This window comes from Sphaerisporangium sp. NPDC088356 (assembly GCF_040685555.1).
GTDB lineage: Bacteria > Actinomycetota > Actinomycetes > Streptosporangiales > Streptosporangiaceae > Sphaerisporangium.
Genome location: NZ_JBFBIK010000066.1, coordinates 1 through 41,118 on the forward strand (window position 1 = coordinate 1; position 41,118 = coordinate 41,118).

44 protein-coding genes and 1 rRNA gene are annotated in these 41,118 nt (G+C 69.9%); 25 read left to right on the forward strand and 20 right to left on the reverse strand.

Translation table 11 applies throughout. The features are described 5' to 3' along the window. Window positions 1-84 precede the first annotated feature (84 nt). A complete protein-coding gene (locus AB0O34_RS23050; protein ID WP_363918453.1) occupies window positions 85-1,446 on the reverse strand; it encodes a hypothetical protein in 1,362 nt (453 codons plus the stop codon). 183 nt (window positions 1,447-1,629) lie between these two features. Between AB0O34_RS23050 and AB0O34_RS23055 the strand changes: the two genes are divergently transcribed. Further along, the gene (locus AB0O34_RS23055) at window positions 1,630-1,992 is read left to right on the forward strand and encodes a hypothetical protein (RefSeq protein WP_363918455.1); all 363 of its coding nucleotides are present in this window, start codon (window positions 1,630-1,632) and stop codon (window positions 1,990-1,992) included. A gap of 60 nt (window positions 1,993-2,052) precedes the next feature. On the opposite strand, the gene AB0O34_RS23060 is transcribed toward AB0O34_RS23055, so the two are convergent. Further along, window positions 2,053-3,183, reverse strand: coding sequence for an NADP-dependent malic enzyme (locus tag AB0O34_RS23060; RefSeq protein WP_363918531.1), 1,131 nt, complete (start codon window positions 3,181-3,183; stop codon window positions 2,053-2,055). 550 nt (window positions 3,184-3,733) lie between these two features. Between AB0O34_RS23060 and AB0O34_RS23065 the strand changes: the two genes are divergently transcribed. Next, window positions 3,734-4,276 carry a CGNR zinc finger domain-containing protein gene (locus AB0O34_RS23065; RefSeq protein ID WP_363918457.1) on the forward strand — a complete coding sequence of 181 codons (543 nt, stop codon included), beginning with the start codon at window positions 3,734-3,736 and terminating at the stop codon, window positions 4,274-4,276. A gap of 24 nt (window positions 4,277-4,300) precedes the next feature. Here AB0O34_RS23065 and AB0O34_RS23070 read toward each other — a convergent pair whose 3' ends face one another. Continuing rightward, window positions 4,301-4,618: a S24 family peptidase gene (locus tag AB0O34_RS23070; RefSeq protein ID WP_363918459.1), complete on the reverse strand. Its 318-nt coding sequence runs from the start codon at window positions 4,616-4,618 to the stop codon at window positions 4,301-4,303. 82 nt (window positions 4,619-4,700) lie between these two features. Between AB0O34_RS23070 and sodN the strand changes: the two genes are divergently transcribed. The 3 genes from sodN (at window position 4,701) to AB0O34_RS23085 (ending at window position 6,566) form a co-directional block, all read left to right on the forward strand. Then, the gene (gene sodN / locus AB0O34_RS23075) at window positions 4,701-5,102 is read left to right on the forward strand and encodes a superoxide dismutase, Ni (RefSeq protein ID WP_363918461.1); all 402 of its coding nucleotides are present in this window, start codon (window positions 4,701-4,703) and stop codon (window positions 5,100-5,102) included. A gap of 229 nt (window positions 5,103-5,331) precedes the next feature. Further along, on the forward strand, window positions 5,332-5,769 hold the full coding sequence (locus tag AB0O34_RS23080; RefSeq protein ID WP_363918463.1) for an anti-sigma factor: 438 nt from the start codon (window positions 5,332-5,334) through the stop codon (window positions 5,767-5,769). Continuing rightward, window positions 5,766-6,566 (forward strand): RNA polymerase sigma factor SigF, encoded by an 801-nt coding sequence (locus AB0O34_RS23085; RefSeq protein WP_344952723.1) that lies wholly within the window; start codon window positions 5,766-5,768, stop codon window positions 6,564-6,566. The genes AB0O34_RS23080 and AB0O34_RS23085 overlap by 4 nt, the downstream gene beginning before the upstream one ends. Window positions 6,567-6,606: 40 nt before the next feature. Here AB0O34_RS23085 and AB0O34_RS23090 read toward each other — a convergent pair whose 3' ends face one another. Further along, complete coding sequence (locus AB0O34_RS23090) at window positions 6,607-6,984, reverse strand: hypothetical protein (protein ID WP_363918465.1); 378 nt, start codon at window positions 6,982-6,984, stop codon at window positions 6,607-6,609. Between the two features lie 60 nt (window positions 6,985-7,044). Here AB0O34_RS23090 and AB0O34_RS23095 point away from each other — a divergent pair, with 60 nt between their 5' ends. Continuing rightward, window positions 7,045-8,040: a diacylglycerol kinase family protein gene (locus AB0O34_RS23095; RefSeq protein ID WP_363918467.1), complete on the forward strand. Its 996-nt coding sequence runs from the start codon at window positions 7,045-7,047 to the stop codon at window positions 8,038-8,040. Between the two features lie 286 nt (window positions 8,041-8,326). Further along, the gene (locus AB0O34_RS23100) at window positions 8,327-8,581 is read left to right on the forward strand and encodes a WhiB family transcriptional regulator (RefSeq protein WP_363918469.1); all 255 of its coding nucleotides are present in this window, start codon (window positions 8,327-8,329) and stop codon (window positions 8,579-8,581) included. A gap of 182 nt (window positions 8,582-8,763) precedes the next feature. Here the strand turns inward: AB0O34_RS23100 and AB0O34_RS23105 are convergent, their stop codons facing one another. Continuing rightward, window positions 8,764-10,221, reverse strand: coding sequence for a histidine kinase N-terminal domain-containing protein (locus AB0O34_RS23105; RefSeq protein WP_363918471.1), 1,458 nt, complete (start codon window positions 10,219-10,221; stop codon window positions 8,764-8,766). Window positions 10,222-10,290: 69 nt separating this feature from the next. On the opposite strand from AB0O34_RS23105, the gene AB0O34_RS23110 reads away from it, so the two are divergent. From AB0O34_RS23110 to AB0O34_RS23135, 6 genes are all read left to right on the forward strand, one after another. Continuing rightward, a complete protein-coding gene (locus tag AB0O34_RS23110) occupies window positions 10,291-10,425 on the forward strand; it encodes a hypothetical protein (protein ID WP_363918473.1) in 135 nt (44 codons plus the stop codon). Between the two features lie 23 nt (window positions 10,426-10,448). Beyond that, on the forward strand, window positions 10,449-11,603 hold the full coding sequence (locus tag AB0O34_RS23115) for an 8-amino-7-oxononanoate synthase (protein WP_363918475.1): 1,155 nt from the start codon (window positions 10,449-10,451) through the stop codon (window positions 11,601-11,603). Beyond that, the gene (locus AB0O34_RS23120; protein WP_363918477.1) at window positions 11,600-12,355 is read left to right on the forward strand and encodes a GntR family transcriptional regulator; all 756 of its coding nucleotides are present in this window, start codon (window positions 11,600-11,602) and stop codon (window positions 12,353-12,355) included. The genes AB0O34_RS23115 and AB0O34_RS23120 overlap by 4 nt, the downstream gene beginning before the upstream one ends. Before the next feature lie 24 nt (window positions 12,356-12,379). Further along, window positions 12,380-13,096: a dethiobiotin synthase gene (gene bioD / locus AB0O34_RS23125; protein ID WP_363918479.1), complete on the forward strand. Its 717-nt coding sequence runs from the start codon at window positions 12,380-12,382 to the stop codon at window positions 13,094-13,096. Between the two features lie 28 nt (window positions 13,097-13,124). Then, window positions 13,125-14,123, forward strand: coding sequence for a biotin synthase BioB (gene bioB, locus AB0O34_RS23130; RefSeq protein WP_363918480.1), 999 nt, complete (start codon window positions 13,125-13,127; stop codon window positions 14,121-14,123). A 75-nt stretch (window positions 14,124-14,198) separates the two neighbouring features. Beyond that, the gene (locus AB0O34_RS23135) at window positions 14,199-15,845 is read left to right on the forward strand and encodes an acetolactate synthase (RefSeq protein ID WP_363918482.1); all 1,647 of its coding nucleotides are present in this window, start codon (window positions 14,199-14,201) and stop codon (window positions 15,843-15,845) included. A gap of 52 nt (window positions 15,846-15,897) precedes the next feature. On the opposite strand, the gene AB0O34_RS23140 is transcribed toward AB0O34_RS23135, so the two are convergent. Next, complete coding sequence (locus tag AB0O34_RS23140) at window positions 15,898-17,637, reverse strand: protein kinase (protein WP_363918484.1); 1,740 nt, start codon at window positions 17,635-17,637, stop codon at window positions 15,898-15,900. Window positions 17,638-18,079: 442 nt separating this feature from the next. On the opposite strand from AB0O34_RS23140, the gene AB0O34_RS23145 reads away from it, so the two are divergent. Further along, window positions 18,080-18,460: a hotdog domain-containing protein gene (locus tag AB0O34_RS23145; RefSeq protein ID WP_363918486.1), complete on the forward strand. Its 381-nt coding sequence runs from the start codon at window positions 18,080-18,082 to the stop codon at window positions 18,458-18,460. 31 nt (window positions 18,461-18,491) lie between these two features. On the opposite strand, the gene AB0O34_RS23150 is transcribed toward AB0O34_RS23145, so the two are convergent. From AB0O34_RS23150 to AB0O34_RS23185, 8 genes are all read right to left on the reverse strand, one after another. Continuing rightward, complete coding sequence (locus tag AB0O34_RS23150; RefSeq protein ID WP_358550923.1) at window positions 18,492-18,704, reverse strand: biotin/lipoyl-binding carrier protein; 213 nt, start codon at window positions 18,702-18,704, stop codon at window positions 18,492-18,494. A 105-nt stretch (window positions 18,705-18,809) separates the two neighbouring features. Further along, window positions 18,810-20,177, reverse strand: coding sequence for a biotin carboxylase N-terminal domain-containing protein (locus tag AB0O34_RS23155; RefSeq protein ID WP_363918488.1), 1,368 nt, complete (start codon window positions 20,175-20,177; stop codon window positions 18,810-18,812). Between the two features lie 154 nt (window positions 20,178-20,331). Continuing rightward, window positions 20,332-21,612 carry an HD domain-containing phosphohydrolase gene (locus AB0O34_RS23160; protein ID WP_363918490.1) on the reverse strand — a complete coding sequence of 427 codons (1,281 nt, stop codon included), beginning with the start codon at window positions 21,610-21,612 and terminating at the stop codon, window positions 20,332-20,334. Continuing rightward, complete coding sequence (locus AB0O34_RS23165) at window positions 21,609-22,958, reverse strand: HD-GYP domain-containing protein (RefSeq protein WP_363918492.1); 1,350 nt, start codon at window positions 22,956-22,958, stop codon at window positions 21,609-21,611. Before AB0O34_RS23165 ends, AB0O34_RS23160 begins: the two co-directional genes overlap by 4 nt. 32 nt (window positions 22,959-22,990) lie before the next feature. Next, complete coding sequence (locus AB0O34_RS23170; protein ID WP_363918494.1) at window positions 22,991-23,113, reverse strand: hypothetical protein; 123 nt, start codon at window positions 23,111-23,113, stop codon at window positions 22,991-22,993. 117 nt (window positions 23,114-23,230) lie between these two features. After that, window positions 23,231-24,163 (reverse strand): NAD-dependent epimerase/dehydratase family protein, encoded by a 933-nt coding sequence (locus AB0O34_RS23175; protein WP_363918496.1) that lies wholly within the window; start codon window positions 24,161-24,163, stop codon window positions 23,231-23,233. 29 nt (window positions 24,164-24,192) lie between these two features. Beyond that, on the reverse strand, window positions 24,193-24,462 hold the full coding sequence (gene rsrA / locus AB0O34_RS23180) for a mycothiol system anti-sigma-R factor (RefSeq protein WP_363918498.1): 270 nt from the start codon (window positions 24,460-24,462) through the stop codon (window positions 24,193-24,195). A 76-nt stretch (window positions 24,463-24,538) separates the two neighbouring features. Beyond that, window positions 24,539-25,144: a sigma-70 family RNA polymerase sigma factor gene (locus AB0O34_RS23185; RefSeq protein ID WP_363918533.1), complete on the reverse strand. Its 606-nt coding sequence runs from the start codon at window positions 25,142-25,144 to the stop codon at window positions 24,539-24,541. 236 nt (window positions 25,145-25,380) lie between these two features. Between AB0O34_RS23185 and AB0O34_RS23190 the strand changes: the two genes are divergently transcribed. Beyond that, a complete protein-coding gene (locus AB0O34_RS23190) occupies window positions 25,381-26,127 on the forward strand; it encodes a methyltransferase domain-containing protein (protein ID WP_363918499.1) in 747 nt (248 codons plus the stop codon). 6 nt (window positions 26,128-26,133) lie between these two features. On the opposite strand, the gene AB0O34_RS23195 is transcribed toward AB0O34_RS23190, so the two are convergent. Both AB0O34_RS23195 and AB0O34_RS23200 read right to left on the reverse strand, forming a co-directional pair. Then, window positions 26,134-26,466, reverse strand: a complete 333-nt coding sequence (locus tag AB0O34_RS23195) for a TraR/DksA family transcriptional regulator (RefSeq protein WP_363918501.1) — start codon at window positions 26,464-26,466, stop codon at window positions 26,134-26,136. Between the two features lie 197 nt (window positions 26,467-26,663). Next, a complete protein-coding gene (locus AB0O34_RS23200; protein ID WP_363918503.1) occupies window positions 26,664-27,434 on the reverse strand; it encodes an SOS response-associated peptidase in 771 nt (256 codons plus the stop codon). 125 nt (window positions 27,435-27,559) lie between these two features. Between AB0O34_RS23200 and aroA the strand changes: the two genes are divergently transcribed. The 3 genes from aroA (at window position 27,560) to hisN (ending at window position 30,767) form a co-directional block, all read left to right on the forward strand. After that, window positions 27,560-28,837 carry a 3-phosphoshikimate 1-carboxyvinyltransferase gene (gene aroA / locus AB0O34_RS23205; protein WP_363918505.1) on the forward strand — a complete coding sequence of 426 codons (1,278 nt, stop codon included), beginning with the start codon at window positions 27,560-27,562 and terminating at the stop codon, window positions 28,835-28,837. Between the two features lie 26 nt (window positions 28,838-28,863). Then, complete coding sequence (gene rsgA / locus AB0O34_RS23210) at window positions 28,864-29,880, forward strand: ribosome small subunit-dependent GTPase A (protein ID WP_363918507.1); 1,017 nt, start codon at window positions 28,864-28,866, stop codon at window positions 29,878-29,880. A 101-nt stretch (window positions 29,881-29,981) separates the two neighbouring features. Continuing rightward, on the forward strand, window positions 29,982-30,767 hold the full coding sequence (hisN, locus tag AB0O34_RS23215; RefSeq protein ID WP_363918509.1) for a histidinol-phosphatase: 786 nt from the start codon (window positions 29,982-29,984) through the stop codon (window positions 30,765-30,767). Window positions 30,768-31,101: 334 nt separating this feature from the next. Here the strand turns inward: hisN and AB0O34_RS23220 are convergent, their stop codons facing one another. Beyond that, the gene (locus AB0O34_RS23220; protein ID WP_363918511.1) at window positions 31,102-31,248 is read right to left on the reverse strand and encodes a hypothetical protein; all 147 of its coding nucleotides are present in this window, start codon (window positions 31,246-31,248) and stop codon (window positions 31,102-31,104) included. Between the two features lie 85 nt (window positions 31,249-31,333). On the opposite strand from AB0O34_RS23220, the gene pstS reads away from it, so the two are divergent. From pstS to AB0O34_RS23245, 5 genes are all read left to right on the forward strand, one after another. Beyond that, window positions 31,334-32,437 (forward strand): phosphate ABC transporter substrate-binding protein PstS, encoded by a 1,104-nt coding sequence (gene pstS / locus AB0O34_RS23225; RefSeq protein WP_363918513.1) that lies wholly within the window; start codon window positions 31,334-31,336, stop codon window positions 32,435-32,437. Between the two features lie 4 nt (window positions 32,438-32,441). Continuing rightward, complete coding sequence (gene pstC / locus AB0O34_RS23230) at window positions 32,442-33,422, forward strand: phosphate ABC transporter permease subunit PstC (protein WP_363918515.1); 981 nt, start codon at window positions 32,442-32,444, stop codon at window positions 33,420-33,422. A 2-nt stretch (window positions 33,423-33,424) separates the two neighbouring features. Then, window positions 33,425-34,306, forward strand: a complete 882-nt coding sequence (gene pstA / locus AB0O34_RS23235) for a phosphate ABC transporter permease PstA (protein ID WP_363918517.1) — start codon at window positions 33,425-33,427, stop codon at window positions 34,304-34,306. 13 nt (window positions 34,307-34,319) lie between these two features. After that, window positions 34,320-35,096, forward strand: coding sequence for a phosphate ABC transporter ATP-binding protein PstB (gene pstB, locus AB0O34_RS23240; RefSeq protein WP_363918520.1), 777 nt, complete (start codon window positions 34,320-34,322; stop codon window positions 35,094-35,096). 72 nt (window positions 35,097-35,168) lie between these two features. Then, window positions 35,169-35,885: a response regulator transcription factor gene (locus tag AB0O34_RS23245; RefSeq protein ID WP_363918522.1), complete on the forward strand. Its 717-nt coding sequence runs from the start codon at window positions 35,169-35,171 to the stop codon at window positions 35,883-35,885. A gap of 31 nt (window positions 35,886-35,916) precedes the next feature. Here the strand turns inward: AB0O34_RS23245 and AB0O34_RS23250 are convergent, their stop codons facing one another. Continuing rightward, a complete protein-coding gene (locus AB0O34_RS23250; RefSeq protein ID WP_363918524.1) occupies window positions 35,917-36,822 on the reverse strand; it encodes a phenylalanine 4-monooxygenase in 906 nt (301 codons plus the stop codon). A 235-nt stretch (window positions 36,823-37,057) separates the two neighbouring features. Here AB0O34_RS23250 and AB0O34_RS23255 point away from each other — a divergent pair, with 235 nt between their 5' ends. Then, window positions 37,058-37,552, forward strand: a complete 495-nt coding sequence (locus tag AB0O34_RS23255) for an Lrp/AsnC family transcriptional regulator (RefSeq protein WP_363918525.1) — start codon at window positions 37,058-37,060, stop codon at window positions 37,550-37,552. Here AB0O34_RS23255 and AB0O34_RS23260 read toward each other — a convergent pair. Then, the gene (locus AB0O34_RS23260; protein ID WP_363918527.1) at window positions 37,549-39,123 is read right to left on the reverse strand and encodes a substrate-binding and VWA domain-containing protein; all 1,575 of its coding nucleotides are present in this window, start codon (window positions 39,121-39,123) and stop codon (window positions 37,549-37,551) included. The genes AB0O34_RS23255 and AB0O34_RS23260 overlap by 4 nt on opposite strands. A 291-nt stretch (window positions 39,124-39,414) precedes the next feature. Here AB0O34_RS23260 and AB0O34_RS23265 point away from each other — a divergent pair, with 291 nt between their 5' ends. Further along, on the forward strand, window positions 39,415-39,762 hold the full coding sequence (locus AB0O34_RS23265) for a hypothetical protein (RefSeq protein WP_363918529.1): 348 nt from the start codon (window positions 39,415-39,417) through the stop codon (window positions 39,760-39,762). Between the two features lie 1,109 nt (window positions 39,763-40,871). Here AB0O34_RS23265 and rrf read toward each other — a convergent pair. Next, window positions 40,872-40,988 (reverse strand): 5S ribosomal RNA (gene rrf, locus AB0O34_RS23270). Window positions 40,989-41,118: the final 130 nt, after the last annotated feature.

Below are 41,118 nucleotides of genomic sequence, written 5' to 3' on the forward strand. Positions count from 1 at the left end.
CACCGTTCCAGAAGCGGGGCCCGGCTTCGGCCGGGCCCCGCGCCGCGTTCCACGCCCACCGCCGGCCGGCATGCGCGAGCCCGGCTACGCCGCCGGGGCCAACTCCCTGGTGCGCTGGACCAATGCCGCCACGCTCGGCTCACCGCTGAGCGGCTCCAGCCTCTTGCGCAGGTCGGCGACGTAGGACCGCGTCCGTACGGACTGCAGTCCGGCCGCCAGGTCGAGCGCGGACGCCCCCACCCGGCAGGCCTCCTCGGCGTCCCCCCGCAGGGCGTGGGCCGAGGCGAGCAGGGACAGGTTGAACATCCGCCCTCGGACATAGCGCCCGTCCATGTCGAGCGACCGGCGCGCGTACCGCACGGCCTGCGCCCCGTCTCCCAGGTCCCTGAAGCAGTGGGCGTACTTGGCCGCCAGGTACGCCTCGTCGAAGTAGCGGATCCACTCGGGCTCCTCATCGGGGCGGCGGCGGTCGAAGGCCAGGTCGGCCTCGTGGAGCGCCAGGGCGCAGGCCGCGCCGTCGGAGAGCGCCGCGTGGGCGTGGGCCTCCAGCACGTACGCCTCCGCGAGCAGCGAGGGAACGTCCGCACGGCGGGCGGACAGCTGCGCGGCCCTGGCCAGGTCGAGGGCATGCCTTGGCTGTCCTATATATATGGCTTGGTGCGCCATGCCGGCGAGGATCTCCCCGCCGAAGCCGTGGTCGCCCGCGCCGCGTGCCAGGCTGAGCGCCTGGATGAGATGGCGCTGCGCCAGGCCGTGCTGCTCCAGGTCGTACGCCATCCAGCCGGCCAGGCGGGTCACCTCCGCCGCGGCCGAGGCCAGCGCCCTGCCCGTGGTCTCGCCGTAGAGGCCGTCCTTGAGCAGCGGAGCGACCGCCGAGTCCAGATATTTCACGACGGCGGAGCGCACCCTGCCCCCGCCGAATCGGTTGTCCAGCTCGCCGAACGAGCGGGTGACCTCGCGAATGGCGGCGATGTCGGGCGCGCCGACCTTGCGTACACCGCCGGCCTCTGGCTTTCCCGCTATGGGAAAGGTCAGCCAGCGCAGGGCTCCCGCCGAGCCCGCTCCGACGGCGAAGGCGGAGTCGAGCAGGAACCTGCGCCTCTCCATGTCCGCCCTCCATAGTGCTGTCACGGTCTCGACACCCTCCTGCCACGAGTGAGTGAATTCCTGTCCGAGGTCGAGGGGCGTGGCTCCCCCCGCCATACCGAGATCCTCCGAAGTCACCGGCCGGCCGAGTTTCAGTGCGAAGATCTCCGCGAGGAGCGTCGGCACCGGATCGCGCGGCTGCTGGCCGCCCATCCAGCGCAAGACCGAGCTGTGGTCGTACCTCAGCCCTGTGAGGCCCCGCGCGGCTCCGAGGTCGTTGAGCCTGCGGGCCAGACCCTTGTGGGAGAAGGCCGCCTCGGTGACGAGGTGCCGAAGGAGGAGGTTGGGCTCGCGTCGCATCGCTCTTACCCCCGAGGAGGTTTGCATGGATGGTCATGGCACTCCGGTCGCCGCAAGCCCCCTGCGCGCACATACGCCCTTCGTGCACACCCTTGTCCAGCAGGTAACGGAGGGTTTTTGTTATAGCACGATGCGTGACATGGTGTGGGAATTCCCAAGACTTGACCCCAGGAGCGATACCTCATGACGAAGGCAAGCCTTTTCGACTGGGATGTCTACACAGGCCACGAACCCGCCGGCTGGACGGCCTGCGGGGTCACGGCCACCGAGAAGCTGGCGGTGGAGAGGGTGCGCACGACCTTCGCCGCGATGCCGTACGGCAGGTGCGCGTGGGCGGAGATCACCCGCGTACGGCTGGACCCCGCGCATCTGGCGCCCCGCGAGCGGGTGGAGGGCGCGCGGCACGTGGCGGTACGGCTGTGGGACGGCGGGGTCGTGTGGTCGCTGCCCCGGCGGCGCGTGCAGGCCCTGCGCCACCCGGTCCCGCGCAGGAGGCCGGCCCCGCCGAACTTCCTCGACGACCACGGCGGCTCAGGTAACCCGTGAAAACGGCGCGGGGCCCGCTGGACGCGGGCCCCGGTGGTGTGCCGGCCGATGCCGGAGCGTCTACCTGCGAGCCACCCCGTCGAGGCGGGCCTGGCTGGCGACGGCCTCGACGACCGCGGGGGCGACGCGCTCGTCGAACGGGCTCGGGATCACGTAGTTCTCCGACACGTCGGGCCCCACGACGGCGGCGAGGGCGTGGGCGGCGGCGACCTTCATGTTCTCGGTGATCGTCGAGGCGCGCACGTCGAGGGCTCCGCGGAAGACCCCGGGGAACGCCAGCACGTTGTTGATCTGGTTCGGGAAGTCGGAGCGGCCGGTGGCAACGACGCGGGCGTGCCTGCGCGCGACGTCAGGGAGGATCTCGGGCGTCGGGTTCGACAGGGCGAACACGATCGAGTCGCTCGCCATGGAGGCCACGGCGGCCTCCGACAGCGTCGAGCCGGACAGGCCGATGAACACGTCGGCCCCGGCCAGCGCCTCCTCGGTGGAGCCGGTGAACCCGCCGCGGTTGGTGTCCCTGGCGAGCGCTTCCTTGTGGGGGTTCAGCCCGTCCCTGCCCTGGTAGATGATGCCCTTGGAGTCGGAGACGGCGATGTCGCCGATGCCGGCGTTCAGCAGAATGCGGGTGACCGCCACGCCGGAGGCTCCCGCGCCCGCGACCACGGCCCGCAGGTCGCTGAGGGACCGCCCGGTCAGGCGGGCGGCGTTCTGCAGGGCGGCGAGCACCACGATGGCGGTGCCGTGCTGGTCGTCGTGGAAGACCGGGATGCTGAGGAGCTCGCGCAGGCGGTCCTCGACCTCGAAGCAGCGGGGGGCGCTGATGTCCTCCAGGTTGATGCCGCCGAACGAGGGCGCGAGCCGCACGACGGTCTCGACCAGGGCGTCCACGTCGGTGCAGTCGAGGCAGACGGGCACGGCGTCGACGTTGCCGAACTCCTTGAACAGCAGCGCCTTGCCCTCCATCACGGGCATGGCGGCGGCCGGGCCGATGTCGCCGAGGCCGAGCACGGCCGTGCCGTCGGAGACCACGGCGACGACGTTGGAGACCCAGGTGTACTCGTTGACGAGATCGGGCTGGTCGGCGATCGCGGTGCAGACCCTGGCGACGCCAGGCGTGTAGGCCAGAGAAAGGTCTTCGGCGTTGCGGACCGGGATGGTGGACCGGACCTCGAGCTTGCCGCCGCGGTGCATCGCGAACACGGGATCAAGATCGAGGGATTCGAGAGAAGCGGAGAACGGCGTGACTGCCACAGCGACCCCTGTGTCGTAAGGACGGATTCCTTCGGTAGACGCCGCAGGCGAACGAAGGCCCAGGCTTCTGTAGCCGCCCGGCGGCCGTCGTCGTTGACGGTCGTCTCTTGAGGGGGTACGGGGGTCACCCGTTGCTTGATTGTGCCACATGTCGAGACGCCTGCCGATGTCAGCTCTGCCACAGATCTGGCGGCGAACATCGAGCGCCAGGCGCATCCAACCGGACATATCGTTACTTTCCCCCCTCAACAGGTCATACCCGTAGCGACATGCCTCGATACCCCCATCTCTACCCGAGGCGCTCCGGCGTCCTACCCGTACCGGCGTCCCCGGCCACCCCGTCCAGTGCCACCAACACCGCATCGCCGCTGGTGCCCGCCGCGTACCGCACCGGCACGCCCCCGTGAACACGGCGACCCTCCCGCTCCGCAGGCCGTTCCATGTAATACTCGATATCCCGACTCGTCTCTTACAGCGGTGGAATTCCACAGTGGACCTGACGTCATACGCCGAGCTGGCCGTGCTGCTGGTCAACAGCGAGGACGCGCTGAGCTCGCTGGAGGGCGCCCGGCGGTTCCTCGTCGAGGCGGGCCGCGCGAGACAGGTCGGCCGCCTCACCCGCGCCGACCTCGAAGCGCTGCGCGAGCTGCGCCGCGAGCTGGCCGCCGTCTTCGCCGCGGCCGCGTGTCACGACGAGCAGAACGCCGTCGACCGGCTCAACGCCCTGCTGACGCGGCATCCGGTCTACCCGCAGATCTCCCGGCACGACGGCCAGCGCTGGCACCTGCACCTCACCGAGGGCGGCCGGCTCTCGGACGAGTACGCCGCGGGCGCCATCATGGGGCTGACCGCGCTGGTCACCGAGCTCGGCGTGGACAGGCTCGGGTTCTGCCAGGCGTCCCCGTGCCACCGGGCCTACCTCGACACCTCCTCGAACCGGTCCCGCCGCTACTGCTCCGAGCGCTGCGCCAGCCGGGCCAACGTGGCGGCCTACCGCGCCCGCCGCCGCGACCTCAGCGGCCACCGCGCCTGAGGGCCCACGTCCTGCGCCCGGCACTCACCGGGGTCGCACGCCGTTCCTGACCGGCCAGTAGCGGAACACCACGCGGCCGAGCACCAGCGACGGCGGCACCGCGCCGAAGTCCCAGCTGTCCTTGCGCCCGGGTGCCCGCTGGTTCTCGCTCTCCAGCCACCACCCGTCCCCGTCCCGCCACGCGGCCCGCTTGACGATCATCGTGGCGGGGTCGCCGGGCAGCCGGGCGAGGACGAGATCGCGGGGCCGCACCACGGCGCCGCGGCGCACGACGAGCCAGTCCCCCGGCCGGAGAACGGGCAGCATCGAATCGCCTTCGACGCGCACCCTCATGAACGACATCCCCTGCCATCTCCGTGAATCAAGGCGAGTAGGTTGGGCATTGGATAGTGCTGTCTGTTATCAGCATCAAGGAAGGAAACCGATGCTCGCACGACTGTTGCGGCCTGGCCATGTCGCCTCCGCGCACTGCGATCTCCCTTGTGGGGTGTACGACCCCGCCCAGGCTCGCATCGAGGCCGAGTCCGTGAAGGCGATCATGCAGAAGTACGCCGACAACGACGACCCGGTGTTCCGTGCTCGCGCTCTGACCATCAAGGAGGAGCGGGCCGACCTGGTGAAGCACCACCTGTGGGTGCTGTGGACCGACTACTTCAAGCCTCCGCACCTGGAGCAGTACCCGCAGCTCCACCAGCTCTTCTGGGACGCCACGAAGCTGGCCGGAGCCGCGGGCGCCAAGGGCACCGTAGATGTGAGCAAGGCCGAGGACCTTCTCGGGAAGATCGACGATATCTCGAAGATCTTCTGGGAGACCAAGGCGGCCTGAGCCTCTTCGCCCCGTTCTGGCCTCGTGCGGTCTCCTTTCGCGCGGGGCCAGAGGCGTCCCAGGAGGCCAGGGGCCCGGCAAACGCACCTGGATGTCAACGAAAGGACAGCGGGACGTCAGGGAAACCGGCCGCATTTCTACAAGATCACGACTATCGGCGCGTCCCAGTCCTGCAACAGGGGGCACGGGGCGGTAAGTTGCTAATCAGCAGCTCTGTTCGAGGAGGAACGTGACCGACGAGACAGCGACGCGTGCTGGCGGCATCCCCGGTGGGCTCGCGGGGATCCGTGACGCGGTGAGCGTGCGTCTGCCCGCTGCGAGTGCCTACCTGTCCGTGCTGCGCACGGCCACGGCGGGGCTGGCGGCGCGCCTCGACTTCACCCTGGACGAGATCGAGGATCTTCGTATCGCGGTCGACGAGGCGTGCGCGATGCTGCTGGGCCACGCCGTGCCCGGCACCGATCTGATCGCGGAGTTCGAGCTGACCGGCCAGGAGATGATCGTCCGCGTGGAGGTCAGCACGGTCGGCCGGGCCGAGCCCAAGCGCGACGACTTCGCCTGGATGGTGCTCACCGCGCTGGCCGACGAGGTGGACGCCGAGACCGACACACCCGACCGCATGGCAATCGTGCTGCACAAGCGCCGAGGCGCTGCGAGGCTGTCGTGACGGAGAGGACCCGGGCCGTGGCCGGCAGTGACAGCACCGTCCCCGACAGGGTTCGGGCCCGCGGGCTGTTCGGCGAGCTGGCCGAGTTGCCCGCTGACGACCCACGTCGCCAGCGCATCCGTGACGAGCTGGTCGAGCTCCACCTGCCCCTGGTCGAGTATCTCGCCCGGCGCTTCCGCAACCGCGGCGAGTGGCTCGACGACCTCACCCAGGTCGCCACGATCGGCCTGATCAAGTCGATCGACCGGTTCGACCTGGCGCGGGGAGTCGAGTTCTCCACGTACGCCACCCCGACCATCGTGGGCGAGATCAAGCGTCACTTCCGCGACAAGGGCTGGGCGGTCCGGGTGCCGCGCCGCCTGCAGGAGCTGAAGCTCTCACTGACAAAGGCCATCAGCGAGCTGTCGCAGCGGCAGGGCCGGGCGCCCACCGTGGCCGAGCTGGCCGCGCATCTGCAGATGACCGAGGAAGAGGTGCTCGAGGGCCTCGAGTCGGCCAACGCCTACTCCACGGTGTCCCTCGATGCTCCCGACTCAGGCGACGACGACGCGCCAGCCGTGTCCGACTCACTCGGCATCGTCGACGAGTCCCTGGAAGGCGTCGAGTACCGCGAGTCGCTGAAGCCGCTGCTCGAACGGCTTCCGCCTCGCGAGAAGCGCATCCTGCTGCTGCGGTTCTTCGGCAACATGACCCAGTCGCAGATCGCCACCGAGCTGGGCATATCCCAGATGCACGTCTCGCGGCTGCTGGCCCGCACGCTGGCCCAGCTCCGCGAGGGGCTCACCGCCGAAGACTGACCGCCGAAGATCGACCTGTCCCGGCCGGCCACCGGTCGGGCTAGTCCTTGATCATGGCGCGGGTCGTGGCGGGCGCCAGCAGCGCGACCAGGCCGGCCAGCGCGACCACGATGATGAGCACGCCGGGCACCGACTGTCCCGACTGGACGAGCGAGACGGCGACCGGCAGCGCGAAGATCTGCGTGACCACGCCGGGGGCCCGGCTCCAGCGGGCCGCCCCGAGCACGCCCCAGGCCACCCAGACCAGGGCGGCGCCGATGACGATGCCGAACGCCGAGACGGCGATGGAGCTGCTCACGTCGGCGGGCTTGCCGATGACGGTCTCCACTGCGGCGTAGGCGCCCAGCACCACGGCGGTGACGCCCTCGACCGCGAGGACGACGGCGGCCACGACAAGGGTCACCGGACGGTTCAACATATCGCGTCACCCTACTTGACCCAGGTCTCAGGTGCTCGACCGGTGGATACGCTGGGCGACATGCGTGCACTCCTCCTGATCAACCCCACGGCGACGTCGACCAACCGTCGTAGGAGGGATGTCCTCATACGCGCTCTCGGCGCGGCCGTCGACCTGTCGGTGGAGGAGACCGGGTACCGAGGGCACGCCACGGTGCTCGCGGGCGCCGCACGTGAGAAGGGGTTCGACGTGATCGCCGTCCTCGGCGGCGACGGCACCGTGAACGAGGCCGTCAACGGCATGCTCGAGGGCGACCTGGCACAGCCCGCGCTGATCGTGATCCCGGGCGGGAGCGCCAACGTCTTCGCCCGCTCCCTCGGGCTGCCGAACGATCCGGTGGAGGCGATGGGCGCGGTGCTGGAGGCGATCCGGGAGGGGCGGCGGCGCACCGTCAACCTGGGCCAGGCGATCTGGGAGGACGGCGAGCTCGGTGACGGTTCGCCGGGTGATGCCACCGAGCCGGCCCTCGGCTCCTCAGAACCTGCCAGAAGCCGATATTTCACGTTCTGTGCGGGGCTGGGGTTCGACGCCGAGGTGGTACGAGCCGTGGAGGGCCTGCGCGGGGCCGGGTACAAGGCCTCGCCGCGCCGGTACGTCAACACCGCGCTTCGGCACTACTTCATGACGGACCGCCACCGTCCGGCCCTCCGGCTGGAACGGCCCCACCGCAGGCCCGTCGACGGCATCTTCATGACGATCATCTGCAACACGGCGCCGTGGACCTACATCGGCGACCGGCCGGTCAACCCGACGCCGTGGGCGGGGTTCGACACCGGGCTCGACTTGCTCGGCCTGCGGCGGATGGGCATGGCCGCCATGTCGAGCTTGATCCACCAGATCGTCGGAGAGCGGGTTGGCCTGCCCAGAGGCGGGCATCTTGTCCATGTACACGACGAGGAAGAGTTCACCCTGTCGGCCAAGCGGCCCATGGCCTTCCAGCTTGACGGCGACTATCTCGGCGAGCGTGAGCGCGTGACTTTCCGGTCTGTTCCCGGCGCGTTACAAGTTCTGGTCTAATCCCTCACATGCCGTCATAGTGTGATGCATCCGACATGCATATCCGGCAAAACGTTCTCCCAAACCTCTTGCGTGACCTGGGCATGCCTGAAAAGCTCAACACGACGTCGGAACGTAGGACGTTTGAGGATCCACCCTGTTCCTCGAAGGTCTGCGGCGATCACGCGAGTTTCCTGGACCCCTCAACCCATGGCCCAGGCAAAATTTCGCCCTGGCTAGTGAAATTGTTCACAAACATCCGTCACCGGACGGAGCCGCAGGCTCCACCTACGAAGGAGTGGAACGCATGGACTGGCGCCACCGCGCTGCCTGCCGTGACGTGGACCCCGAGCTGTTCTTCCCGATCGGCAACACCGGGCCGGCACTCATGCAGATCGAAGAGGCCAAGCAGGTATGCCGTGCCTGTCCGGTCAGTGAGCCGTGCCTGAAGTGGGCCATCGAGTCCGGTCAGGACGCCGGCGTGTGGGGCGGTCTGAGCGAGGACGAACGTCGTGCGCTCAAGCGCCGCACGGCCCGCGCTCGAGCTCGCGCGAGTGTCTGAGCCCGCACGCGCGTCACATCAACCGAGAGTCTGGAGACATCTCCGGATCCATCCGCGCCTTCCGCACCGCCCCGGCGTCGCGGCGTGCGGAACCGGCACGCCCGGCATCGCGTCACGCGATGGCCGGGCGTCGCAGTGTCCTGGGCCGATCACCACGCCGGCGTGGTGATCGGCGGTGACCGCTAGACCGGCTGCACCGGGATGGTGATGGAGACCTCAGTCCCCCCGCCCTGACGCGGCTTGACGGCCAGGCGCCCCGACAGCTCCCCCACGACCAGCGTACGGACGATCTGCAGGCCCAGGCTGGTCGACGCCTCCAGGTCGAAACCCTCGGGAAGGCCCTCGCCGTCGTCGGCGACGACCAGGTCGAGCCGCTCCTCGGTCCGCGAGACGATCACCTTGATCGTGCCGCTCCCGTACGCGAAACCGTGCTGGACGGCGTTCTGCAGCAGCTCGGTCAGCACCATGGCCACCGGGGTGGCGATCATCGCGGGGAGCATACCGAAGCTGCCCACCCGGCGCGGCATGACGTTGGCCGCCGAGACCTCGCCGGTCATCGACATCACGCGGTCGGCGATGTCGTCGAAGTCGACGATCTCCTCGGGAGTGTGGGACAACGTCTCATGCACGATCGCGATCGAGCCCACCCGGCGCACCGCCTCCTCCAGCGCCTCACGGCCCTCGGGAACCTGCAGCCGCCGCGCCTGGAGGCGCAGCAGCGCGGCCACCGTCTGGAGGTTGTTCTTCACCCGGTGGTGGATCTCCCGTATGGTCGCGTCCTTGGTCAGCAGCTCGCGCTCACGGCGGCGCAGCTCGGTCACGTCCCTGATGAGCACCAGGGCGCCGATGCGGCCACCGCCCACGATGAGCGGGATCGCGCGGAGCTGCACCACGTTGGCGCCCGCCTCGACCTCGGTCTCCCGCGGCGAGCGGCCGCTCGCCACGAGCATGAGGTCCTCGTTGATGGGCTCGTCGGAGTAGCACAGGGCGGCGGTGGTCTTGCCCAGCTCGGAGCCCACCAGGTCGGCGTTCAGCCCGAGCCGCCGGTAGGCCGACAGCGCGTTGGGCGAGGCGTACGTCACCCGCCCGGCGCGGTCGAGCCTCAGCAGCCCGTCGCCGACCCTCGGGGAACGGACCAGGATCGGCGCCGCCTCGGGAAAGGGGAAACGGCCCTCGGCGACCATCTGCGCCAGGTCGGACGCGCTCTGCAGATAGGTGAGCTCCAGCCGGGACGGCGTGCGCGCCGAGGACAGGTTGGTCGAGCGCTGGATGACCGCCACGAAGTGGTCGTCGCGCCGCACCGGGATGGTCTCCTCGCGCACGGGCACGCCGCTGGACCAGTCGGGGTCGCCCTCGCGGCAGATGCGGTGCTCGTTCCACGCCGTGTCGATCAGCGGACGCTCCCCCGCCGCCACGATCGAGCCGACGACGTCGTCGTGGTAGACCGTGGGACCCGTGGTCGGGCGCATCTGCGCCACGGCCACCCACCCGGACTCGTCGCGCAGGGGGATCCACAGGATCAGGTCGGCGAAGGACAGGTCGGCGAGGAGCTGCCAGTCGGTGACCAGCGAGTGCATCCACTCCAGATCGGCCGGGTCGAGAGTGGTGTGGCGCGCCACCAGGTCGCTGAGAGTCGGCACCTGAGCATCATGCGTGCTAACCCCGGCCCAAAGCGAATCGACAGGGTCGCCCCTGGGAAGATTCCCCTGATGGAGCACACACAAGTGCCCGCTTACCCCGTGGAACGTCCCGCGAGCGTGACCGCCGGCACGACCGACACCGTGGACGGCCCCGGCGCACGCCGGGTCGCGAGCACGGCCGCCGGCACGGGAGAGGCCACGTGAACAGCACCGACCTTAGCGAGACCATGAGCACAGATCCACTGGCGCGGCTGCGCGCCGCCGCCGCCACCCGTGCGGCGGCCGGGCTGAAGCGCGCCCTGCGCCCCCGCACCCCCGACCACGACGGCCTCATCGACCTGGCCTCCAACGACTACCTCGGGCTGTCCCGAGACCAGCGGCTGGTGGCGGCGGCCGTGGCGGCCACCGGAAGGTGGGGCACCGGCTCGACCGGATCACGGCTCGTCACGGGCAGCACCACGCTCCACGCGGAACTGGAGGAGCGGCTGGCGTCCTTCACCCACGCCAGGCGGGCGCTGGTCTTCTCCTCGGGGTACCTGGCGAACCTCGCGGCCGTCGCGACGCTCGGGGCGGGCGGGCTGGTGGTGAGCGACGAGGGCAACCACGCCTCGATCATCGACGCCTGCCGCCTCTCGCGCGCCAGGGTGGCCGTCACCCCCCACAAGGACGTCGAGGCGGTGGAGAAGGCGCTGGCGAACCGCGCGGAGGAGCACGCGCTGGTCGTCACCGACGCGGTCTTCTCCGTCGACGGCGACCTCGCGCCGATCGCCGAGCTGTACGCGGCGGCCGTACGGCACGGGGCCCTGCTCGTCGTGGACGAGGCGCACTCCCTGGGCGTGGTCGGCGAGGGCGGGCGGGGCGCCGTGTACGACGCCGGGCTCGCGGACGCCCCGACCATTGTGAGAACCGTCACACTGTCGAAGTCGCTCGGATCACAGGGCGGAGCTGTGCTAGGCGCGTCCGAGGTGGTAGACGCCCTGATCGACACGGGCAGGCCGTTCATCTTCGACACCGGCCTCGCGCCGTCGGCCGTAGCCGCCGCACTCGCGGCCATTGATATCGTGGGCGACCATCCTGACCTGCCCAGACAGGCTCGGCACAATGCGTCGGCGCTGGCCCGCGCGGCCGGGGAACGTGGCCTTCTCACCACCGACCCGGCGGCGGCCGTCGTGCCGATCGTGCTCGGCCCTCCGCACGTCGCGCTCTCCGCCGCCGCGGTGTTCGCGGAGCACGGAGTGCGCGCCGGGTGCTTCCGCCCGCCGTCGGTGCCGTCGGGCCGGTCTTGTCTGAGATTGACCGCACGGGCCAATCTGAGTTCGGATGATCTCGCGGTGATCGGACGCGCGCTCACCGCCGTGGCCGAGATGAAGGTGAACGTGTGACGGAAGACTCTCCCCGGATTCCCAAGTACTACGACGTCAAACGGAACTTGCTGGAACTCACCAAGTCTCTGCCCGCGGGCGCGGCGCTGCCGCCCGAGCGTGCCCTGGCCGTGCGCTTCGAAACCTCGCGCACGACCGTCAGGCAGGCGCTCACGGAGCTGGTCATCGAGGGGCGGCTCCTGCGCATCCAGGGCAAGGGCACGTTCGTCGCCCAGCCCAAGGTCGCCCAGGTGCTGCAGCTCACGTCGTACACCGGGGATCTGCGCACGGTCGGCCTGGAGCCCGACACCAAGATCCTCGACATCAACTACATCACGGCCGACGAGACCCTGGCGCGCCGCCTGTGCATCAACCCGGGCGGCCGCGTGCTGCGGATCCACCGGCTCCGCCTGGCCAACGGCGAGCCGATGTCGATCGACACCACCCACCTGTCCGCCCGGCGCTTCTCGCGGCTGCGGCGGGAGCTGGAGGTGCACGCCTCCCTGTACGAGACCCTGCACAACGCCTACAACGTCCAGCTGACCGACGCCGAAGAGATCATAGAGACCGTGCTGGCGACCCCGTACGACGCCCAGGTCCTCGGCGTGGACGTCGGCCTGCCGATGCTGCTGCTCACCCGGCACGCCTTCGACGCCGAGGGGAACCCTGTGGAGTGGGCCCAGTCGCTCTACCGCGGCGACCGGTACAAGTTCGTCACCCGCCTGCGCAGGCCACCGGAGTCCGGCGGGCCGCAGGCGCCGGGGCGGCCGTAGGGCCGGGGCTCTAGGGTGGTGCCGGTGAGCGTTCTGGTGGTCACCGGCACCGACACCGGTGTGGGCAAGACCGTGGTCACCGCCGCCGTCGCCGCGCTGGCGCGGCGGCGCGAGGTGCCCGTCGCGGTGGTGAAGCCCGCGCAGACGGGGGTCACGGCGGACGAGCCGGGCGACCTCGACGAGGTCATCCGGCTGTCCGGGGTGACCACCACGTTCGAGTTCGGGCGGTTCCCCGACCCGCTGTCCCCGGCCGCCGCGGCCCGCGCGTCCGGGCTTCCTCCCGTCTCCCTGGCCGGCGTCGCCGAGCGCGTCGTCGAGCTGGCGGAGACCCACCGCCTGGTGGTCGTCGAGGGCGCGGGAGGGCTGCTGGTGCGCTTCGACGAGGAGGGCGCCACCATCGCCGACCTGGCCCGCACGCTGCGCGCCCCCGTCCTCGTGGTGGCGAGGGCCGGGCTCGGCACGCTCAACCACACGGCGCTGACGCTCGAGGCGCTCGCGGGCCGGGGGCTCGACCTGGCGGGGCTGGTGATCGGCTCCTGGCCGCGTGAGCCCGGCGTCGCCGACCGGAGCAACGTCACCGACCTGGAGACGCTCGCCGCCCGGCCGCTGGCGGGGGCGCTCCCCGAGGGCGCCGGGGCGCTCGGCCGTGCCGCCTTCGCCCGCGTGGCGCATGACGGACTGGGGCCCCTGCTCGGCGGCGGGTTCGACTCTTCACGGTTCCGGGCAACCCTTAGTCTGTGACGCAACCGACAAGGGAGCAGCAGGACCGATGAGTATGGACATCTTGGAGATCGCCCGGGTTCAGGTGCTCGAAGAAGGGCGGGGGCTCTCCTCCGCTCAGGCCCTGCGATGCCTGGAGCTGCCGGACGACCGCATTCCCGAGTTGCTCGCGCTCGCTCACGAGGTGCGCATGGCATGGTGCGGCCCGGAGGTCGAGGTGGAGGGCATCATCTCCCTCAAGACCGGCGGCTGCCCGGAGGACTGCCACTTCTGCTCCCAGTCGGGGCAGTTCACCTCCCCGGTCCGGTCCGTATGGCTGGACATCCCCTCGCTCGTCCAGGCGGCCGTCGAGACGGCCCAGACGGGCGCCACCGAGTTCTGCATCGTCGCGGCCGTGCGCGGGCCCGACCAGCGGCTCATGGACCAGGTCCGCGAGGGCGTCAAGGCCATCCGCGAGGCCGTCGAGATCAACGTCGCCTGCTCGCTCGGCATGCTCACCCAGGACCAGGTCGACGAGCTGGCCGAGATGGGCGTCCACCGCTACAACCACAACCTGGAGACCGCGCGCTCCCACTTCGGCCAGGTGGTGACCACCCACACCTGGGAGGAGCGCTGGCAGACCTGCGAGATGGTCCGCGAGGCCGGCATGGAGCTGTGCTGCGGCGGCATCATCGGCATGGGCGAGACCAGGGAGCAGCGGGCGGAGTTCGCCGGGCAGCTCGGCGAGCTGCGTCCCGACGAGGTGCCGCTCAACTTCCTCAACCCGCGCCCCGGCACGCCGTTCGGGTCGTTCCCGCTCGTCGAGGGCGCCGAGGCGCTGAAGACGATCGCGACGTTCCGGCTGGCGCTGCCGCGCACGATCCTGCGGTACGCCGGCGGGCGCGAGCTCACGCTGGGCGACCTCGGCACCCGCGACGGCATGCTCGGCGGGGTGAACGCCATCATCGTCGGCAACTACCTCACGACGCTCGGCCGCTCCCCCGAGCAAGACCTGGAGCTCCTGGCGGACCTGAAGATGCCCATCAAGGCTCTCTCGCCGACGCTCTGACCCTAGAGTCGCCCCTTGAGCAGCTCATATGAGCCCTCAAGGATTGACCGGGGACAGAAAAGGTAAGTTCACGTCATGGAGTCTGCAAAGCACGCCGGTGACATCGCGGTCGCCGTTTCACGAGCCTATGGTGCCGAAGTCATGTTCACCCTCTCGGGCGGCCACGTCTTCCCCCTGTACGACGGGGCCGTCCACGAGGGCATGCGCATCGTCGATGTGCGGCACGAGCAGAGCGCGGTGTTCGCCGCCGAGGCCACGGCTCGGTTGACGCGACAACCAGGCCTCGCGGTGCTGACCGCCGGCCCAGGCATCACCAACGGTGTCAGCGGTGTCGCGACCGCGCACTTCAACGGCTCGCCCGTCGTGGTGATGGGCGGCCGCGCCCCGGCCTCCCGATGGGGGTCGGGCGCGCTCCAGGAGATGGACCATCCCCCGCTGTTCGAGACGATCACCAAGCTGGCCTTCACGGCCGGTGGCGCCGACTCGATCGGCCAGGACGTCGAGATGGCGTTCCGCACGGCGATCGCCCCGCACCGCGGCCCGGTGTTCCTCGACTTCTACATGGACCACCTGTTCTCGCCCTCCCCCGCGCACGAGGCCGAGACGCTGACGCCGTCCCCCCTTGAGCCCGACCAGGAGACGCTCGCCGAGATCGCGCGGCTGATCGCCCAGGCCGAGCGCCCGGTGCTCGTGCTCGGGTCGGACGTCTGGATGGACCGCGCCGAGGAGGTCGCCCGCGACTTCGCCGAGGCCTTCCGGCTCCCGGTGATCCCCAACGGCCAGGGGCGCGGCATCCTGCCCGCCGGGCACGAGCTGCTCGTGACCCGGGCGCGCGGCATCGCGTTCTCCCAGTCCGACCTGGTCATCGTCGCGGGCACCCCGCTCGACTTCCGCCTCGGCTACGGCTTCTTCGGCGGCAGGGACGCCGCTCCCCTGGCGAAGGTCGTCCACCTGGCCGACGCGCCGTCACAGCTCGCCACCCACGTGGGCACCGCGGCCTCGGCCGCCGGAGACCTCTCCCTGCTCTTCTGGAGCCTGCGGGCGGCCTGCGAGAAGGCCGGGGTGTCACCCACGTCCCACGCGCCCTGGGTCACCAAGCTGGCCGAGGCCGCCGCGGCGGCCGTCTCCGGCGACGCCGAGCTGATGGAGTCCGACGCCGACCCGATCCATCCGATGCGCATCTACGGCGAGCTCAACCGCGTCCTTTCCGACGACGCCGTGGTCATCGGCGACGGCGGCGACTTCGTGTCGTACGCCGGCAAGTACATCGAGCCCCGCAGGCCCGGATGCTGGCTCGACCCCGGGCCGTACGGCTGCCTCGGCACCGGGCTCGGCTACTCGATCGCCGCCCGCATCGCCCGTCCGTCCTCGCAGGTCGTGCTGCTGCTCGGCGACGGTGCCGCCGGGTTCTCGCTCATGGACGTGGACACCCTGGTGCGCCACAAGCTGCCGGTCGTGATGATCTGCGGCAACAACGGCATCTGGGGCCTGGAGAAGCACCCCATGCAGATGCTGTACGGGTACGACGTCGCGGCCGAGCTGCAGCCGCAGTGCAGGTACGACCAGGTCGTGACCGCTCTCGGCGGCGGCGGCGAGCTGGTCACCTCGCCGAAGGAGATCGGGCCCGCGCTGCGCCGCGCGTTCGACTCGGGCGTGCCCTACATGGTCAACATCGCCACCGACCCGCAGATCGCCTACCCGCGCACCACCACGGGCATCTGACCGGTACGGCCACCGGCACTCCGGCGGCCGTCCCTGGGACGGCCGCCCAGGGTCAGGAGGCCGAGGGGGTCGGGGTCGGAGCGTCGCTGGGCTCGTCGTCGCAGGGGATGCCCTGTTCCACGACGATCGTCACGTAGCGGTCGACGGGCCAGGCGGTGGCCGGGGCCGGGTTCTGGTCGAGCACGCGGGTGCAGCCCTCGTCACTGGGGGTCCCGCTGACGTCGACCTTGGTCTTGAAGCCGGCGGACCGGAGCCTGGCCGTCGCCGCCTGCTGGCTCAGGTTGATCACGGCGGGCACGGACTTCTTCGCCGCCGGCACCTTCGTCGGGGTGGGAGACGGGGTGCGGGTCTTCGTCGGGCTGGGAGAGGGCTTCGACGTGGGGGTCGGGGACTTCTTGGTCGGCATGATCGACGGCTCGCCGGTCTGCTGGGCGGCGCCTTCGGAGGGAGGTGGCACCCCCGGAGTCTCCCTCGGCGGGCGGGCGTTCCGTGTCCGCGTCGCCTCCGGTTCGCTGGGCGTCGGGGACTGTGTCTCCACGGCGCCCGCCGCCGACGCCTGGGAGTCGGCGAGCTGCCTGAACGCCACCGCGCCCGCCCCGCCGAGCAGGACTCCGGCCGCGATGACCCCGACGATCAGACCCGCCTTGCCGCGCTTGGGAGCGGCCGCGCGGCGGCCTCGGGCGCCCCGCTGCCCCGGAGGCACGCCAGGCGGGCCCTGAGCGGGCCCTGGGGGCGGCGAATGGACCGCGGAGGGAGAGGTGGAGGTGGCCAGGATGTACGGCGGAGGCGTGGCCGTGGTGGGCTGGACGGCGTCGCCGTCGTGCCAGGACGCCCTACTCGCGTGGGCGCCGGTCTCGGGCGCCGCGAGCTGGTGCGGGTGACCGGCGCCCGACGTGGTGCGCTCGGAGGAGACCATGCCGGTCAGGCCGGCCATGCCGGACACCGCCACCGAGGCCCCGGTGTCGTCGCGCATCGTCTGGCGCGCGGCCACGCTCATCTCCGCGGCGCTGCGCCAGCGGCGCGCGGGGTCCTTGACGAGCGCTCGCTCGACGAGATGCCGGACGGCGGGCGGCACGTCGGCGGGCAGCGGTGGCGGGTCCTCACGGATGTGCTTGAGCGCGATGGTGACGGGGGTGTCGCCGTCGAAGGGCCGGTAGCCCGCCAGGCACTCGTAGGCGACCACACCGAGGGCGTAGAGGTCGACGGCCTGGGTGACGGGCTGGCCCTCCGCCTGCTCGGGCGCGCAGTAGGCGGCCGTGCCGAGCACCATGCCCGCGTCGGTCAGCCGGTGGCCCATGTCCGCGCGGGCGATGCCGAAGTCGGTGAGGACGAGCGTGCCGTCCGGACGGACCAGCAGGTTGCCGGGCTTGACGTCGCGGTGCACGATGCCACGGTCGTGTACGGCCTGAAGGGCCGAGGCGGCCTGCGCGATGAGCTCCATGGCGGGCTCGGGCGCGATGCGGGTGAGCCTGGTGAGCAGGCGGTCGAGCGGTTCGCCGTCGACGAACCGCATCACGAGATAGGCGGTCGGGCCGTCTCCCGGCACGTCGCTCACGCCGTAGTCATAGACGTCGACCACACCCGGATGGTTGATCGTGGCCATCGCGCGTGCTTCCCCCTGGAAGCGGGCGGCGAAGCCCGGATCATCCATCCGGCCTGGTAAGAGCACTTTTACGGCGACGGTGCGCGCGAGGACCATATCCTCGCCGCGCCACACCTCGCCCATGCCGCCGGCGCCGAGACGGACGTCCAACCGGTAACGTCCCGCCAGCGTGGTCCCTTGGGCCACCATCTCTCCCCCGCTTACCCCAATCCATCCAACACCGACGTCACCCCAGAGTTCTCCAACAAAGCGGATTTGTGTCGCGGCCAGATCACGCCGGTGTCACAAAACCCGTGGTCACAACTTCACGCCGGGGTGTCAGCGTGCGTCACACCGTGTTCGACGCAGCGGGCGGACCAGCCCCGTGGCGTCACCTGCACCACCAGCCGGCGACGGCACGCCGGACAGTAGCGGGGGGGCTCCATGTCCCTCGCGGCACGGCATGCGGAATGGTTCTCGTCTCCAGCGAGACGTCCGCAATGGTCGCAGTAGGGGCTCACGCGAAGAGCGTATTCCATTGATAACCGCCAAGGCCGCCAACCGGTGAAGGTGGTACGAGACCGTGCGAACAGGATGGCGGGCGCCACCCGGTCGAACTGGTCCGCGTGCCCGCCGCAATAGGCTTGCCCGCATGACGATCGATGCGGGGCTGCGCGCCGAGGTTCTCATCATGGTCGAGCGGTCGGACACCGCCGTCAAGATGGGCAGCGGCGACGTGCCCGTGCTCGGCACGCCGCGCCTGCTGGCGATCGCCGAGGCGGCCACCGTGCGGGCCGTGCGGGACCACCTGGAGCCCGGGCAGACGTCGGTCGGTACGAAGGTGACGCTGGAGCACCGCGCGGCGAGCCCCGTGGGCACGCACGTGGAGGTGATCGCCGAGCTCGTCGAGGTGGACGGCAGGCGCCTGGTCTTCGAGGTCATCGCCAGGGACAGGAAGCGCACAGTGGCGACCGCCACCATCGAACGCGTCGTCGTCGACCGCGAGCGCTTCCTGTCCGGGCTCACCGGCTGAGCCTGAGCCCTGCCCCGCCCGTGGGCCCGCCTCACTCGATGACCGCGATCAGGTCGCCCTCCTGGATGACGTCGCCCTCGGCCACCTTGAGCCGGCTCAGGACGCCCGAGTCCTCGGCGAGCACCGGGATCTCCATCTTCATCGACTCGAGGATGACCAGCGTGTCGCCCTCGCTGACACTGTCTCCCTCAGCCGCGACGACCTTCCAGACATTCGCCACCATCTCGGCACGTACTTCCGCCACCGGAACTCCCCTCAATCAAATGATCCAACTGTGCCAGAGGGCTGTCGCTCATCGTCGCATCCGCATGACAGCGCGGCGCCGACGGGTCCACAACCTCGCCCGGCGTCACGAACGCATGCGGGCGATCAGCCCGGTGTCGTAGTCGCCGCTGGTGAACTCGGCGTTGTCCAGCAGCTCCGCGCAGAACGCCAGGTTGTTCTTGGGTCCTTCGATGCGGAAGGCGGCCACGGCCTCGCGGGCCCTCGCCAGTGCCTCGTCACGGTCGGCGCCGTGGACGCAGAGCTTCGCCATCAGCGGATCGTAGAACGGAGTGACCGTGTTTCCTGCGACATATCCGGAATCGAGGCGGATTCCGGGGCCCGACGGCTCCTCCCAGACCCCGATCTTGCCGGGCCCGGGGAAGAACCGCTTGGGGTCCTCGGCGTACACGCGCATCTCGATGGCGTGGCCGTCCGGCTCGACGGCATGCCCCCGCGACGCCACCGGGAACGTGACCGGCTCCCCCGCCGCGACGCGCAGCTGCTGCTCGACCAGGTCGATGCCCGTGACCAGCTCGGTCACCGGATGCTCCACCTGGAGCCGGGTGTTCATCTCCAGGAACACGAAGTCCTGCTCGCCGGCGTCCACAAGGCACTCCACGGTGCCCGCGCCCCGGTAGCCGACCGCCTCCCCCGCCCGCACGGCGGCGGCCAGCATGCGCTCGCGCAGCTCGGGCGTTATGCCCGGTGACGGGGACTCCTCGACGACCTTCTGGTGGCGGCGCTGGACCGAGCAGTCGCGCTCGCCGAGCGCGACCACGGTGCCGTCCGCCAGCCCGAGGATCTGCACCTCGACATGGCGGGCCCGCTCGATGTAACGCTCCAGCAGGATCGCCGGCCCCGCGCCGGAGCCGCCTCCGCCGAAGCGCTCGGCGGCCCGGGACGCGGTCTCGAAGGCCTTGGTGAGCCCGGCCTCGTCGTGGGCGACTCCCATGCCGATGCCGCCGCCGCCTCCCGCCGTCTTGACCATGACGGGGTAGCCGATCTCGGCCGCCGAGGTCAGGGCCTGGGGCAACCCGGTCACCGGCTCCCGCGTGCCCGCGGCCACGGGCACGCCGGCCCGCTCCATGAGGTTCCGCGCGTTGATCTTGTCGCCCATGCGCTCGATCGCGTCGGGAGACGGCCCGATCCACACCAGGCCCGCGTCCATCACGGCCCGCGCGAAGGCGGCGCTCTCGGACAGGAAGCCGTAGCCGGGGTGGACCGCCTGCGCGCCGGTCGCCCGGCAGGCCTCCATCACCTTGGCGATGTCGAGGTAGCTCTCGGCGGGGGCCGAGGGCCCGAGCAGGTAGGTCTCGTCCGCCTCGCGGACGAAGGGAAGATCGATATCGGCCTCGGAATGCACCACGATCGCCCGCAGGCCCATGGCCTTCACCGTGCGGACGATCCGCCGCGCGATCTCTCCGCGATTGGCCACCAGAACGCTCTCGAACACCGGCCGCACTCCCTTCGACGGTTCACCACCTTATGGCCCGAGCCTCCTCAGAACCCCTCCGCGAAACCACCGATCCCCCCGTGTCCCGGCTGTAGGAAGCCCACAACCGCGCGTGAGCGCGGAAGATCGCCCGGAGGGAGCCCTCGGGGGGATCTCAGAGACGGTGGACGGGGGCGGGCCGGTCGACGACCCTGGCCATCGACTCCACCACCGCGGGGTCGTACTCGTCGCCGCAGTCGACACGCAGCCGCTCCAGCGCCGCCGCCGCGCGGTCGCGGTCGGTCGACCCTCCGACCAGGTCGTCGTAGGCGTTGGCCGCCTTGATGATGCGGCTGGCGAGCGGCGGCAGGTCGGGGCCGGTGAAGGAGTCGCCCTGGCGGCGCACGATCTCGGCCACCCGGTCGAGCACGCCCGTCTTCTTGATGACCTCGGCTCCGAGCTCCGCGATGCTGCGGGCCTGCTCGGGATCGGTGAGCACGGTGGCCCCCCCGGGGATGGGGTCGCGCAGGGAGAGCTGGCCGATGTCGTGCATCAGCGCGGCGTACTCCAGCTCCAGCAGCTCGGGCTCCGCCATGCCGAGCTCGCGGCCGATCGCCAGCGACAGGCGGCTGACCCGGCGCGAGTGCCCCGGCTCGACGTACCCGCCGACCTCGGTCACCCGGGCGAGCGCCCGCACGGTCTGGAGGTAGGTGGCACGGATGCCGGCGTACTTGCGGAAGGCGACCTGGGTGACGAGCAGCGGGGCGGCGAACACGACGAGGGCGGCGAGGTTCATGCTGTGGGAGGCGAGGGCCAGCAGGGTGCCCGAGGCGGCGACGGCGGCGCCGAGCGGCGCGGCCATGCGCAGCTCGTCGCGGATGGCCACGTGGAAGGCCGTGCGTACCTGCTCGGCCCTGAGCACGGCGGCGATGAGCACGTCGGCCGTCAGCATCGCCGCGATGAGCACGGCCATCACGCCGAGGACCACCCACCACGTGCCCGTGCCGTGGTCGGTGGTGGCGTACAGCGTCGAGGCGAGCGGCCGGTAGGCGAAGGCGAGCAGCGCCCCGGAGAGCAGCCGCCGGGCGATCGCGTCGAGCTGCGGGGGCCTGCCGACGGCGAGATGGGGCAGCGCGCCGAGCGTCATGCCGGCCGCTATGACCGCCACCACCTGGAGCGCCGAGTGCCGGGTCGGCACGCCTCCCACGTCGAGCAGCAGGGTGTACCCGAGGGCGGCGGCGGCCCCGATGGGCGCGACCTCCCTGTTGCCCGGCATCGTGAGCCTGGCCAGCTCGCCGGCGGCGACCAGCATGCCGAAGGCGACCGCGATCTCGGGGTCGAGAAGGCCCACCGCCGCCGTGTGGGCGACGCCGGCGACGGTCACCATGCCGGCGGCGCAGATGAGCAGCAGCTGGCCGGAGTCGAGCCCCTGCAGGGGCCGGGCGGTGGTGGTCACCGCTCGGACACCACGATGGGCATGGTCGGATCGTCGTGGTCCTTGGCCACGGTCTCGACGGTGTCGTCGTCGGGCACGGGGACCGCGCCGGGAGGATCCCAGCCCCGCCGGTCGAGCGCCCTGATGAAGGCGCCGACCATGACAGGGTCGAACTGCGTGCCGGCCCCCTTGCGGAGCTCGGCCATCGCCTCGTCGAGCGACTTCGCCTTACGGTAGGCGCGGTCGGAGGTCATGGAGTCGAAGGCGTCGGCCACCGCGATGATGCGGGCGAACTCGGGGATTTCGGCCCCCGCCAGGCCCATGGGATATCCCCCGCCGTCCTGGCGCTCGTGGTGGTGCATGATGCCGGCGAAGGCCTCGTCGAGGAAGTCGATGCCCCGCACGATCTCCAGGCCGCGCATCGGGTGGAGCTGGATCGCGGCGTACTCCTCCTCGGTCAGGCCGCCCTCCTTCTGCAGGACCTTGGTGGGGACGCCGAGCTTGCCGACGTCGTGCAGCATGCCGGCGTAACCGATGGCCCGCATCCGCTCGGGGCCCATGCCGATCTCCTGGGCGATCATGGTCGAGGCGCCGGAGACGCGGGTGCAGTGGCCCCGGGTGTAGTAGTCCTTGGTCTCCACCGCCTGGCACAGGGCCGCGATCGTCGCGTCGTACGACCGCTGCTGGGCGAGGTACTGCCCGAATGCCCACCGCGCGATGAACAGCGGCAGCAGCACGAGCACAGCCGAGATCGACTGGACGGTCGCCCACAGCCCGGCGATCAGCAGGCCGAAGGTGGCGTACCCGAGGTAGGAGACGAGGAACTGGGCGAGCCCGCGCAGGGGGACCTCGCCGGTGCGCAACTGCCCGGCCAGCGACAGCATGACCGCGAACAGCACGAAGTTGAGCGGCACGAACACCGCCGCCGCGCCCATGAAGGGACCGAGCATGTCGGTGAACCGGTCGGCGCCGGGCACGTCGTGAAGGCCACCGAGCCGGTCGAAGACCCACCCGGCGGTGTAGCCGCAGATGGCGAACTGCGCGCCGTTGAACAGCCGCTTGTGCAGCGGGAGCCCCGGCCGCACGCTCAGCACGGCGGTCGCCCCGACCACGGCCGCGCCCACGTCGCCCACCAGCACCACGGCGGCCAGGGCCGCCGAGAAGCTGACCGACATCGCCGCCTGCTCGACGTTCAGCAGCGTCGGGACCGACTCGCATACCAAGAACAGCAGGGCGAGGACCAGCAAGGTCGGCCACTGGTGCTCGCCGAAGCGCCCGGGAAGGATGAGACCCCGCCCGATCAGTGCCGCGGCCACCCCCACCAGAAGGATGAGGTAGACCTTCGCCGGCCAAGGTAGATCACGCAATGCCGCCGCCTCGGGACGTCACCGGCACGTGCTCAGGTCCAGGAGATCCCCGAGGGCACTACTACCGCGCCCCCTAGGAGAACCGCCAGAGCCAGCAGACCGAGCGCCCACCCAGGGCCGCTGACCGCCATGGCCGCCACCATGCGTGTGGCCATTGCCTTCACCATGTGCCGCCTCCCCATCGAGTCCGGCTTCAGGCTACAGAAAGCGAGGTGACCCGTACGGGAAGTCGAAGAATCGCATCCAAAGCGTAATCAAACCACTACCCGTAGCTAACGCGATCTCGCCCATTCAACCGTGGCCTTCAGGCCGTCGGAAAGCTCGGTGCGGGGGCGCCAGCCGAGACCTTCGAGCGCCGGGGAGGGGTCGACCGCCATGGCCGGAAGATCGCCCAGCCGGGTCGGCTCCGAGCGCGGCTCGTCGGGCGCGCCGGCGGCGGCGGCCACCAGGGTGTGCAGCTCGCGGTCGGTGGTCCGCACGCCCGTACCGAGGTTGAACCTGCGCCCGTCGCCCCGCGCCCCGCAGGCGCGCACGAACCCGTCGACCACGTCTTCGACGAAGATGTAGTCGCGGCTCTGGGAGCCGTCGCCGTAGACGACGGTCGGCGTGCCGCGCAGCAGCGCGTCGGTGAAGATCGAGACGACCCCGGCCTCGCCGAGGGGCGACTGCCGGGGGCCATAGACGTTCGACAGCACCAGTGTGGTGTACTCCAGGCCGTGCAGCGCCCTGTACATCGACAGGTAGATCTCGCCGCTGAGCTTGGACGCGGCGTACGGCGAGCGGGCGTCGGCCACGGCGTCACCGGGCACGGGGATCACGGCCGGACGGCCGTACACCGCGACAGAGGAGGCGTAGACGACCTTCCTCGCCCCGGACGTGCGGGCGGCCTCCAGCACGTTGACCGTGCCGCCGACGTTGAGCCTGGCGTCGAACACCGGATCGGCCACGCTGACGCGCACGCTGATCTGCGCCGCGAGGTGGCAGACCACCTCGGGCCTCCACTCGGTCATCAGGCCGTTCAGAACGGGCTCCCTGACGTCCATCTCGTGCAGCTGGAACCTCGGGTTGCCCTCCGCGGCGGCGAGGTTGCCGCGCTCACCCGACGACAGGTCGTCCACCACGGCGACCTCGTGCCCGTCGGCCAGCAGCCGATCGACGAGGGTCGATCCGATGAACCCGGCGCCGCCGGTCACGAGTATCCGCATCCCGGCATACTAGGGGATCACCCGGTGGGTCACTCTGACGCGAGTTGTGCCCGGACGGACTCTATGCGTCTGAGGACCTTCGACCGGAGATCCTCCGGCACGGTGTCGCACCCGCAGTGCTTGGCGACGAGTTGTTTGACGACCTTCTCCAGGCCGTATTCCTCAAGGCAGGGCCCGCACTCGTCGAGATGCTGCCTTATGTCGGACCGCCGGTGCTCATCCAGCTCGCCGTCGAGGAAGGTGTAGACCTTGTCGAGCACTTCCTTGCAGTCGGTGTCGTGCGGCTTGCCACAGCTCATGCCGAACACCTCGCCAGAGCGCCGCATCCGCGACCGCCTGTCACCACCGATGATTGATCAATCTCGCCGCGCTCCGTCACGACGGCTCCTCCGATCGCACAAGCCCGCGTCCGCGCGCGTAGTCCTCGAGTTGGGTCCGCAGCTGACGCCGCCCCCGGTGCAGACGTGACATCACGGTTCCTATTGGGGTGCCCATGATGTCGGCGATCTCCTTGTACGGGAACCCCTCGACATCGGCGAGGTACACCGCCATGCGGAAATCTTCGGGAAGCGCGGCGAGCGCGTCCTTGATGTCGCTGTCGGGCAGGTGCTCAAGCGCCTCCACCTCGGCGGACTTCAGGCCGGCCGACGTGTGCGACTCCGCACGCGCGAGCTGCCAGTCCTCGATCTCCTCGGTGCCGGACTGCTTGGGCTCCCGCTGCTTCTTGCGGTAGCTGTTGATGAAGGTGTTGGTGAGGATGCGGTAGAGCCAGGCCTTGAGGTTGGTGCCTTCCTGGAACTGGTGGAAGGACCCGAAGGCCTTGGCGAAGGTGTCCTGGAGGAGGTCCTCCGCATCCGCGGGATTCCTGGTCATCCGGAGCGCGGCAGAATACAGCTGGTCGAGGTAAGGCATTGCGTCGCGCTCGAACCGCTGGCTGCGCTGCTCCAGAGTCTCCTCGGCTGTCTTGGAGACCGGACCCACCCCCTTATACGCGCCGTACACAGCCGAGAATACCGGCTTGCGTACGGCCGTCCGGTCAGCGACCTCGGCCATCAGCATGGGACGGAACCTCCTCGCGTGTTTACACGCGTCTGCAACACGCGAGGCATAGCATCTGTTCCCGGTAAGTAGAAGGTGACGAACGACCCGGTACGGGGAAAAAGATACGTACCGGCTGGTAGCGATTCCCCGGAGCCCCGACCGTCCAGGAGCCACTCGTGCTGCCCATCCCAGCCAACGAACTGAACGGCTCAGGCGCACTCGGGCCGTACTGGACCTTCTACCACGCCGTGGTGGCCGAACAGCTGCGGCGATGGCTCCCCGAGCGACCCTGCCTGCTTCTCGATCTGTCCGGCGGGCGCGGGCGCTGGCCCGCCCAGGCGGCGGGCGCGGGGCACCACGTCATCGAGGTGGTCGACTTCCGGCGCGCTCCCGATCCCTGGCTGCGCGACGCCTCCAACAGAATCCGCCGGGTGCGTGCCGACGATCTCGGCTTCCTGCCCGACGCCTCCATCGACGCGGTCATCGCCGAGGAGCGCGTGCTGTCGCTGGAGCTCATGGCCGAGTCCACGATGGAGGACGTCGTCCGCGTGCTCAAGCCGGGCGGGCGCGTGCTCGCCTGCGTCGACTCGCTCGTGCTGGGGATGGCGATCATGGCGGAGCAGAACTACTGGGCGCACCTGTGCCAGACCGGCACCGGTGAGGTGATGCTCGTGCCGTGGCCCGACGGGAGCATCACCCGCTGCTTCACCAGCGCCCAGCTCCGCGAGCTGCTCGCCGACGCCGGGCTGGAGGTCGAGTGGGTACGGCCGCGCACGGTGCTGTCACCCTCGACCGTGGACCACGTCCTCGCCGCCGACACCCGGGCGCTCAACTGGCTCGTCCGCACGGAGCTGGACGCGCATCCCGACGACGACGACACCGTGGGCATCCACCTGGTGGCCAGCGCCCGCAGGCCCAAGTAGCGCCGGTCAGCGGCGGCGTTCCCGGTCCGATTGGCACTGGACGCAGCGGGAGGCCTCCGGGCGTGCCGCGAGACGGCCCTCGGGGACGGGCTTCCCGCAGTCCACACAGCTGCCGTAGACGCCGGCGTCGATGCGTTTGAGAGCGTCCACCACCGCCGTGCGCTGCCGCGTCGCCACGTCGATCATGGCGCGCGCGCGGTCGGCGTCGGTGAGATCGGACCCCGCGTCGGCCGCCGACCTGTCGCCCACGGCGACGGGATCTCCCCGTAACACCATGATGGACCGGTCGAGTTCGGCCAGCATGCTCTCCAGTTGGGCCCGAGCGGTCGCGTCGTCCACGAATCCGCACCTCCGGGAAGAAATGAGTACGGCCTTGGACGGGATCCCCCGGAACTCCCGCCTGGCCCTGGGCTCTGGGCGGTGACTCTCAGCCGATGAGGCATCGCGCTTTTCTCACCGGATGCCCATTCGGCCGTGCTCTTACACCGGTGTGACTCAGCCTTTTACCAAGCGCCCCTCCCGGCGGGGGGGCACCATCAGAACAGGGCGGTCTCGGGGTCCTCGCGTTCGAGGAGGTGCGGGCCGTTGTTCCTGACGCTGTTGACCTCGGTCGACACCGGGTAGGCGGCGAGCCCGCTCGGGCGGCCCGTCTCGAGCACGTCGAGCACCTTGGCGGGGTCGGTCCGCCCCGGGTCGAGCCAGTCGGCCCACCGGTCACGGCCGATGATCACGGGCATGCGGTCGTGGATGTGCCCCAGATCGTCCTCGGCGGTCGTGGTGATCACCGTGCAGGTGGTCAGCCACTTCAGCGGGTCGTCATCAGCGCGCGCGGGGTCCTTCCAGAACTCGTACAGCCCTGCCATGGCCATCACCTCGCCGTCCGACGGGTGGATGAAGTACGGCTGCTTGTTCTTCTTGTCTGGCCTGTACCACTCGTAGTATCCGTCCGCGGGCAGCAGGCACCTGCGCTTCGCGAAGGCCTTGCGGAACGCCGGCTTCTCGGCGAGCGTCTCGACCCTGGCGTTGATCATCCGGGAGCCGATGGAGGGGTCCTTGGCCCAGCTGGGCACGAGCCCCCACTTGAGCACGCGGAGCTGCCGGGTGGGCTCGGGCTCGGCGCCGTCGTCCTCGTCCTTCGCCTGAGAGCGCGTGAGGACCGCGTAGACCTTCTTGGTAGGGGCGACGTTGTAGTCCGCGGGGAGCTCGTCGGACGTCTCGTCCGCCGCGATCTCGAACTCCTCCAGCAACTCCTGGCGCTTCTTCGTTGAGGCGTATCTCCCGCACATGCCCATAGACTGCCGCACCATCGCGAACCCTGCGGCCTCCTGACCACAAGATTCCCCCGCCGATCATGCCCGGACGGCGCGAGCGCCGGCCGGGCGGGGATAGCGTGCCCCCCTTTCCCGGGGAGGCTCCCGGTAGGCTCGGAGCTATGTCAGCTTCCCTGTGGCCCGCGCCGGAGGCGATCGCGCCCGTCGACGCGAACGTCCGGCTGCCCGGGTCCAAGTCGGTGACCAACCGCGCCCTCCTGCTCGCCGCGCTCGCCGACGGCCCTGGCACGGTACGGCGGGCCCTGCGCAGCCGCGACGCCGATCTGATGGTCGCGGCCCTGCGATCACTGGGGGCGGAGCTGACCCCCTCGAACGAGAGCGCCTCCGGCGTCGACTGGCATGTCGTGCCCGGCCCGGTCCGCGGGGGCGCGTCGATCGACGTCGGCCTCGCGGGCACGGTCATGCGGTTCGTCCCGCCGATGGCGGCCCTGGGCGACGGCGAGGTGGCCTTCGACGGCGACCCGCACGCCCGCACGCGGCCGATGGGCCCGATCCTCGGCGCGCTGCGCGCCCTCGGCGCCGACGTCAGGGGCGACGCGCTGCCGTTCACGATCCGGGGGCCGCTGTCCGGGGGCGAGGTCACGCTGGACGCCTCGGCGTCCTCCCAGCTGGTCTCGGGGCTGCTCCTGACCGCCGCGCGCTTCGACAAGGGCGTGACCGTGCGGCACAGCGGCCCGCCCGTGCCGTCCATGCCCCACGTCGAGATGACCCTGCAGATGCTCCGCGCCGCCGGCGTGCGCGTGGACGACGGCGAGCCCGATGTCTGGCGGGTCGAGCCCGGCCCGATCGCGGCCCGCGATCTCACCGTCGAGCCCGACCTGTCCAACGCCGCCCCGTTCCTGGCGGCGGCCCTCGTCACCGGGGGCACCGTAACGATCCCCGGCTGGCCGGCGGAGACCACGCAGGGCGGCGACGAGCTGCGCACCCTCCTGCCGCGCATGGGAGCGACCGTCACCCGCACCCCCGAAGGCCTGAAGGTCACCGGCGGCGGGCCGATCGAGGGCGTCGACGCCGACCTGCACGACGTCGGAGAGCTGACGCCGACGATCGCCGCCCTGGCGGCGCTGGCGGGCTCGCCGAGCACGCTGCGCGGCGTCGGGCACCTGCGGGGGCACGAGACCGACCGGCTCGCCGCGCTGGCCAACGAGATCAACGGGCTCGGGGGCGACGTGACCGAGACCGCCGACGGCCTGGTGATCAACCCACGGCCGCTGCACGCCGGGGTTTTCCACAGCTACGCCGACCACCGCATGGCGACGGCCGGAGCGGTGATCGGCCTCGCGGTTCCCGGGGTCCAGGTGGAGGACATCGCGACCACCGCCAAGACCCTTCCCGAGTTCGCCCGCATGTGGGCGCTGATGCTGGAGGAAGGCAGCTGAGAAAGCGGGAGTACGACGAGGAGGACGTGCGGGTCAGGCCGGGCAAGGGATCCCGGCCGAGGACCAGGCGCCGTCCCGCGCACGAGGACGCCGTCGCGGCGTTCGTCGTGGCGGTCGACCGCGGCCGTTACACCTGTCTCGTCGGCGGCGAGGTGGCCGAGGTGCCCGGCGGCGCCGACGGCCGCAAGGGCAAGAAGCGCGGCGACCAGCCGCGCCCGGTGATGGCGATGAGGGCCCGCGAGCTCGGCCGCAAGGGCATCGTGGTCGGCGACCGCGTGAGCCTGGTCGGCGACACGTCCGGGCAGCCCGACACGCTGGCGCGCATCGTCCGGCTCGAACCGCGCACCTCGATGCTGCGGCGCAGTGCCGACGACACCGACGAGGTCGAGCGCCCCATCGTGGCCAACGCCGACCAGCTCGTGATCGTCACCGCGCTGGCCGACCCGCCGCCGCGCCCGAGGATGATCGACCGCATGCTGGTCGCCGCCTTCGACGCCGACATCGAGCCGCTGCTCTGCCTCACCAAGGCGGACCTCGCGCCCCCGGACGACCTCGTCGCCCGTTACGACCCGCTCGGCGTGCCGTACATCGTGGTGCGGAAGGGCGGGGAGCTCGACGAGGTGCGGTCCAGGTTGAACGACCGGCTGAGCGTGCTCGTCGGTCACTCGGGCGTCGGCAAGTCCACGCTGGTCAACGCCCTGGTGCCGGATGCCGGGCGGGCGGTGTCGCATGTGAACGCCGTGACGGGTCGCGGGCGTCACACCTCCAGCTCGGCCGTCGCGCTCGAACTGCCCGGCGGCGGCTGGATCATCGACACTCCGGGAGTGCGCAGCTTCGGCCTCGGGCACGTCTCCGTCGACAACGTGCTGGCCGCCTTCCCCTCCCTGGCCGAGGGCGCCGTCCACTGCCCGAAGGGCTGCAGTCACCGGGGCGAGGAGTGCTCGCTCGACGCCTGGGTGGCGCAGGGGAACGCCGATCCGATGAGCCTCGCGTCGCTGCGCCGCCTTCTCGCCAGCCGTGACGGCGAGCCGGACGACGACTGAGACCGGTCGCGACGCGGCGGTGACCGGGGCGTGCCGGGGGGCCGCGCTGGGAACGATCCAGGTCTGCTGAAAGCGACGGCGGCACGGTAGCGTTTGTCCCTGTGACGGGCTATAGCGACGACCTGCGCCTGGCGCACATGATGGCCGACAGCGCCGACGATCTGACCATGCGCAGGTTCAAGGCCGTTGACCTGCGGGTCGACACCAAACCTGATCTGACGCCCGTGAGCGACGCCGACCGCGCGGTCGAGGACGCCATCCGCGGCACCCTGCGGCGTGCCCGGCCCCGCGACGCGGTGGTGGGCGAGGAGACGGGCAAGACCAGCGGGTACGGCTCGCGCTGCTGGGTCGTGGACCCGATCGACGGCACCAAGAACTACGTGCGGGGGGTCCCGGTGTGGGCCACGCTGATCGCGCTCATGGAGCACGGGCGCGTCGTGGTCGGCGTGGTCTCGGCCCCCGCGCTGTCCCGCCGCTGGTGGGCGGCCCGCGACGGCGGCGCGTGGACCGGGCGGAGCCTGACCAAGGCCTCCCGCTGCAACGTCTCGTCGGTGAGCCGCCTGCAGGACGCGTCGTTCTCGTACTCCAGCTTCGGCGGCTGGGAGGAGCGGGGGCGCCTCGGCGAGTTCCTCGACCTCACCCGGGCCGTCTGGCGCACCCGTGCGTACGGCGACTTCTGGTCGCACATGATGGTCGCTGAGGGCGCGGTCGACATCTCGGCGGAGCCCGAGCTTTCCGCCTGGGACATGGCCGCCCTCACGGTGATCGTCGAGGAGGCGGGCGGCATCTGGACCGACCTGTCCGGGGCGATGGACGTCGACGGCGGCAGCATGGTCTGCGCCAACCCGCTCCTGCACGGCGAGGTGCTCAAGCGCCTGGGCGACTGAGCGCGCCGGCCAAAAGGCCCGGCCTGTTCTCGGGACCGGGCCCTTTCGGCCGTCAGCGCTCGTCGGGTGGCCGGGAGATGACCCTGTCGTCGAGGTAGCAACTGCAGTTACCGCATCCTGGAAGCACGCCGATCCTCCTCGCCCGTGGTGCCATCGACGCTACGGCACCTCCGCGCCCGCGTGACTGTCCGTAAGGGAACAGTCGCGTTCACCGAGGAAGGCCGCTCCGCTCCGCGAGGTGTTCGGCCAAGCCCTCGGAGGCGGCCTCGACCATGCGCAGGACGTCGAGAAAGCCGTCGATGCCGCCGTAGTGACCCGGCCGGCGAGCCCGCGGTCATCCAGCACCCGCCGCAGCACCACCTTCGGCCATCGGGGACCGGCAGATGTTTCCCATGCAGACCAGGCAGACGCGCGTCATGCTTCCCATGATTCCGCAAAGCGGCTTGAACCGTTCACGGCAAGAGTGACCCGGCCCGTTCATTCCTCGTTCACCTTTAACCGGGGTTCAAGTCACCTTGGCTCCCTAGCGTCCTAAGCGTTGAGAACAACGTGGGAGGACAAGAACCGTGAAGTATGCAGGCCGGCTCGCCGCGGCCGCTATCGCCGGCGTGCTTTCGCTCGCCGCGTGCGGCACCGACAACAATGGCGGCACCGATACCGCGTCAGCCCCCGCGGGCAGCGCGGGCAGCGGCGGCCTCAGCGGCACGATCAACGCGGCCGGCTCCTCTGCCCAGGCCAACGCGATCGCCGAGTGGAAGAAGTCGTTCCAGGGCGCGAACCCTGGTGTCAGCATCAACTACCAGCCCAGCGGCTCCGGAGCGGGTGTCCAGTCGTTCATCCAGGGCACCATCGCGTTCGCCGGTTCCGACTCGGCGCTCAAGGACGACAAGGGCGAGCCGGCCCAGGCCGACGCACGTTGCAAGACCGGCAAGGCGATCAACCTTCCCATGGTGATCGGCCCGGTCGCGGTCGTCTACAACCTCCCGGGTGTGGACAGCCTGCAGCTCTCGCCGCAGACCATCGGTGACATCTTCAACAGCAAGATCACCAAGTGGGACGACGCGGCGATCAAGAAGGACAACCCCGACGCCAAGCTGCCCTCGACCCCCATCCAGGCGTTCCACCGCTCGGACGAGTCGGGTACCAGCGACAACTTCACCAAGTTCCTCAAGACCACGGCCGGCTGGCCGTACGAGCCGGCCAAGGCGTTCCCCGCCGAGGCCAAGGGTCAGGGCGCCAAGGGTTCTGACGGCATCGCGCAGGCCGTCAAGGGCGCCGAAGGGGCCATCAGCTACGTCGAGCTCTCCTTCGCGGAGAACTCCGGCCTGACCAAGGCCAAGGTCGCCAACGGCTCGGGCGAGTTCGTCGAGCTGACCCCGGAGAGCGCGGCCAAGACCGTCGAGGCCGCCGAGGTCCAGGGCGCCGGCAACGACCTGAAGCTGTCGATCGACTACGCCACCAAGGCCGCGGGCGCCTACCCGATCGTCCTGGTGACCTACGAGATCACCTGTGAGAAGGGGCTCTCCGCCGAGGAGTCGAAGCTGGTCAAGTCCTTCCTCACCTACACCGCGAGCGACCAGGGACAGACCGCCCTGACCGGTCTCGGCTACGCGCCGCTGCCGGCCACCCTGGTCGCCAAGGTGCGGACGGCCGTCGAGGCGATCTCCTAACTCGATGGCCACGCCACTTCGTACACGCGAGGGCGGGCCGGCCATTGGCCGGTCCGCCCTCCGGCGCAGCCGCGGTGAGGGGCCCTTCCGGTTCACGACGACCGGCGCCGGCATCCTGCTGCTAGCGATCATGGCGGCAATCGCGGTCTTCCTCATCGTGAAGGCCGTCCCCGCCCTCCAGGCCAACACCTCTCACTTCCTCACCGAGACGGTCTGGACCCCCAACGCGACGAAGCCGGTCTTCGGCATCGCGGCCCTGGCGTTCGGCACGGTGATCAGCTCCTTCCTGGCGCTGATCATGGCGTTGCCGGTGGCGATCGGGGTGGCGCTGTTCATCTCGCACTACGCGCCGCGCCGCCTCGCCGGCGTCCTCGGCTACGTCATCGACCTGCTGGCCGCCGTGCCCAGCGTCGTCTACGGCCTGTGGGGTGTGATCTTCCTCATCCCGTTCATGACGGGCCCCTCGACGTTCCTGAACACCTACTTCGGTTGGATCCCGCTGTTCGCCGGCGACGCCGTCTACGGCAAGTCGATGCTCACCGCCTCCGTCGTGCTGGCGATCATGATTCTGCCGATCATCGCGGCGATCTCGCGCGAGGTGTTCCTCCAGGCGCCCAGGATGCTCGAGGAGGCGTCGCTGGCCCTCGGCGCCACCCGGTGGGAGATGATCAGGATGTCGGTGCTGCCATTCGGCCGTCCCGGCGTCATCAGCGCGGCCATGCTCGGTCTCGGGCGCGCGATGGGCGAGACGATCGCGGTCGCGCTCATCTTCCCCGCGACCTTCGGCATCGACTTCAAGATCCTTTCGGCCAACGGCAACAGCATCGCCGCCAACATCGCCAACGGTTTCGGCGAGGCGACCCCCATCGGCCAGGGCGCGCTGATCGCCTCCGGCCTCGTGCTGTTCATCATCACCATGGTCGTGAACATGGCGGCCCGGCTGATCATCGCTCGCCGCAAGGAGTTCTCGGGGGCCGCAGCATGACTATGTCACCCAGTGTCCTCACCCCGGTCTCGTTCAACCGGCGGCTGAAGAACCACATCGTCCAGGGCCTCGTCTGGCTGGCCTTCATCCTCGCGGTGATCCCGCTCATCTCGGTCGTCTGGCTGGTGGTGAAGAACGGCCTCGCCCGCTTCGACACCGAGTTCCTGACGCACTCGATGCGCAACATCGGCGCGCGAGACGCCGGAGGCGGCGCCTACCACGCCATCCTCGGCACGCTCGAACAGGTCGCGCTCGCCACGCTGATCTCGGTGCCCGTAGGCCTGCTGACGGCGATCTACCTGGTGGAGTACGGCCAGGGGCGTCGCCTCGCCCGTTCCATCAGTTTCTTCGTCGACGTCATGACCGGCATCCCCTCGGTGGTGGCCGGTCTGTTCGTTTTGGCCTTCTGGGTGCTCGTGCTCGGCCTCGGCTACTCCGGCTTCGCGGGCGCGCTGGCGCTGTCGATTTTGATGATGCCCACCGTGGTGCGCTCCACCGAGGAGATGCTCCGCCTGGTCCCGAACGAGCTGCGGGAGGCGTCGTACGCCCTCGGCGTGCCGAAGTGGAAGACGATCCTGCGGATCGTCCTTCCCACGGCCTTCACCGGCATCGTCACCGGGATCATGCTGTCCATCGCCCGGGTCGCGGGCGAGACCGCGCCGCTGCTGCTCACGGTGTTCATCACCGACTCCATCAACACCGACCCGTTCACCGGGCCGCAGATGGGTCTCCCCCTGTACATCTTCGACCAAATGGGCCGCCCGAACGACACCGCGATCGACCGGGCCTGGGCGGGAGCGCTCACCCTCATCCTGTTCGTCATGCTGCTCAACCTGGCGGCGCGCCTCATCGCGTGGTGGCGCTCTCCCGCCAAGGGCCGATAAGGGGTTATCGACAATGGCCAAGCAGATCGAGGTCTCCGACCTCGACGCGTACTACGGATCGCACAAGGCGATCGAAGGCATCACGATGACGATCGAGCCTCGCTCGGTCACCGCCTTCATCGGGCCGTCCGGATGCGGCAAGTCGACGTTCCTGCGGACGCTGAACCGCATGCACGAGGTCATCCCGGGCGCCCGCGTCGAGGGCAAGATCATGCTGGAGGACCAGGACCTGTACGGCTCGGACGTCGACCCCGTCTCGGTCCGGCGCACGGTCGGCATGGTCTTCCAGCGGCCGAACCCGTTCCCGACGATGTCGATCTTCGACAACGTCGCCGCCGGGCTGCGCCTCAACGGCCGGGTCTCCAAGTCCGAGACCGAGGGCGTCGTCGAGAACTCCCTGAAGGACGCCAACCTCTGGAACGAGGTCAAGGACCGGCTCAACAAGCCGGGCGCCGGCCTCTCCGGCGGCCAGCAGCAGCGCCTGTGCATCGCGCGGGCCATCGCCGTCAGCCCGGCGGTCCTGCTCATGGACGAGCCCTGCTCGGCCCTGGACCCGATCTCGACGCTGGCCATCGAGGACCTCGTCGCCAAGCTGAAGAACGACTACACGATCGTGATCGTGACCCACAACATGCAGCAGGCGGCGCGGGTCAGCGACAGGACGGCCTTCTTCAACCTGGCCGGCCAGGGCCAGCCGGGCAAGCTCGTCGAGATGGACGACACCTCGAAGATCTTCACCAACCCGACCCAGAAGGCGACCGAGGACTACATCACCGGGCGCTTCGGATGACCGGTTTCTGATCAGCACCCCGGATGGCCGGTTCGCCCGGTTTCTAAGGAGCCCGGTACCTAAGGAGATGGTGTGACCCAGCCGCAGACGGCACCTGAGGTGGACGGGGACACTCGGCCGGCGCCCATGCTGCTGGTAGCCGATCCCGATGCCGGCATGGTCAGGGAACTGGCCTCGGCGCTCGAACGCGAGGGCGTCCTCGTGGCCGGAGTCGCCGACGGGGCCCAGGCCCTGATCCAGGCCGGCGCGCTACGGCCCGACGTGGTGCTCGTCAGCGCCTCCCTGCCTGTCATAGGGCCGGTGGAGTTCGTCCGCGCCGTACGGCTGGCGCGTGCCGTACCGGTGCTGCTCGGCGTGGGCGAGGGGCACGCCGAGCAGGCCATCCAGGCGCTGGCGGCCGGGGCCACGGCATGCGTGGCGAGGCCGTACCGCGTACCCGAGCTCCTGCCGCTCGTGCACGCGGCGTTCCCGGGGGACTCGATCGGGCGGGGTGTGCTCACCGTGGGAGGCGTCGAGCTCGACGTCGGCGCCTACCAGGTGCGCGTCGCCGGGACCCCGGTGCACCTGCCGCTCCGCGAGTTCGAGCTGCTGCATTACCTGATGCGCCACGCCGACCGTACGGTGACGCGGGACCAGATCATGCGCCACGTCTGGCACGCGGCCGAGAGCATGTCGACGAACACCATCGCGGTGCACGTCAAGCGCCTGCGCGCCCGCCTCGGAGACGACGACGACCAGCTGATCCAGACCGTGCGCGGGGTCGGCTACCGGCTGGTCACCCCGGCCTGAGCGCACTTTCTGCACACCGGGCCGCGGGCGGTCAGACCGCGCTCTTGACCGCCGCGCCGTCGGTGACGATACGGGAGACGGCCTCGTCGTCACAGGTGGCCCAGAAGTCGCCGACGACGTCTTCCAGGTGGTCGAACGACTCGGCCCGGAACAGCACGTCCTGGTACTGCGTGATGTCGTAGGTGGTGGTGCCCATCACCGCCAGGTCGAGCGGCAGGATGTCCATCCCCCGGAACTCCTCGATCTCGCCGTAGGACGACAGGATGCCCGCGCCGTAAGCGCGGTCCGCGCCGTTCTCCACCAGTACGCCGAACTCCATCGTGAACCAGAAGACCTTGGAGATGAACTCCAGCGCCTCCTGCGTCTCCACGCGGCGTGCGGCGGCGCCGGCGAGCCGGTAGAGCCGGGCGAACCGGTCGGAGGCCAGCGCGTTGGCGTGCCCGATGACCTCGTGGATCACGTCCGGCTCCGGAGTGTAGAACGGCACCGAGTGATGGCGGATGTACTGGGTCGAGTAGAACAGGCCGTCCTGCAGCACGCCGTAGAAGTCACGGAGCGGCACGAGCCCGGCGGCCGGAAGGTAACGGAACCCGGTCAGCGGTTCGAGGAGGTCACCGACCTCCTGGAGCTGCGGGATGCGGTCGGCGGGGAGGCCGAGGCGCTCGCAGCCCCTCAGATACTCGCCGGCCGCGTACTCCCGGTGCTTGACCGCGAGCTCCCGGGTGACCAGCGCCCACACCTCGTGCTCGCGCTCGGTGTAGGCGGCCCGGGGGATCGGCTCGCCGGGGGTGTGGTTGAGCGCGAGAGCGGCGATGGCGTTCCGGCGCTCGCGATATACGGGGTCAGCGACTCCAGGGTGGTTCGCGGCCAGCTCGACCACCACGGAACCGTCGTCCTTGGTCGCCACTGGGGCGAAGTACTGGGCTTCCTCGAACATGACAGAACTACAGCAATTCGCACTTTTAATGGCAAGAGCGACCAGCTTTCGTGGTCACTTCATCTAGGGGTCGACCCTCAGAGCGGCCAGACACTGGTCATTCCGCACAGTCCTCATGCTTGGTACGACTTCCGGCTTTCCGCGTGCCCGGACACTTCACCCGACCCCTACCGGCCACCCCCATACACCCACATGTCCCGTACGCCAGGGGCCGGTACACCCGTAGTCTCTGGCCATGCCTACGGCTCACGGCTCCGTCGACCCCTTGGACAGCCGGCTCCTGGTCACCATGCGGGCGCACCCGCGCATCGGCCTGACCGAGCTGGCACGGCTGCTCGGCGTCGCCCGTGGCACCGTGCAGGCCCGTGTCGAGAAGCTCGTCGCCCGCGGCGTCATCGGCGACTTCGGGCCGACGATCGTGCCGGCCCGGATGGGCTACCCCATCCTCGCGTTCGTCTCCCTGCAGATCTCGCAGGGCAGGCTGGCCGAGGCCGTGCAGGCGCTCGGGTCCGTCCCCGAGATCATCGAGGTGTACGGCACCAGCGGCCAGGCCGACCTGCTCTGCCGGGTGGTCGCCCAGAGCACCGCGCACCTTCAGGAGATCATCGCCAGGGTTCTGGCGTCACCCGCGGTCCAGCGCACCGACACCACCATCGCGCTGTCGACACAAGTGCCCTTCCGCATCGAGCCACTGCTGCGCGCGGCGGCGGACCCCCTTGAGCGGCCCTAACGATCCTGAGGGGCGCATCTCCCTCTGTCGACGCACACGCGGTTGGCGATGACCTGGAGGAAGATCTGCTGGGCCTGGTCGAATGTCCTGGCCACCATGGCGACCCCGTTGGTGACCCGCGCGATCTGCCGCAGCTCGCCGGCGTCGATGCCGTCGCCGTACCCGATCAGCGTGATGGTGACGGGCTGGGTGGGCTTGAACTCCCGCCGCAGGGTGGTGACGAGTTGCCTGCGGGAGATGCCGTGCGGGTCGTCGTTCCTGCCGTCGGTGAACACGATGACCGAGCTCAACATGTCCTTGACCTGGTGCTTCGAGGCCGACCGGAAGGCCGCCAGCACCGAGTCGTACAGGCCGGTGTCGCCCCGTGTGCTCCCCGGCAGCCCGCGAAGCCCCCGGACGACCTGCGGGGCGCGCTCCTTCAGCGGGCCGACCGGCACGATTTCCTTGTAGTCCTTGTCGCCGTCGAGGTTGGTGGAGAAGACCCACAGGCCGACGTCGCTTCCCTTGGGCAGGTTGCGGACCCCCGCCTCGGCGAATTTCGCCGTCGCCTCCATGCGGGTCCGCGTCAGCCCGGGTACCTTCTCGGCCATGGAGCCGCTGATGTCCAGGAGCAGCAGGGCACGGGTGTCGGCGAGCAGCAACCTCATCGACAGCAGCGCGCGGAGCGTGGTCCTGGTGTCGGGCGCCGGAATGTCCCTGGGAGGCTCCGTACGCACCCCGTGGCGCTCGTCCATGGCGGGCCCGGCCCTTCCGGCAGGGTCGCGGAAGCCGGCGGCCCGCAGGAGCGTACGGCCCTCCTGCGAGGTCACCGCACGGCGGAACTCCTCGGCCGCCTGGCGCGTGACGGGGTCCCTGGTCATCGGCACGTAGGGATAGTCGAGGGCGATGGCCCCCTCCTTGGGGTACAGGCCGATCGCCCGGTGCTCCGGCCGCGCGTCGTTGTGCCGCCAGACGGCCTGCTCTCCGGCCACGATCACGGGATCGGTGCCACCGCTTGGCCGATCGAGGAGACCGAACAGCGCCTCCTCGGAAGGGACGATGGCCCTCTTCAGGTTCGCCGTCACCCCCTGGACGATCTTCAGCATGTCAGGACGGTCGGCCACGACGGCGTTCAGCACGTTGAGCGCGGCCAGGCCCGAGGCGTACCTGCTGGGAGTCGGCAACGTCGTGAACGCCCTGGGCAGCCTCTTCTTGGTCGCCGAGGTGGGGATCAGGAGCGTCCAGGACGGCTCGCCGGGGTGAAGCGCGAGCTTGGTGGCCGTCTCCTGGGTGACGGCCATGATGACGGGTGAGTGGGCGATCGACGTGCCCTGCACGAGTAGCCCACGGTCGGCGCCCCGCGCCCGCGCGAAGTCCGCCCACACCGAGGCGTCGGGCACCCACACGTCCGCGACGTCCTTCCGCAGGCCCAGCTGGTCGGCCGTGTCCGCGGAACTCCTCGTGCGTACGGAGATCGCGGCGCAGCCGCCGTCCTTGGTGTACTTCTGGGCTATCCGGACGAGTGCGGGCCCGATCTCCGGCGCGGCCACGACGCGTAATCGAGGGTGCTCCCCGCAAGCCGTCCTGTTCATCAGCGCGTACGCCCCACCGGCAAGCGCCACCAGCAGTACGGCCCCGAGCGCGACGGCCGTGACAACCCGCCGCCGCGCCCGCGTCAGCGAACCCCCCGGCCTCTCCGCCTTCCGCGGCTTCCCTTGCCTGCCTGCCTTCCCCTCGGATCGCTGGGCACCGGTGGCTCGTTCCACCGCCCCCGATGACAGCGCACTGGCGACTGACCGACCGCCCACGAATCCCTGGCCGCTCAGGGATCTGTCGAGGCCGGAGTCACCATTGGCGTTAGAAGCCCGGTTGCTCCAGACACCGTGATCGCCAAGGGGCGCCTCATCACTGAAGGATCCAGGACGGTCAGCCCCGAATCCCAGGACACCAAGGGGTGCCTCATCGTTCCAGGCTCTGCGGTCGGCTATGAATCTTCGATCGCGAACGGATGCGTCGTCATCGAGAGATGGCTGGTGATGACCCGCGAATCCCCAATCACCATTGAAGGCCGCGTCGCTTCGAGAACTCCGTTCACGCCCGAAGCCGGTATCACTGAGGGACGTTTCATCACCGAACACCCCTTGGCGACCAGCCTCGAATCCCAAGGCATCGTCGAAAGCCCGGTCGTTCCAGGAGCCGTGCCCGCCGCCGAATCCCAGGTCACCGAGTGACCCTTCATCGTTCCAGGGTCTACGGTCGCCTCGAAACCCTGAATCATGAACGGGCGTCTCGTCACCCAGGGATCGCTGATCAGCGAAGAGTCCCAAGCCGCCGAAGGGTGCCTGGTCACCGTCGGTCCCCTCGCCCCCTCGGGACTGGTCACCCGCCACGGCTCCGGGGTCACCGAAAGATTCCTGCCTGCCCAGAGACCTGCGGTCATCCTGGGCTTCCTCATTACTCCTGGACCGTTCGTCACCCTTGGATGGCGTCGCGCTCTTGGACTGAGAAGCGCGACCCATAAACCTCGGAACGCGTTTAGGGCGGTCATCGCGGGACGAGGGGTCGTCCTTCCACCCGTCATATCCAAGGGGATCAAGATTACGATGCCTACCGGCCACGACATCACACCCCTTAGCGCCAACCAGCCACACGTGGCGGAGATCTGCTCCTGAGTATCGGGAAGCGTAGCGCGTCACGCCGGTAACGAACATGCGTTGCAACCAAGCGCTTGAATAACGGACGGACTGCAATTGTCAAAACACATGAAACCGCAGCTCAATCCCGTTATGACAGTCACATTACGGCACTCCCCCATCCCGATCCCCGACCCCCACCGGTCCCGCCCCCGCCCGCCCTCCTCCCCAGCCCGACCCCATACCTCGGCCCAGCTCCTCAGCCCAGGTCCAGAGTCAGCCCACCCCCCGCACGCGGCCCCAGTTCCAGGCGAGCCACAGCCCTATGTCAGCCCGACCCCGCGTCCCCCCAGCCTGATCCTCCACGTTTGCCCTAGTTCCAGCACCAGCCCGCTTCCCCACTCCAGGTCCGTGTGTTGTTACTCGGCGCCGACGCAGCGGGATCTGGGGCGGCGGTGCCGGCGCCGTCTACGGCGAGGAACCGTCGAGGGACGTGTGAACGCCTGGCCGAGGAGGAGTTGAACTCTGAACTCGCCGTGGCCGTGTCGAGAATGCCCTGGGAAAGAATGCCCTGGGAAGGGAACGCGCTGAGAGCGTAGGGGGGAGAGTAGTCGCCGAGCTAGAAGATAGAGGGGGCGACAAAATTCCCCTATAACGCAGGAAAGCCACCCACAAAGTGGATGGCTTCCCTGCCTACTCAAATATTTGTCCGGCGGTGTCCTACTCTCCCACACCGTCCCCGGTGCAGTACCATCGGCGCTGGAAAGCTTAACTTCCGGGTTCGGAATGTAACCGGGTGTTTCCCTTCCGCTATGACCGCCGTAACCCCTTGAAACACACAACCAGGCCAAGGGCCACGGTTTGTTGTTTCTGAGTTACATAGTGGACGCGAGCAAAACGCTTTGTGGTCAAGTCCTCGGCCTATTAGTACCGGTCAGCTCCACACCTCACGAT

Excerpts from the sequence above, each read along its gene's own strand:
- AB0O34_RS23050 (WP_363918453.1), bottom strand. The coding sequence starts at position 1,446 with ATGCGACGCGAGCCCAACCTCCTCCTTCGGCACCTCGTCACCGAGGCG.
- AB0O34_RS23055 (WP_363918455.1), top strand. The coding sequence starts at position 1,630 with ATGACGAAGGCAAGCCTTTTCGACTGGGATGTCTACACAGGCCACGAA.
- AB0O34_RS23060 (WP_363918531.1), bottom strand. The coding sequence starts at position 3,183 with ATGCACCGCGGCGGCAAGCTCGAGGTCCGGTCCACCATCCCGGTCCGC.
- AB0O34_RS23070 (WP_363918459.1), bottom strand. The coding sequence starts at position 4,618 with ATGTCGTTCATGAGGGTGCGCGTCGAAGGCGATTCGATGCTGCCCGTT.
- sodN (WP_363918461.1), top strand. The coding sequence starts at position 4,701 with ATGCTCGCACGACTGTTGCGGCCTGGCCATGTCGCCTCCGCGCACTGC.
- AB0O34_RS23090 (WP_363918465.1), bottom strand. The coding sequence starts at position 6,984 with ATGTTGAACCGTCCGGTGACCCTTGTCGTGGCCGCCGTCGTCCTCGCG.
- AB0O34_RS23095 (WP_363918467.1), top strand. The coding sequence starts at position 7,045 with ATGCGTGCACTCCTCCTGATCAACCCCACGGCGACGTCGACCAACCGT.
- AB0O34_RS23100 (WP_363918469.1), top strand. The coding sequence starts at position 8,327 with ATGGACTGGCGCCACCGCGCTGCCTGCCGTGACGTGGACCCCGAGCTG.
- AB0O34_RS23110 (WP_363918473.1), top strand. The coding sequence starts at position 10,291 with ATGGAGCACACACAAGTGCCCGCTTACCCCGTGGAACGTCCCGCGAGC.
- AB0O34_RS23115 (WP_363918475.1), top strand. The coding sequence starts at position 10,449 with ATGAGCACAGATCCACTGGCGCGGCTGCGCGCCGCCGCCGCCACCCGT.
- bioB (WP_363918480.1), top strand. The coding sequence starts at position 13,125 with ATGAGTATGGACATCTTGGAGATCGCCCGGGTTCAGGTGCTCGAAGAA.
- AB0O34_RS23135 (WP_363918482.1), top strand. The coding sequence starts at position 14,199 with ATGGAGTCTGCAAAGCACGCCGGTGACATCGCGGTCGCCGTTTCACGA.
- AB0O34_RS23140 (WP_363918484.1), bottom strand. The coding sequence starts at position 17,637 with ATGGTGGCCCAAGGGACCACGCTGGCGGGACGTTACCGGTTGGACGTC.
- AB0O34_RS23145 (WP_363918486.1), top strand. The coding sequence starts at position 18,080 with ATGACGATCGATGCGGGGCTGCGCGCCGAGGTTCTCATCATGGTCGAG.
- AB0O34_RS23170 (WP_363918494.1), bottom strand. The coding sequence starts at position 23,113 with ATGGCCACACGCATGGTGGCGGCCATGGCGGTCAGCGGCCCTGGGTGG.
- AB0O34_RS23175 (WP_363918496.1), bottom strand. The coding sequence starts at position 24,163 with ATGCGGATACTCGTGACCGGCGGCGCCGGGTTCATCGGATCGACCCTC.
- rsrA (WP_363918498.1), bottom strand. The coding sequence starts at position 24,462 with ATGAGCTGTGGCAAGCCGCACGACACCGACTGCAAGGAAGTGCTCGAC.
- AB0O34_RS23200 (WP_363918503.1), bottom strand. The coding sequence starts at position 27,434 with ATGGTGCGGCAGTCTATGGGCATGTGCGGGAGATACGCCTCAACGAAG.
- aroA (WP_363918505.1), top strand. The coding sequence starts at position 27,560 with ATGTCAGCTTCCCTGTGGCCCGCGCCGGAGGCGATCGCGCCCGTCGAC.
- AB0O34_RS23220 (WP_363918511.1), bottom strand. The coding sequence starts at position 31,248 with ATGAACGGGCCGGGTCACTCTTGCCGTGAACGGTTCAAGCCGCTTTGC.
- pstC (WP_363918515.1), top strand. The coding sequence starts at position 32,442 with ATGGCCACGCCACTTCGTACACGCGAGGGCGGGCCGGCCATTGGCCGG.
- pstA (WP_363918517.1), top strand. The coding sequence starts at position 33,425 with ATGTCACCCAGTGTCCTCACCCCGGTCTCGTTCAACCGGCGGCTGAAG.
- pstB (WP_363918520.1), top strand. The coding sequence starts at position 34,320 with ATGGCCAAGCAGATCGAGGTCTCCGACCTCGACGCGTACTACGGATCG.
- AB0O34_RS23250 (WP_363918524.1), bottom strand. The coding sequence starts at position 36,822 with ATGTTCGAGGAAGCCCAGTACTTCGCCCCAGTGGCGACCAAGGACGAC.
- AB0O34_RS23255 (WP_363918525.1), top strand. The coding sequence starts at position 37,058 with ATGCCTACGGCTCACGGCTCCGTCGACCCCTTGGACAGCCGGCTCCTG.
- AB0O34_RS23260 (WP_363918527.1), bottom strand. The coding sequence starts at position 39,123 with ATGAACAGGACGGCTTGCGGGGAGCACCCTCGATTACGCGTCGTGGCC.